Annotated in this window: 54 protein-coding genes and 1 pseudogene (1 of these 55 only partly in view); 4 read left to right on the top strand and 51 right to left on the bottom strand. The window is 39.9% G+C overall.

The genetic code is table 11. From position 1 onward, the window contains the following. From purB to OCV88_RS00585, 6 genes and pseudogenes are all read right to left on the bottom strand, one after another. Positions 1 to 729, bottom strand: the 5' portion of a protein-coding gene (gene purB / locus OCV88_RS00610; RefSeq protein ID WP_158423714.1) for an adenylosuccinate lyase. The gene continues 705 nt to the left of window position 1, outside the view; 729 of the gene's 1,434 nt are visible here — the first part of the coding sequence; it begins with the start codon at positions 727 to 729; its stop codon lies off the left edge, out of view. Positions 730 to 755: 26 nt separating this feature from the next. After that, entirely contained in the window at positions 756 to 2,204 is a 1,449-nt protein-coding gene (gene purF / locus OCV88_RS00605) for an amidophosphoribosyltransferase (RefSeq protein ID WP_330671896.1), read from the bottom strand. A gap of 21 nt (positions 2,205 to 2,225) precedes the next feature. Next, positions 2,226 to 3,104: a phosphoribosylaminoimidazolesuccinocarboxamide synthase gene (locus OCV88_RS00600; RefSeq protein ID WP_158423713.1), complete on the bottom strand. Its 879-nt coding sequence runs from the start codon at positions 3,102 to 3,104 to the stop codon at positions 2,226 to 2,228. Positions 3,105 to 3,391: 287 nt separating this feature from the next. Next, positions 3,392 to 3,724, bottom strand: coding sequence for a cupin domain-containing protein (locus OCV88_RS00595; RefSeq protein WP_158423712.1), 333 nt, complete (start codon positions 3,722 to 3,724; stop codon positions 3,392 to 3,394). 114 nt (positions 3,725 to 3,838) lie between these two features. After that, positions 3,839 to 4,351, bottom strand: coding sequence for a DUF2798 domain-containing protein (locus tag OCV88_RS00590; RefSeq protein WP_158423711.1), 513 nt, complete (start codon positions 4,349 to 4,351; stop codon positions 3,839 to 3,841). A gap of 170 nt (positions 4,352 to 4,521) precedes the next feature. Continuing rightward, positions 4,522 to 5,049 (bottom strand): annotated as a pseudogene (locus OCV88_RS00585) (dTDP-glucose 4,6-dehydratase); the annotation flags it as partial. Positions 5,050 to 5,288: 239 nt separating this feature from the next. On the opposite strand from OCV88_RS00585, the gene OCV88_RS00580 reads away from it, so the two are divergent. Beyond that, entirely contained in the window at positions 5,289 to 8,111 is a 2,823-nt protein-coding gene (locus OCV88_RS00580; RefSeq protein ID WP_158423709.1) for a DUF4422 domain-containing protein, read from the top strand. Between the two features lie 367 nt (positions 8,112 to 8,478). Here OCV88_RS00580 and OCV88_RS00575 read toward each other — a convergent pair whose 3' ends face one another. The 19 genes from OCV88_RS00575 to OCV88_RS00485 form a co-directional block, all read right to left on the bottom strand. Further along, on the bottom strand, positions 8,479 to 9,306 hold the full coding sequence (locus tag OCV88_RS00575) for an Rpn family recombination-promoting nuclease/putative transposase (protein WP_262590554.1): 828 nt from the start codon (positions 9,304 to 9,306) through the stop codon (positions 8,479 to 8,481). A 201-nt stretch (positions 9,307 to 9,507) separates the two neighbouring features. After that, complete coding sequence (locus OCV88_RS00570) at positions 9,508 to 9,930, bottom strand: DUF1810 domain-containing protein (RefSeq protein WP_158423707.1); 423 nt, start codon at positions 9,928 to 9,930, stop codon at positions 9,508 to 9,510. Between the two features lie 113 nt (positions 9,931 to 10,043). After that, positions 10,044 to 10,946, bottom strand: a complete 903-nt coding sequence (locus tag OCV88_RS00565; protein ID WP_158423706.1) for a sugar phosphate nucleotidyltransferase — start codon at positions 10,944 to 10,946, stop codon at positions 10,044 to 10,046. A 32-nt stretch (positions 10,947 to 10,978) separates the two neighbouring features. Further along, positions 10,979 to 12,076, bottom strand: a complete 1,098-nt coding sequence (gene glf / locus OCV88_RS00560; RefSeq protein WP_158423705.1) for a UDP-galactopyranose mutase — start codon at positions 12,074 to 12,076, stop codon at positions 10,979 to 10,981. 49 nt (positions 12,077 to 12,125) lie between these two features. Next, positions 12,126 to 13,094 (bottom strand): KpsF/GutQ family sugar-phosphate isomerase, encoded by a 969-nt coding sequence (locus tag OCV88_RS00555; protein WP_158423704.1) that lies wholly within the window; start codon positions 13,092 to 13,094, stop codon positions 12,126 to 12,128. 101 nt (positions 13,095 to 13,195) lie between these two features. After that, complete coding sequence (gene kdsA, locus OCV88_RS00550) at positions 13,196 to 13,990, bottom strand: 3-deoxy-8-phosphooctulonate synthase (RefSeq protein ID WP_158423703.1); 795 nt, start codon at positions 13,988 to 13,990, stop codon at positions 13,196 to 13,198. Further along, positions 13,977 to 15,239, bottom strand: coding sequence for a GT99 family glycosyltransferase N-terminal domain-containing protein (locus OCV88_RS00545; protein WP_158423702.1), 1,263 nt, complete (start codon positions 15,237 to 15,239; stop codon positions 13,977 to 13,979). The genes kdsA and OCV88_RS00545 overlap by 14 nt, the downstream gene beginning before the upstream one ends. Beyond that, on the bottom strand, positions 15,217 to 15,717 hold the full coding sequence (locus OCV88_RS00540) for a KdsC family phosphatase (RefSeq protein WP_158423701.1): 501 nt from the start codon (positions 15,715 to 15,717) through the stop codon (positions 15,217 to 15,219). Before OCV88_RS00540 ends, OCV88_RS00545 begins: the two co-directional genes overlap by 23 nt. After that, a complete protein-coding gene (gene kdsB, locus OCV88_RS00535) occupies positions 15,710 to 17,140 on the bottom strand; it encodes a 3-deoxy-manno-octulosonate cytidylyltransferase (RefSeq protein WP_158423700.1) in 1,431 nt (476 codons plus the stop codon). The genes OCV88_RS00540 and kdsB overlap by 8 nt, the downstream gene beginning before the upstream one ends. Next, on the bottom strand, positions 17,141 to 17,761 hold the full coding sequence (locus OCV88_RS00530; RefSeq protein WP_158423699.1) for an acyltransferase: 621 nt from the start codon (positions 17,759 to 17,761) through the stop codon (positions 17,141 to 17,143). Positions 17,762 to 17,785: 24 nt separating this feature from the next. Then, a complete protein-coding gene (locus tag OCV88_RS00525) occupies positions 17,786 to 20,323 on the bottom strand; it encodes a glycosyltransferase (RefSeq protein ID WP_158423698.1) in 2,538 nt (845 codons plus the stop codon). Positions 20,324 to 20,354: 31 nt separating this feature from the next. After that, positions 20,355 to 21,728 (bottom strand): sugar transferase, encoded by a 1,374-nt coding sequence (locus OCV88_RS00520; protein ID WP_158423697.1) that lies wholly within the window; start codon positions 21,726 to 21,728, stop codon positions 20,355 to 20,357. 21 nt (positions 21,729 to 21,749) lie between these two features. Then, positions 21,750 to 23,213 carry an LCP family protein gene (locus OCV88_RS00515; protein ID WP_158423696.1) on the bottom strand — a complete coding sequence of 488 codons (1,464 nt, stop codon included), beginning with the start codon at positions 23,211 to 23,213 and terminating at the stop codon, positions 21,750 to 21,752. 16 nt (positions 23,214 to 23,229) lie between these two features. Then, complete coding sequence (locus tag OCV88_RS00510; protein WP_158423695.1) at positions 23,230 to 25,236, bottom strand: HAD family hydrolase; 2,007 nt, start codon at positions 25,234 to 25,236, stop codon at positions 23,230 to 23,232. A gap of 3 nt (positions 25,237 to 25,239) precedes the next feature. After that, positions 25,240 to 26,862, bottom strand: coding sequence for an ABC transporter ATP-binding protein (locus tag OCV88_RS15965; protein WP_317258576.1), 1,623 nt, complete (start codon positions 26,860 to 26,862; stop codon positions 25,240 to 25,242). A gap of 19 nt (positions 26,863 to 26,881) precedes the next feature. Further along, positions 26,882 to 27,667: an ABC transporter permease gene (locus OCV88_RS00500; RefSeq protein WP_158423694.1), complete on the bottom strand. Its 786-nt coding sequence runs from the start codon at positions 27,665 to 27,667 to the stop codon at positions 26,882 to 26,884. A 1-nt stretch (position 27,668) separates the two neighbouring features. Further along, positions 27,669 to 28,934 (bottom strand): hypothetical protein, encoded by a 1,266-nt coding sequence (locus tag OCV88_RS00495; protein ID WP_158423693.1) that lies wholly within the window; start codon positions 28,932 to 28,934, stop codon positions 27,669 to 27,671. Further along, the gene (locus OCV88_RS00490; protein WP_262590553.1) at positions 28,909 to 29,742 is read right to left on the bottom strand and encodes a glycosyltransferase family 2 protein; all 834 of its coding nucleotides are present in this window, start codon (positions 29,740 to 29,742) and stop codon (positions 28,909 to 28,911) included. The genes OCV88_RS00495 and OCV88_RS00490 overlap by 26 nt, the downstream gene beginning before the upstream one ends. Continuing rightward, the gene (locus OCV88_RS00485) at positions 29,687 to 30,895 is read right to left on the bottom strand and encodes a glycosyltransferase family 4 protein (protein WP_262590552.1); all 1,209 of its coding nucleotides are present in this window, start codon (positions 30,893 to 30,895) and stop codon (positions 29,687 to 29,689) included. Before OCV88_RS00485 ends, OCV88_RS00490 begins: the two co-directional genes overlap by 56 nt. 295 nt (positions 30,896 to 31,190) lie before the next feature. Here OCV88_RS00485 and OCV88_RS00480 point away from each other — a divergent pair, with 295 nt between their 5' ends. Then, positions 31,191 to 31,553 (top strand): helix-turn-helix domain-containing protein, encoded by a 363-nt coding sequence (locus OCV88_RS00480; protein ID WP_262590550.1) that lies wholly within the window; start codon positions 31,191 to 31,193, stop codon positions 31,551 to 31,553. Between the two features lie 117 nt (positions 31,554 to 31,670). On the opposite strand, the gene gpmI is transcribed toward OCV88_RS00480, so the two are convergent. The 4 genes from gpmI to gap all read right to left on the bottom strand — a co-directional run bounded on the left by gpmI (position 31,671) and on the right by gap (position 36,569). Next, the gene (gene gpmI / locus OCV88_RS00475; protein ID WP_158423690.1) at positions 31,671 to 33,212 is read right to left on the bottom strand and encodes a 2,3-bisphosphoglycerate-independent phosphoglycerate mutase; all 1,542 of its coding nucleotides are present in this window, start codon (positions 33,210 to 33,212) and stop codon (positions 31,671 to 31,673) included. 77 nt (positions 33,213 to 33,289) lie between these two features. Further along, the gene (gene tpiA, locus OCV88_RS00470) at positions 33,290 to 34,042 is read right to left on the bottom strand and encodes a triose-phosphate isomerase (RefSeq protein ID WP_158423689.1); all 753 of its coding nucleotides are present in this window, start codon (positions 34,040 to 34,042) and stop codon (positions 33,290 to 33,292) included. A 91-nt stretch (positions 34,043 to 34,133) separates the two neighbouring features. Beyond that, entirely contained in the window at positions 34,134 to 35,339 is a 1,206-nt protein-coding gene (locus OCV88_RS00465) for a phosphoglycerate kinase (RefSeq protein WP_158423688.1), read from the bottom strand. Positions 35,340 to 35,555: 216 nt separating this feature from the next. After that, positions 35,556 to 36,569 carry a type I glyceraldehyde-3-phosphate dehydrogenase gene (gene gap / locus OCV88_RS00460; RefSeq protein WP_158423687.1) on the bottom strand — a complete coding sequence of 338 codons (1,014 nt, stop codon included), beginning with the start codon at positions 36,567 to 36,569 and terminating at the stop codon, positions 35,556 to 35,558. Between the two features lie 350 nt (positions 36,570 to 36,919). On the opposite strand from gap, the gene OCV88_RS00455 reads away from it, so the two are divergent. Then, positions 36,920 to 37,720 carry a histidinol-phosphatase HisJ family protein gene (locus OCV88_RS00455; protein ID WP_158423686.1) on the top strand — a complete coding sequence of 267 codons (801 nt, stop codon included), beginning with the start codon at positions 36,920 to 36,922 and terminating at the stop codon, positions 37,718 to 37,720. A 46-nt stretch (positions 37,721 to 37,766) separates the two neighbouring features. On the opposite strand, the gene OCV88_RS00450 is transcribed toward OCV88_RS00455, so the two are convergent. The 20 genes from OCV88_RS00450 to OCV88_RS00355 all read right to left on the bottom strand — a co-directional run bounded on the left by OCV88_RS00450 (position 37,767) and on the right by OCV88_RS00355 (position 54,063). Then, entirely contained in the window at positions 37,767 to 38,564 is a 798-nt protein-coding gene (locus OCV88_RS00450; protein WP_262590549.1) for a histidinol-phosphatase HisJ family protein, read from the bottom strand. 192 nt (positions 38,565 to 38,756) lie between these two features. Beyond that, positions 38,757 to 38,981 (bottom strand): cupin domain-containing protein, encoded by a 225-nt coding sequence (locus OCV88_RS00445; RefSeq protein ID WP_158423685.1) that lies wholly within the window; start codon positions 38,979 to 38,981, stop codon positions 38,757 to 38,759. A gap of 21 nt (positions 38,982 to 39,002) precedes the next feature. Next, on the bottom strand, positions 39,003 to 40,109 hold the full coding sequence (locus OCV88_RS00440) for a 1-propanol dehydrogenase PduQ (RefSeq protein WP_158423684.1): 1,107 nt from the start codon (positions 40,107 to 40,109) through the stop codon (positions 39,003 to 39,005). A gap of 12 nt (positions 40,110 to 40,121) precedes the next feature. Beyond that, entirely contained in the window at positions 40,122 to 40,556 is a 435-nt protein-coding gene (locus tag OCV88_RS00435) for a EutP/PduV family microcompartment system protein (protein ID WP_158423683.1), read from the bottom strand. Positions 40,557 to 40,569: 13 nt separating this feature from the next. Continuing rightward, positions 40,570 to 40,914 (bottom strand): ethanolamine utilization microcompartment protein EutS, encoded by a 345-nt coding sequence (gene eutS, locus OCV88_RS00430; RefSeq protein WP_158423682.1) that lies wholly within the window; start codon positions 40,912 to 40,914, stop codon positions 40,570 to 40,572. 49 nt (positions 40,915 to 40,963) lie between these two features. After that, on the bottom strand, positions 40,964 to 41,509 hold the full coding sequence (locus tag OCV88_RS00425; RefSeq protein ID WP_158423681.1) for a BMC domain-containing protein: 546 nt from the start codon (positions 41,507 to 41,509) through the stop codon (positions 40,964 to 40,966). 11 nt (positions 41,510 to 41,520) lie between these two features. Then, positions 41,521 to 42,870 (bottom strand): 4Fe-4S dicluster domain-containing protein, encoded by a 1,350-nt coding sequence (locus OCV88_RS00420; RefSeq protein WP_262590548.1) that lies wholly within the window; start codon positions 42,868 to 42,870, stop codon positions 41,521 to 41,523. Positions 42,871 to 42,881: 11 nt separating this feature from the next. Continuing rightward, positions 42,882 to 43,145, bottom strand: a complete 264-nt coding sequence (locus tag OCV88_RS00415; RefSeq protein WP_158423680.1) for a EutN/CcmL family microcompartment protein — start codon at positions 43,143 to 43,145, stop codon at positions 42,882 to 42,884. Positions 43,146 to 43,163: 18 nt separating this feature from the next. Then, complete coding sequence (locus tag OCV88_RS00410; RefSeq protein ID WP_158423679.1) at positions 43,164 to 43,826, bottom strand: hypothetical protein; 663 nt, start codon at positions 43,824 to 43,826, stop codon at positions 43,164 to 43,166. A gap of 14 nt (positions 43,827 to 43,840) precedes the next feature. Beyond that, positions 43,841 to 44,482, bottom strand: a complete 642-nt coding sequence (gene pduL / locus OCV88_RS00405; protein WP_158423678.1) for a phosphate propanoyltransferase — start codon at positions 44,480 to 44,482, stop codon at positions 43,841 to 43,843. Positions 44,483 to 44,487: 5 nt separating this feature from the next. Further along, a complete protein-coding gene (locus OCV88_RS00400) occupies positions 44,488 to 45,252 on the bottom strand; it encodes a cobalamin adenosyltransferase (RefSeq protein WP_158423677.1) in 765 nt (254 codons plus the stop codon). 34 nt (positions 45,253 to 45,286) lie between these two features. Continuing rightward, positions 45,287 to 45,577, bottom strand: a complete 291-nt coding sequence (locus OCV88_RS00395) for a BMC domain-containing protein (protein WP_158423676.1) — start codon at positions 45,575 to 45,577, stop codon at positions 45,287 to 45,289. Positions 45,578 to 45,610: 33 nt separating this feature from the next. Next, positions 45,611 to 45,898 (bottom strand): BMC domain-containing protein, encoded by a 288-nt coding sequence (locus OCV88_RS00390; RefSeq protein WP_158423675.1) that lies wholly within the window; start codon positions 45,896 to 45,898, stop codon positions 45,611 to 45,613. Between the two features lie 15 nt (positions 45,899 to 45,913). Continuing rightward, positions 45,914 to 47,398: an acetaldehyde dehydrogenase (acetylating) gene (locus OCV88_RS00385; RefSeq protein ID WP_158423674.1), complete on the bottom strand. Its 1,485-nt coding sequence runs from the start codon at positions 47,396 to 47,398 to the stop codon at positions 45,914 to 45,916. A 12-nt stretch (positions 47,399 to 47,410) separates the two neighbouring features. Continuing rightward, complete coding sequence (gene eutL, locus OCV88_RS00380) at positions 47,411 to 48,064, bottom strand: ethanolamine utilization microcompartment protein EutL (RefSeq protein WP_158423673.1); 654 nt, start codon at positions 48,062 to 48,064, stop codon at positions 47,411 to 47,413. 10 nt (positions 48,065 to 48,074) lie between these two features. Further along, positions 48,075 to 48,950, bottom strand: a complete 876-nt coding sequence (gene eutC, locus OCV88_RS00375; protein WP_262590546.1) for an ethanolamine ammonia-lyase subunit EutC — start codon at positions 48,948 to 48,950, stop codon at positions 48,075 to 48,077. After that, positions 48,951 to 50,330, bottom strand: coding sequence for an ethanolamine ammonia-lyase subunit EutB (locus OCV88_RS00370; RefSeq protein WP_158423672.1), 1,380 nt, complete (start codon positions 50,328 to 50,330; stop codon positions 48,951 to 48,953). Positions 50,331 to 50,343: 13 nt separating this feature from the next. Next, entirely contained in the window at positions 50,344 to 51,771 is a 1,428-nt protein-coding gene (locus OCV88_RS00365) for an ethanolamine ammonia-lyase reactivating factor EutA (RefSeq protein WP_158423671.1), read from the bottom strand. Positions 51,772 to 51,791: 20 nt separating this feature from the next. Next, positions 51,792 to 53,027 (bottom strand): ethanolamine utilization protein EutH, encoded by a 1,236-nt coding sequence (locus OCV88_RS00360; protein WP_158423670.1) that lies wholly within the window; start codon positions 53,025 to 53,027, stop codon positions 51,792 to 51,794. A gap of 67 nt (positions 53,028 to 53,094) precedes the next feature. Then, positions 53,095 to 54,063 carry a choline/ethanolamine kinase family protein gene (locus OCV88_RS00355; protein WP_158423669.1) on the bottom strand — a complete coding sequence of 323 codons (969 nt, stop codon included), beginning with the start codon at positions 54,061 to 54,063 and terminating at the stop codon, positions 53,095 to 53,097. A gap of 366 nt (positions 54,064 to 54,429) precedes the next feature. On the opposite strand from OCV88_RS00355, the gene OCV88_RS00350 reads away from it, so the two are divergent. Then, positions 54,430 to 55,263 carry a MerR family transcriptional regulator gene (locus tag OCV88_RS00350; protein WP_262590545.1) on the top strand — a complete coding sequence of 278 codons (834 nt, stop codon included), beginning with the start codon at positions 54,430 to 54,432 and terminating at the stop codon, positions 55,261 to 55,263. Between the two features lie 136 nt (positions 55,264 to 55,399). Here the strand turns inward: OCV88_RS00350 and speB are convergent, their stop codons facing one another. After that, a complete protein-coding gene (speB, locus tag OCV88_RS00345; RefSeq protein WP_158423668.1) occupies positions 55,400 to 56,362 on the bottom strand; it encodes an agmatinase in 963 nt (320 codons plus the stop codon). A gap of 155 nt (positions 56,363 to 56,517) precedes the next feature. Then, the gene (gene mnmA / locus OCV88_RS00340; RefSeq protein ID WP_158423667.1) at positions 56,518 to 57,585 is read right to left on the bottom strand and encodes a tRNA 2-thiouridine(34) synthase MnmA; all 1,068 of its coding nucleotides are present in this window, start codon (positions 57,583 to 57,585) and stop codon (positions 56,518 to 56,520) included. Positions 57,586 to 57,671 lie beyond the last annotated feature (86 nt).

Here is a 57,671-nt window from a genome sequence, read left to right as displayed (position 1 = left end):
ACGGGTATCTACTTTTCTGGAATAGGTCTGTCCGGAAACCGGATAACAGTCTTTAAATCCCATTTTTTCCGCAATCATAGGATCAATTTTATCAATAGTCTCCTGGTCTCCCTCAAACAGTTCCAGAAAGCTTGCCTGGGTACCTGTGGTGCCCTTAGAGCCTAACAGCTTTAGGGAGCCTCTGACATAATCAAGATCTTCCAGATCCATGAGAAACTCCTGGAGCCATAAGGAAGCCCGTTTTCCAACTGTTGTGGGCTGTGCAGGCTGAAAATGCGTAAATGCAAGGGTAGGCTGGGCTTTATATTTATCAGCAAATGCCGCAAGCTCTCCAATTACATTCAGCAGTTTTTTCCGCACCAGCTTCAACGCCTCTGACATCAGAATAATATCCGTATTATCTCCCACATAGCAGGAGGTGGCACCCAGATGAATAATTCCCTTGGCCTTTGGACACTGCACGCCATAAGCGTACACATGAGACATAACATCGTGGCGGACAACTTTTTCACGCTCTTTTGCCACTTCAAAGTTAATATCATCCTGATGTGCTTTTAATTCTTCGATCTGCTCATCTGTAATATCAAGTCCCAGCTCTTTTTCCGTTTCTGCCAGAGCGATCCACAGCTTCCTCCAGGTCTTAAATTTCATTTCCGGTGAAAAAATATACTGCATTTCTCTGCTGGCATACCGCTCAGACAACGGGCTTGTATATCTGTCATTGCTCATAATGTTCTCTCCTCATATGTTTGTCGCTATTTTTCATACTCACCGCGGATATCTTCTTTTGGGGGCTCCATAGGATATTCCCCGGTAAAACATCCCTTACAGATAGGAAGTCCGTCAACAAGCTCACTTAAACGCTCAACCTTCAGATATCCAAGAGAATCCGCGCCAAGCTCCTGACAGATTTCGTCAATGGTTTTATTATAGGCAATCAGCTGCTCTCTGGCCGGAATATCCGTTCCAAAATAGCAGGGCCACAAAAATGGCGGCGAACTGATTCTGACATGCACCTCTTTGGCACCGGCTTCCCGGAGCATACTTACAATTCTTCCGGAGGTGGTTCCCCTGACAATAGAATCATCAATCATAATAATCCGTTTGCCCTCCACCGATTTTTTCAGTACATTTAGTTTAATCCGCACACTAGACTCACGGCTGCTCTGTTTTGGCTTAATAAAGGTTCTTCCCACATAACCGTTTTTGATAAAGGCCGTGCCATATGGAATCCCCGATGCCATGGCATACCCCTGGGCGGCGGGATTACCCGACTCCGGAACTCCCACTACCAGATCTGCCTCCACCGGTGAATCCTGGGCCAGAAAGGCTCCGGCTCTTGTGCGGGATTCGTAAATACTGATGCCGTCACACCGGCTGTCCGGTCTGGCAAAATAAATATACTCAAAAATACATCTTGCCTCCTGGCCCTTGGGCAGACAATTTGATGTATCTGAAGAGATCTGTCCATCCTGTGAAATCGTCACAACCTCTCCCGGCAGCACGTCTCTGACAAACTCTGCACCAATGGTATCCAGGGCGCAGGTCTCTGAAGTAATAATATAAGCGTTATCCCGCTTTCCGATACAAAGAGGTTTAAATCCATAAGGATCTCTTGCACCAATCAGTTTTCTAGGACTCATAACAACCAGGGAATAAGCCCCCCGCATTTTTGAGGCTGCTCTTCGGACTGCCTCCTCAACGGTTCCTGTTTTCAGACGTTCTCTGGCAATATGATAGGCGATAACTTCAGAATCAATGGTTGTCTGGAAAATAGCCCCTGTATATTCAAGGTCATGCCGCAGCTCATTGGCATTGATCAGATTACCATTATGAGCAAGCGCCAGTGTTCCTTTCACATAATTTAAAACAAGGGGCTGCGCATTTTCAATGGTAGATGCGCCCGCGGTGGAATAGCGGACATGTCCAACACCAATATCGCCTTTCATTTTTTCCAGATTCTCCTGGGTAAAGACCTCATTGGCCAGGCCCATTCCCTTGTAGGACTGTACTTTTCCCTTGGGTCCATACGTATCGCTGACTGCAATACCACAGCTCTCCTGGCCTCTGTGCTGCAGTGCAAACAGGCCGTAATATATTGTGGAAGCCACATCATGTCTGTCTAGATCATAGATCCCAAATACGCCGCACTCCTCATGAATTTCATCGCAAACTTCCGTATTCATTACCAAATTGTTATCCATAAACTTCTCCATCATCTGCATTTAGGCAAACTTTTCGCCAGTCAGCAGTTCATAAGCTTCTTTATATTTATCCACTGTTTTTTCAATAATTTCCTCCGGAAGCAGATAATCGCTGTCAGGATTTTCTTTCAGCCAGTTTCTCACAAACTGTTTGTCATAGGAAGGCTGTCCCTTTCCTGCTTCATAGCCTTCTAATGGCCAGAATCTGGAGCTGTCCGGTGTCAGCATCTCATCTCCGAGTATGATATTTCCTTCTTCATCCAGACCAAATTCAAATTTTGTATCAGCTATAATGATACCTTTTTTAAGAGCATATTCCGCACATTTTTTATATAAGCCGATGGTATAGTCTTTCAGGGCTTTCGCATACTGCTCTCCCCTGCCCGGATAAATCTTTTCAAGAATTTCAACACTCTCTTCAAATGTCACATTCTCATCATGATCCCCAAGCTCTGCTTTTGTAGTAGGAGTATAAATCGGTTCCGGCAGCTTTTCAGACTCTTTTAATCCTTCCGGCAGCTGGATTCCGCAAACAGTTCCTGTCTTTTTATAGCTCTCCCATCCGCTGCCTGTTATGTAACCCCGCACAATACACTCAATCGGAAGCATATTCAGTTTCTGACATTTCATGCTGTTCCCATCGTATTTTTCATTCCTGAAAAATTCAGGCATATCATTTACATCAGTAGAAATCATATGATTTGGAAGAATGTCTTTGGTATAATCAAACCAGAACTTAGACATCTGTGTTAAAATCGCGCCTTTTTTCTCAACTTTATTTTTCAAAATCACATCAAAAGCTGAAATCCTGTCTGTTGCAACAATGATAAGGCTGTCCCCATTATCATATACCTCACGTACTTTACCTTCTTTGATTGGTTTTAATTCCTGAACACTCATGGCTGATCCTTCCTTTTTATCTATATTATATAAATTTAGTTTCCCATGTAAGTACAGTATAATACATGTAAAAATCAGAAGTCAACGAGCATCCCTTTCCATCTGTGTAGAAAAAAACAAATGATTTATAATCTCTTTTTGTATATATTTTTATTTTTATAAGTATTACTAATAAATAAAACACATTCTGCTTCTTGAAACAAAATGTGTTTTATATTCAGATTCTTTCATCTGTGTATCAGTTTTATGCACAAAGCTTAGGGCATTTCTCCTGCCAGAGCAGGTCTTTAAAATACAACCACCAGCAGCATCTTAAAAGCCTCTTCACCATGTACCGCATGGGGATGGCCTGCAGGCATAATAATGGATTCTCCCTGCTGAAGCAGATAATCCTCACCGTCAATGGTAATCCTTCCCACACCATCCAGGCAGGTAACAAAAGCATCACCGCCGGATTCATGGGTGCTGATCTCCTCCCCTTTGGCAAAGGAAAATAAAGTGATACTTAAAGCATCATTCTGCGCCAGTGTTTTGCTGACCACCTGTCCGTCCTGATAGGAAATCTGATCTTTTAACACCAGCACTTCTGCCTGGCTGATATTTTTTATTTTGACACTCATAAATAACCTCCTGATTTTTCATACCTATAGTTTTATACGTTTTTCTGCGGCTTATTCCAGACAAACAGCATATCATACAAATTTCTTTTTAGATTCCCGATTTTACATTTTCCACTATGCTTCACATACCGGCTCCTCCTTACTGCGCTTCTCCTGACGGGCATGAATCAGTTTCATAACTTTTCTGGCTGCAGGCTGAGCCAGACAGATCTCACACCAGAAGGCCACGCAGAAATTTCTCGGCCAGTGAGACGGAAATGCCAGAAGAACATCTAAAAATGATTCCCCGGAAATCAATGGCCCGATCACAGTCATAGAAGCCGACATTCCAAGAACTACAAACAGAATATTAAATAAAATTCTAGCATTAAACCCGTCAGAAGCTTGGGAAAAACATTTTACTAAAATCCCCGCCAGGCGCCCGATCACAAAGCTTTCCAGCAGCATAGCTACAACCCAGATCAAGGGAAGTGCTTTTAAAATAGAAATCCACACTGCTTTTTGATTTAAAGTTCCAAAGGATGTTCCTATGTTTAATATCAGCATAATACATACTGTAATGATACAGATCACACTTCCATACAAAATACCTTCTTTGCCGCTTTGCGGCAGCCTATTTTCTTTCATTCATAATACCTCCATTTTGCATTACCTTCAGCAGTCCGCCAGTGCAGGCGGCCCTGCCGCTGTAATTTCAAAGTATAACATCTTAAAAATTTCTTCGTAAGCAAAATTGACGGTAAAATTGAAAATTCAGCAGAGTGCACGATATAGTATGGATAGAAAATTAGGCAGAATTACCAGTGTTTCACATACCACTGGATGGTTTCCTCCATCCCCCTCTGAAAGGAGATCTCCGGACGCCATCCAAATGCTTTTTCTATTTTGGAAAAATCCACTGCATAGCGCAGATCGTGTCCTTTCCGGTCCGGCACAAAAGTAATCAGACTGTCCGATTTATTCAGATATCTTAAGATAAATTTTACAATCTCTATATTTCTGATTTCACAGTTCCCTCCGATATTATAGACCTCCCCCGGACGGCCGGAATGTACAATCAGATCAATGGCTCTGCAGTGATCTGTAACATGAATCCAGTCCCGGATGTTCTGACCATTTCCGTAAACAGGCAGCGGTTTGTCCTTAAGAGCCTGTTTAATCATCAGAGGTATTAGTTTTTCTACAAACTGGCGGGGGCCATAATTATTGGAACATCTGCTTATGGTAATCAACAGCCCATGTGTTTTGAAATAAGAAAGCGCCAGAAGATCCGCAGCAGCTTTGCTGGAAGCATAAGGACTGCCCGGGTGCAGAGGCGAATTTTCTAATAATTGTCTTTATATAGAATTATAATGAAACTTCAGGAATGTGTAAAGAAACGCTCATCGAAAGAATACTGCGCAGGTATTTTAAAAATTGTACTGCCTTTCTTTAGCTTCCAAAGAGATTCATTCACTGTGTATACTTTATCATTTCTCTGGAAAGGCTATAAAAAGAATGTGCAAAGTACATTTTCCGCCTGCGGCGCCGGTCCGCAAAAACTATTATTGCGAGGAGATCGTACATGAAATTATCAGTCATTATGCCTGTCTACAACGTTGAAAAATATTTATCTGAAAGCCTCGATTCCGTTCTGGGACAGACATTAAAAGATATTGAAATTATCTGTATCAATGATGGATCCACCGATCACTCCGGTGAAATATTAAATACTTACGCGAAGGCATACCCAAACATCGTTTTGATAAATGAGACAAACCACGGGGTGGGATTTGCAAGAAATGAGGGAATCCGAAACGCCCAGGGAGAATTTATAGCATTTATGGACCCGGACGACTATTACCCTGAAAATAATATTCTGGAGCTCCTATATACAAAAGCCAAAGGGCATCAGGTACTGATCTGCGGCGGCTCTCTCTGTGAGGACCATAACGACGGTAAATGGATTCGAAAAACCTTTGACGGCCTCTACCAGAAATACACCTTTCACCGGGAAGAACTTATTGCTTATGATGATTATCAGTTTGACTTCGGCTTTTACCGTTTTATCTATAATAGAGACTTTCTGATTGAAAATGAGATCTTTTTTCCACCCTACATTCGATTTCAGGATCCGCCTTTTTTTGTCAAAGCAATGATTCTGGCCCGGCAGTTTTACGCTGTTCCTGATTACACCTACTGCTATCGTTATGGTCATCAGAATCTGGTCTGGTCTGAAAAACGTACAGCAGATCTGATCCGCGGCCACATTGACATATTAAAGCTGTCTGCCGTAAATCATTTAAAAAATCTTCATCTTCTGACTTTATACCGTCTCTGCGTCATCAGCCAGAAAATATTAGATGAAGGTGTCAAATCAAAAAGCAGGCTGATTATAAAGTTATTAAAGCAGGCCGATGCTCAGGTGAATCCCAGCTGGATCCAAAAGGAGAAAAAAGACAGAGATATCTGGAAAAGCCTGCAGTCCTATTTTCCTGACCACAAATTAAAACAAGATCAAAAGTTAAAGATTTTGTTGTCCTATCATAAACCGGACCATTTATTTAAAGATACCGTTTTAACTCCCATTCATGCCGGCAGAACCAATGCCCAAAATAAGCTGGAACCAAATGACAATGCTTTAAACTGGCTGATGCAAAATACCATCGGGGATAATTCCGGCAATCATATTTCCTACAAAAACGACACCTACAACGAAATGACCACTGTTTTCTGGGCCTGGAAAAATTATGAAAAGTTAGGGAATCCGGACTATATTGGTTTCATGCACTACCGCCGCCACTTTTTATTTAATGACCAGATGGAGCGCTCCGTATACGAATACGATGACATTGACGATAAATATTTTGAAACCATTCAGTATTCCGAATACAGTATTCCACATATTATGGATGACTGTGACTTTATAACCGTCAAACCCCAATGGCGTTCTTCCATGTATGAGCATTACAAAAAAAACCACGACATTGCAGATCTTGATATGGCAATAGAAATATTAAAAGAAAAATATCCCTCTTATAAAGAAGATGCGGACACCTACTTAAGTGGTCCAAAAGCGTACTTCTGCAATATGTTTATTTTTCCCAAAGATCTGTTTTTTGAATATGCAGAATGGTTCTTCAGCATTGTTTTTGAACTGGAAAACCGCATAGATCTCACAAAAAAGCGGCTGTTTGTATCTGAATGGCTCACCGGTATTTTTATTACCCATTTAATCCGCACAGGAAAAAAAGGGAAATTTTTCCCTACCATGATTGTAGAAGGAATGCACCAGCTCCCGGTAGTTATGGCCGCTGACAACAACTATGCTCTGCCAATGCTGGTAAGCTGCGCTTCTATCCTTCAGCATGCTAAAGGAAATACCCACTATCAGTTTTACTTTCTGGTACCGGGAGACTTTTCCGATAAAAATAAGCAGTACTTTGAACAGCTTTCCAAACACTATGGAAAAAGCAGTCTTTATTTTATCAATATGGAGGATTCCTATAAGACAGAGAAACTAGTGATCAGTCACATAACAGCCGCCACCTATTACCGGCTTCGTCTGCCCGGATTGCTGCCGGATGTCAAAAAGTGTCTGTATCTAGATGTGGATACGATTGTGAAAAATGATCTGTCCATTCTGTACCGCACAAGCGTCGACGATAAATACCTTGCCGGGGTCATAGCGCCCGGTTATCTGGAAACAGAAGAAAAAATAACATCAAAAAAAGAAGAACTGGGAATCACCAGCCTTGACACCTACATCAATGCCGGTGTTCTCCTTATGAATCTTGCAAAAATGAGAAACGATCATTTAGAGCTTGTATTTGAAAAGCTGTTAAAAAAGAAGTTCAGCTCCCAGGATCAGGATATTTTAAACGCAGGATGCTATGGAAAAATCAGGGTTCTTCCTTTTAAATATAATGCTATGACAAAATATGCCCTAAACAGTGATTATGCCTATAAAAATACCCAGAGCCTGCAGCGGTCCATGTCTGAAAAAGAATGGAATGACGGAAGAAAACATCCTGCCATCATCCACTATGCAGACCGAAAAAAACCATGGAATGATCTGTCAGTAATCTATGCAGAACAATGGTGGGATACCGTAAATAAGCTTCCGGAAAATATGTGCGCAGATATCTACAAACATTATTGGTTCAAAGCTATACGTTCTGCACAGGAGCTGAATGATTTGTTTAAACTGACTGCCTCCCATAAACGTGATCTTTTGGGCACAAAGGATCAGAATCTGGAAAAAATAAAGCATCTGGAAAACTCTCTAAAGAAAAAAACGCAGGAATATCAGGCTGTAAGAGCATCCAAATCCTTTCGTCTTGGAAGATTTCTGCTGGCAGTTCCTATCAGAATCAAGAAGCTTTTTAAGGCACGCAAAAGCGGGTAAGTCTATCACCTGAGCAATTCTTACTGCTAATACCATCCATTCTGCATTTTTGATTTATGATATCTGGTGCGGCGGCACCCTTCGATTCAGGAGCATTCATCCTGACTTTAGATATTTTAATTCTTAGACTTGATTGAATTTTAGATTTGCATTTAATTTTCATAAGGATCAGCTCCATAAAAAGGAATGTGCAAAGCACATTCTCCGCCTGCGGCGGGTCGCTTTTGCGGCATGACTCCACTCCGCCGCAGTGCGAGCCACAGCGGAGCGTTTTTTGCTCTATAGGAATCGGTACTTTTCAGCTTTATCACAACACAGTATTTCCTATAGAGTAAAAAAGCTGATCCTTATATTATTCTGTTAAACATTAGAGATGAAATTCCCGAAACATCTCATGCAGATATTCCTGATCCTCTGCTGCCTTCTTCAGATCCTCATACCGATTCTGGCTGATTAAACAGGCAAATAACTCTCTGATCTGTTCCTGTCCCTGAATCTGCCCTTGAATTATCCCCTCTTCTAATGCTTCCTTTCTTTCATTCGCAAGTATTTCCTCAAACCGCATATACTTTTCCTCCCATCTCCTGCTTTGTTTCAGGTTCTGGATCCTTTCCCGGACAAGTCCGGCAACAGAGCTATTGGCTCTGTCAGGAAGAAAACAAAACGGATTATCAACATATCTTAAAAAATCCGCCAGACTCTCCGAAACATCTGATAAATTATTTCCCTGTGCATTCAGAAAGATTTTTCTGGTTCCATTTTCTAATGCTATATCCTCTTCCAGGCAACGTTCTTCAAAGGTATAAACACAACGCTTCATTCCAAATGGATCAAAGGTACAGATAAATATTATCAGACTTTTAGGGAGATTGATAAAAGGATCTCCCGGTCTTAATGCTGCTGCATCCAGCTGTGATTGATAAAACCGGCTTCTATAAGGCAGATCCTGCTGATTGGTTGTCTGCATCTCAATATTATACACACTGTCATCTCCGGTCAAACAAACATCCATGCGAATCCCTCTACAGTCACTATTTACCAGCAAAGATTTTTCTACCTCTACCTTTATAGATTCCACTGACTTACCCAAAATCACCTGCAATACTTCTCTGCAGATTTCTTCATCTTCCATTACAGCTGCAAATAAAAATGCATCAGTATACTCCAGTTCCTGAAATTTTTTTCGTTTCTTCAAATTACTTCCTCCATTCATATGTACAGAATGGATGTATATTAGCAACTATTATTATAGACCTTTTTTAAACAGAAGTAAATGTATACAGCATGTTCTTTTACCATTTACCACTAACTCTTCTGACTAAAGAAAATATTTGAAATAATTGATATATCTTCATCGTCATTTATAATTAAAGCTCTATTTTATACACAAAAATCACTACAGTGTTTGTAAAATTTCTATCGTTTTCTGATCCTTCTCTCCATGAAAAAACTTATCCAAAACTTTCTGAAATACTATATATTCTGGTTTTACTAATGCAAATAAGGTCATGGAAGATTTAAGTTTCAAATCATCAGGACTTCCCATAACAAAAACAGCATCTTTAGAATCTGTCTCTAGTAACGCCTGGGAAATTTCTATTAAATTCTTTCCAAGAATGTCGTGCTCTATATATTCCTTCGCTTCCTTTAGATCCTTAATAGCATAATATTGTGAAATTTCACTAAAGCCAAGCCCTATAATCTGGGGAAAAACATACCACATCCAATGACTTTTTTTCTGTCCATCTCTTATTTCTTTTAATGCCGTTTTGTAATGCTTCTGCTGTGCGGCAAGAAAACGATCCAACTTATGATTCATATACGTCTCCCAGTATGAAATATTCAAGTCTAGCTCTTGCGAGACTTGGTGCGCGATTCGGATCCGCTTTGCTGACAACATTCTATTCCGAATCGCTGCACCTCCTCGCGGATCTAATTATATAGAGGAGTCTTATAGATTCCTTTTTTTATTAAATCACTGAATGCATCAATAACCGTCTGCTTATCCTCCTGGTACGTTACCCCAAACCATTTATCTGTTGTTTCCAAAACCTTAACAGAAATTTTTTCCGCTTCCAGCAAATCACCAATAATTGTAGGAAGCAAATACTCTGCTTTTATATCGTCCTCTGACATTTGGGATAAAAATTCTTTGAACCCTTTGTCTAAAATCTCAATAAATTCCGATGTAAGTCCCCACATATTCATAGAAACATGGGTTCCAGTTAAAAGCTCATTATCATTTTCATCCCGAATGATTCCATCAGCATTTTTCTGAATCCCCTTTGTCTCATCAATTTGAATCAGATTTTCTTCCTCATCCACCCTGCAAACACCACGGGTTACCGTTCCATTATCACTCAATGTATTATCCAGTATAAATCCCGCCATACAATATTCATGTTTACTTTCGGTATGAGAATTTAAATATGTGTACACTTTTTTAAATGCTTCTTTTCCATAATAGTCATCTGCATTGATAACAGCAAACGGCTCTTTTACTACATTCTTACAACAAAGTACTGCCTGACCAGTTCCCCATGGTTTCGTTCTGTCAGCCGGTTTTTCATATCCATCCGGAAGCATGTCCAATTCCTGAAATACATACTCTACGTTGCAAATCTTTTCAATTCTGTTTCCTATAATTTCACGAAAATCTTTTTCCAGATCTTTTCTGATAATAAATACCACCTTATCAAATCCAGCCTCTAAAGCATCATGAATGGAATAATCAATAATAATTTCTCCATTTGGACCAACTGATGTCAGCTGCTTGATACCTCCCCCAAATCGTGAACCAATTCCAGCTGCCATAATAACTAATGAAACTCCCATAGTACCCTCCTTTAATATATTAATTGACTTTTTTATAACTCTTCATTAACAAGACCAAGAGCTGCTTCTATTACTTTATCCATATCATAATATTTATAAGCTCCTAAACGACCGCCAAATATTACGTTTTCCTCTTTTTCAGCAAGTTCCTGATACTTAGCAAATAAAGCTGAATTTTTATCATCATTAACCGGATAATATGGTTCAATACCTGGTTTCCATTCAGAAGAATACTCTCGAGAAATAATTGTAAAATCTTGTTTCCCAAACTCAAAATGTTTATGTTCAATAATTCTTGTAAAAGGAACTTCTCTATCTGTATAATTTACAACAGCATTTCCCTGGAAATTTTCTTCTTCTATTCGCTCTGTTTCGAAACGTACAGAACGATATTCTAATGCGCCAAGCTTATATTCAAAATATTCATCAATCATGCCTGTATAAATAATTTTATCAGCAATCTCTGGATTCCCCTTTATCAGCTCAAAATAATCCATATTAAGTTTGACATCTACTCCATCCAGCATTTTCTCTGCAATACGTGTATAACCGCCTATCGGAATCCCCTGATAACGATCATTAAAATAATTATTGTCATAAATAAAACGGAATGGCAGTCTTTTAATAATAAATGCCGGTAATTCTGTACATGGACGCCCCCACTGTTTTTCTGTATATCCTTTAATCAATTTTTCATATACATCTTTTCCCGCTAATGATAACGCCTGCTCCTCAAGATTTTCTGGATTAGTTATATTTAAATCTGCAATCTGCTGCGCAATGATATCTTTAGCCTCTGACGGTGTCTTAATACCCCACATTTTACTAAAAGTATTCATATTAAAAGGCAAGTTATATAATTCATCTTTATAAACCGCAACCGGGGAATTGATGTAATTATTAAACTCAGCGAACTGGTTAATATAATTCCAAATTTCTTTATTACTTGTATGAAAAATGTGAGCACCATATTTATGTACATTAATTCCATCAACATCTTCACAATATACATTTCCGCCAATATGATCACGTTTGTCTATTACGAGACATTTCTTTCCTCTTTTGTTTGCTTCATAGGCAAAGACAGAACCAAAAAGGCCTGCACCTACAATTAAATAATCGTATTTCATAATCTAATTTACACTAAAAATACTAAAACTTGTATTTCCTTTCTTTATTTTAAAATATTCCTAATTTAATTATATCATGATTTCTAACTAATCCAACAACCACCAGATCTTCTCTTACCACAGGTAAAACTGATAATTGTTTTTCTCTATTTTCCATCATTGCTAATGCATTAATAGCCAAAATATTTTCTTCTGTCACAATGGGATGGCTTGTCATAACATCCTCAACGTTAACTTTGTAGACATCCTCCCTTTTTCCTATATATCTTTTTAAATCTCCATCTGTAATCAATCCTAATAACTTTTGGTTTTCATCTACAATTGTTATCGCTCCTAAACCAAATTCACACATTTTAATTATTGCTTCTCCTAAATTAACCCCCGCATTTACGACAGGATTTTCTTCATTTTTGTGCATTATATCACTAACTTTAACAGTCAATTTTCTCCCTAATGCCCCCGCAGGATGAAACAAAGCAAAATCTTCTTTTTTAAATTTTCTTAATTCGGATACAACTACAGCTATCGCATCTCCAAGCACTAAAGCTGCAGTTGTACTAGAGGTAGGTGCCAAACTCAAAGCACAAGCTTCTTTAAAAATAGGTAATGCTATCACATAATCAGAATACTGGGCTAAAGTGGAATCCAAGTGCGAAGTTATAGATACTATCGGTATATTTATCAGCTTTATATTCGGTAGAATATTACAAATTTCTGATGTCTCTCCACTATTACTTATTAAAATCAATATATCTTCTTTTGACAATGTCCCTAAATCCCCATGTAACGCTTCGGCTGGATGTAAAACATACGATTGTATACCTAAACTGGACATTGTAGCTGAAATTTTCCTCGCAATATGTCCAGGCTTTCCCATTCCACACAAAATAATCTTTCCTCTACAATGATTTATTAACTCTATAACTTTGACTATATTATCGTCCAAATAATTACTTACTTTTTGTAATTCTTCTATTTCTATATTGAATATTTTTTTTACCTCATTTAAAATATCCATACAACTCTCCCTCCTGTCGTTTCAGAATAATATAAGTATATGTACGTTTGACTGATTATACAAAGTGTTAAAAATATCAATTTATCATTATAAATAATTTTTTACACTATGATCTCTCTTCTAACTAAAATTTCATTTATTTCTAGCATTTGACTCAAAACTTCTTCAAACTTTTCAATAGTTATCATATTAGGACCATCAGATAAGGCTTTATCTGGATAAGGATGTACTTCAGCAAAAACACCATCAACACCTACTGCAGTAGCTGCCCTTGCAAGATATTCTACATATTCTCTATTCCCGCCTGTTGTTGTACCATTTCCTCCTGGCATTTGTACACTATGTGTAGCATCAAATATAACAGGGTAACCAAATTTTTTCATTTCTACTATTCCAGTCATGTCCACAACCAACCTATTATAGCCAAATGTAGTACCTCTTTCACACAGCATAATATTATCACAACCAACACCTTTTAATTTCTCTATAACATTTTTCATATCCCATGGTGCCAAAAATTGTGCCTTCTTCACATTAATTATTTTATTTGTTTTCGCAGCAGCAACTAATAAATCAGTTTGTCTACATAAAAATGCTGGAATTTGTATAATATCTGCAACTGATGCAACTTTTGATGCCTGACATGATTCATGTATATCAGTTACAATCTTCACATTATATTTACTTTTAACTTTTTCCAAGATTTTAATTCCTTCATCCAAACCCGGTCCCCTATATGATTTTAGTGAACTACGATTGGCCTTATCAAAAGATGCCTTAAAATAAAAATCCACATTATAGGTATCCATTATAGACTTTAAGTTTTCTGCGATATACATGACACTTTCTTCTGATTCAATAACACATGGCCCTGCTAATACTTTAAATTTCACCATTTTTCCTTCTTTCTAAAATTATTTTATATCTATTCTTTTTACCAAAATCCAATAAATTTAAATAAATATTATCTTTTTGCAAATAGTATTTCAAATGACACATAAATAACTTAATTTCCGATGGCCTGCTCTTTCTCCAATTTAGGTATTTTTCATCACAAATCAATTCATATGGTACTAAATATGCTAGTAATACAAAATTCAAAAACTCTATTGGTACATTTTTTCCTTCCAAATTAAAATAATTCGTCTCACACCAATTAGTAAACGGAGAAATATCATGAGTATAAACTTTTTTCCCCCATAGCATTGCTTCTAAAAGAATATTAGAACCTTGAGCCGCAATTCTATTACTTTTCAATATAAATTCGGATGAACTTAGAGAATCATCTAAATTTTTTGCCGTATATGTAGCACGATATGGCTCATCACCTGGATGCATTCTAAATAAGATATCACTTTCCGGATAAACACACCTGAGATCTTGCAATAATTCAAGATCAGTATACTTTGACTTGACAAAAAATGTAGGTATCAAAGGATGACATCCTGCCATCCCCATTTCATATTTAGCAGATATTTCATACATATCTAATAAATTTAATTTCTCAGGGGCTAAAAATAGAGCCAACAACTCCTTATTAGAAAAAAGCTTAAATTTACAGTCAGGCAATTGCTTAACAAAATTTTTATACCTTTCCTTAATTTCTTTTGAAGTATAAATTTCATCATAACAAAAATATGCTGTTGGCCTATATTCAGGGAATCTAAGACAGAACTCATTAGTAATTACAGGTATACCCATTTTTTCAGCAACATATCGTATACTAACAAAATGTGCATTCCAATTTAATATCCCCTCTATTCGCTGATTAAATTTCTTCTTTAAATTCCTTAAAAGATATTTAATTTCTTTTTCTAGTGGCATATACCTATTTTCTAAGAGGAAAAGCCTCACTGCAAGTTTAGACCCTAATTTTCTCTCCAGATTAGTAAAAATATCATTAGACAGTGAACATCTAACTACACTATTTTCTTCCTCTTCGCTTAATAACCTATATTGATGTAATGAATAAAAATCCTTCTCATATACATTACTTTCAATTATATTTTTCCTATAATTAATAAAATATTGGGTAGAAATAATAGGCCAATTATTATTATAACAATGATATAAATACTTTAAATATTCCCACAAATATCTAGATTCATAAAATGAGCATGGATCAATGATTATCGGAATATACATTTTGATTCCTTTCTAAAATTCGTTCAGCCATTTCCCTAAATGCACCTTCTCCACCTTTTCTTATAGTTATATAATCTGCAACATTACATACTTTTTCTAAAGCATTACATGGCGCACAACCAAAACCACACAATTGAATCGCTGGAATATCAAAAAAGTCATCTCCAATGTAAGCAATCTCTTCCATGGATATTTCTAAAAGCTTACTAAGTTCTTTTAGAACTTTCAATTTATTTTTGGATCCAGTATATAAATAATCCACTTTCAATTTTTCAGCCCTTTTCTTTAAAAGAGGATTATTTTCTGCCGTTATTATGGCAGTCTTTAAACCAGCTTCTTTTAATCGAATAAACCCCATACCATCAATTACATTAAACTTTTTCATTATATCCCCACGTTCAGTATAGTACATTCCTCCATCGGTTAATACTCCGTCACAATCTGTTGCGACTAGCTTAATTTTTCCTAAATCATTCATTTTTAAACCTTTCTTTTTCTATTACATTCTCCACAATATTAATATGTTCTGGTAAGTCTACACCAATACTATCATGTTCTGTTTCAATAACACGTATTTTATAATCATTTTCTATAGCTCTTAACTGTTCTAAATTTTCACAAATTTCCAATTTCGTTTTTGGAAGTTTCACAAATTTAGCCAAAAATTCTTTTTTATATCCATACACTCCAACATGCTTATAATAAGATATCTCATCCAATTGATCTCTATTATATGGAACTATACTTCTAGAAAAATATATGGCATTATCGGATGAATTTGTTATAACTTTTACAATATTAGAATTATTGATATCATTAAGTTGTACTATTCTCTTTTTCAATGTAGCCATATATACATCAGGATCATTAAAGGCACTAATTAAATCCAAGATCATTTCTTTTTTTATTAACGGCTCATCCCCTTGGATATTTAACACTATATCTGCTTCAAGATACTGACAAGCTTGATATACTCTCTCACTGCCACAAGTACAATCTCCTGTCATAATGACTTTTCCACCAAATCCTAATACTGTATCATATATCCTTTGATCATCAGTGGCCACATAAACATCAGAAATTTCCCTAACGCTTTTTACTTGCTCATACACCCATTGAATCATAGGTTTGCCACATATCTTAGCAAGGGGCTTACCTGGAAAACGACTTGATTGATATCTTGCTGGAATGACTGAAATAATCTTTCTTTCTTTTATTTCGTTTATTAATTTACTTTCTTTAGATGAAAAATTATGATATTCCCATCCATGTGGCCTATTGCGTTTCCAGATAACATTTCTCTTTACGATATGAGCTGGGTTTCCACTAATTATGCAATTGCTTTCTGATATTGAATTAAAAACAACACTTCCTTCACCAATAACACAATCATTTCCTATTTGCACATCTTTATTAATAGTTACATGGGTCCCAATCCATACACGATCACCTATTTTTACTTTTCCAATAGATTTATTAAGTAATTTTTCAGTATTCTTATCAATTATTGCATGTCCATCAGATGCCCAAATAGCAACATTTTTTGAAAACATACACCCATCACCTATATCAATCTCACTATAATCATCATTTAAAAAGAAATATGTATCTTTCCACATAGAGATGTCTTTCCCGAACCGTATTTTCATATTTTTACCATTTAAACAAGTAATTATAGAAAAATTGTACGAAAATTTACTACTATTTATTTCAATAGCAGTTGCGATACCCCTCAAATCTATAACTGTTCCTTTAGAAAATCGAGCTGGTGCATGTATTTTTATAATATTATCTTTAGTGACTTCATTTGTTATGATATTTAAATTTTCAATTTTTTCATCCGCACTGAGCTCGCGTTCTTTCCCATTTTCTATCCAAATTATTTTATATTTATGAGCCATTTATTCTTTACCTCTCATCCAAACTATATTCTCTTTTACTATTTTTGCCGGAACTCCCTCTAGCATAACCTCACTACTATTAGAAAAATCTTTAGTTATTACAGAATTAGACTTTACAACAGACCCCCCCCCGATTTTCGCTTTTTTTAATAAAACAACATTATGCTCTATCAAAACTTTATCGGAGATCTCCAAATTCCATTCATTGCAATTAAGCGCATGCATATTTGTTTTATTTATAATTGCATGTCCATCGCCAACCCATATCTCTACATTTCGCTTAAAATAACAATTAGCTCCTATTAACAAAGAACTAAAATCTGTAGTTAATGCAATTTCAAAATTCTTTTCAAAATAATTGTTATTTTTAACAATCAAATTTTGCTCAAAGCAACCTGGGCCTGTTCGTATTTCAACTCCTTCAAAAATTGTATTTGGCATAAAATAAAAATTTCCCCGAATTCCTTTTAACATAAATAGTGATTTTTCTTGAAATTTAACTGTATCATAAATATGAATAATATTATCTTTTGTATTTTCATCTGTTTCAATTATTAAATTAGGGTAACTATCCACAATATATTCACGATTATTTTTATGAATGATTATAATATATTTCATTTTTTATACATTTTTTTCCTTTCTTTAAATCTTTAAATCTTTAATTACAGAATCAATTTGTTTATAATAACGATTTTTAAATTGCACTTTCGAGAAATAATTATTATAACATTTCAGATTTAATGCCTTCCAATATTCTTTATCTTCATTCATAATTGTTTCAGCCAATTTTGTATAGTTATTATCTTCTAAATATATCACATTATTTTCACAATTATATTCTAAGTTTCCGCCTGTTTTTGAAAGTATGATGCCATTCGAATTCTGCATAGCTTCCAGTGTTGCAAGATCAAAAATAGAAATTCTATGTAGCATAATATAATAATCACAGATGTTCTGTAAATATTTAACTTGTCTAAATGAGCATTTTTCAATATATATATATTCAAAATTATCACATATGTCCGCTAATTTATTAGCTCTCTGATTAATCTCTTCAGCGTAAGGCCCCCTTCCAACACAAATCCATCTATATTTGTTTATTGTATCCTTTTTTAACAATGTTTCTAAAAAAGTACATACGTTATCTTGACCTTTTGCGTAAGTTAAGGTTCCCACTGAAAGGAAACTACATTTTTCACTTTCTTCTAAAATTTCTGGTATCTTATCTTCGCTTACTTGAGCATATACAGTATTATACAATATATCCCCTAAATTAATGTCACTCTTATCAGTAACACAATATTTACTATTAAAAAAGTATTCTTGACCTCCAATACTTGGAAAACATACTTTTTGTGCATGTTTTAACGCATATCTTTCACAACTAGAAATAATTTTTTCTTCTTTATTTGTCATTCGTTCTCCAAGATTAGTTTTCTCTTCAATTCGAGGTCCCTGGGTATGAATAACTAAAATATATTTCTTACCCATTAATCCTAGCGCAAAAGCAGTAGAATACTCATGACAAATATATAATGTATCTCTATCATCTTTTGTCTCTTCTATTACAAATGCAATTGCAGCCCAAAGCATTATAAGGTTTGAATTTTCATTAATATAATTTGGATAGGTAAATTCGTTAAAATAACGATTTCTTAAAGTATGCCATATACCATCCTTTTCACTATAGACATATTTAATAGGTAGATTTTTATATTTATATTGAATAATCGATTCCATTGCTGAGAGAACAGCACCACCGCCTCCCCTTCCTCCTTTTGGAGCCTTTGGCCGATAAGTAATACATTTTATATTTTTTACTGAGGTAAATTTATCTCCACAAAGCAGACTCATTCTTCGCATTTTTTTCATAACCGCATAAGAATTAATCGATGTATTATGTTCTGAATAATAAAATAACAATTTCTTTGCAATTCTTTTTAATATATTTTTCTCAAAAATCACATTGTTTTTCATCATATTTATCTGACTACTTAACATGCTTACCTGTTCTTGCAAATATTTAATCTGGGTACTGTAATCTTCTTGATCCAATATAAATTGTTTTTCTTTTTTAACAGTAATTACATCTGGATCCAAAACTGTATTTCCCCAATAATCATTTAAAGCGGCACGCATTCTATTAGGTCTAATGGGCATATTAAAACTTTCACAAATATCTTTAGTTGGAATCGTACCTGTAAATAAATCATTCCAAAAATTAGGCTCATAAAAATCATTCATAATCGTCAAATATAGATTTGGCGAATAATTACTATTTTTATCATATGTATAGTCTAAATATGTTTTAAAAAATGGATAAGCTTTTTTTTCAAAATATTTTGCTTCTGTAAGAACTCCAGAAGATATAGCATAGACAGCTTTTATATTTTCATTTGCCAAAAGATAATAAATATTTTGATTAATTATTTTTATAAACGGGAATTGCTTTAAAAAATCATAAACTTTTTTCAAATCTCCATTAAATGGGTGCGGTTTATAATATACAGTTTTGTATTCTTTGCCAAGTTTTTCAATTTGATTTTTATATTCAAATATTGTATGTACCTTTCCATTCTCATATAATGCGGAATCTACATTTGTCTGCCCCACTATTAAAGCAGAATTTTTATCAATATTTAAATCATAAAAATCAACTGTTGTTTTATATAAATTGGCATAAATATAAAATACTTTTTCATTTACTAAATATTTTTTTAAATGTTGAAATACTTGCGGATGATTAGTGGCCATACTAAACATATGATCATCTAAAAACCTTACTGGATGTATCCTAATATCTATATAATAAAGATTTAATTTATCACAAATTTTTTTAAATATAGGGGGCATTTCATGGCATATAATAAAACTATTATCAAAATATTTACCAAAATAATTTATTGCATCTCTAGGTATACTATCTAAATCATAAATTTCTAACCAGCTATTTGTATTTTTAAATGTCACATTACATAATCTATAGAATACAAAAAAATTAAATTTACTATTTTCTGTCGATATTTTTTCAACCGGAACATTTACAGCCTCTTTTAATTGTCCTGATAAAAAATCAAAATATTTATTAATTCTTACTGTTTCTTTATTTTTAGCCTTCCCATTTATCCATACAGGACGTAACAAGTCACTTGTAATTACAATTCTCTTAATATTCTCCATAATTTAAATTCCTCCATTTCAAAAAATCACTTTAATTCTGTTTTCTCACCGCACTCCTCTGTTCTTCATCTATTCCTTCCGTATTCTCCTTCTGGAACAAAATCCGAATAGTTAAAAATATTAATTTTATATCCAGCCGCAGTGAATAATTGTAAATATACATTAAATCATATTTTGCTTTTTCTTCCGGTCCGGTATTATACTTTCCATAAACCTGTGCATACCCGGTTAATCCACCTCTGACTTTAAGCCGCTCTGTAAATTCCGGAATAACCTTGGAATACTCCTGGATAAATTCTTTTCTTTCAGGCCGTGGCCCCACCACAGACATATCACCCTTTAATATATTTATTAATTGCGGAAGCTCGTCAAAATGAATATTTCGAATTAGTTTTCCTATTCTCGTCACACGGCTGTCATTTTTAGCAGCCAGTCTGGCTCCATCTTTTTCAGCATCCACATGCATACTGCGGAATTTCAACATTTTAAAAGGCTTTCCATTTATTGTTACCCGATCCTGCTTATATAAAACTGGCCCTCCATCTTCCGCCTTTATACAAATCATGATGATTAGCATAAATGGTGACGCTATAATAAGCATTAATAGTGCCACTATAATATCCATACTTCTTTTAACAACCTGTTTCTCCGCTGTCATCCCATTCTCTCGAAACTTTAGTAAAACTTTATCATGAAGCTGCAGTACATCTGTATTTTGAATATAGATATCTGAAATTTTAGGAACACAGTAACATGCAATTCTGCTCTTCAAACAAATCTTCATTAATTGATTTCTTTCCTCATAGGGAATGTCTCCAATATAAACTGCTTTATACTGCAATATTTTAACAGCAATTTTTTCAATACCTATATCAAAATGTACAAATTCCGTTACTTTAAAATAACTGTTAATACTATTATTCACCTGAATCGTTTCTTCGCAATCTTCCCTGTTTCCATAAACAAAAAGTGCATTCTTACAAGACTGACATCTCATATAAAAACTAAAAAAACAGATTACCCATACAATACCAATTCCGGCTTCAATTATCAGCAATTTCACGAAAGTCAAAATAATCGATATGATCTCCATATCGGTCACTGCCCCCAGGAGGACACAGAAAAAAACATTTGTACAAACAGAACCGAAAAACTGACCATAAATTAAATCCATCAGGCGGCGCTGTTCTACATTATATGCTTCAAACAGAACCCAGAAAATAAACAATATCGCTAAATAAAGTATGCTGATTGCAATATAATTCTTTTGGCTGGCAACCCAAAGAGCACCGTCTGAAAATGGAATTTTACTTAAAAGCCCAAAAGATAGAAAATAACATAAAAGCAAAATCGCATATCTGAATATATTTTTTGTTATTTTAAACAACAACAACTTTGTTTCCATGTATATATCTCCACCCCTACGCTATTTATCAGAAAGTACTCTCTCTATCTCCGTTCTTGCCTGCTGTACAGAATCCATATCCGGTACTACTACTGATGCCGATCTATTGGGCATAGAATACGTAGTTTTTCTGGCACCGGTACCTGTTACATCAATAGATGAAATCTTCCAGGATGTTGGATTTTGTAACTGCTGCCGAATCAGCTCTTTCATATCTGCATCCGTAAGGCTTGTCTGAAAACAATCCTCCATGCTCTTCATAACATCTGTATAGTTATTCAGCAATGCAGTAGATGTAAGTTTCTGGACTACAGCCTGTATAACCGCCATCTGATTTTTCCCTCTCTGGAAATCTCCATTAGAAAAACTATAACGTTCTCTTGCAAACGCCAGTGCTTCTAAACCGTTCAAATGGTTATATCCTACTTTATATGAAGCAATCGGATCTACAGTAAATTCCTTTTCAGAATAAACATCCACACCGCCCAAAGCGTCGATCATATCAATAAATCCGGAAAAGTTTAATCGGAAGAAATAGTTAATATCCACACCGTAAAGCATTTCAAGAGTCTGCATAGATACATCAACTCCATAGATCCCTGCATGGGTCAGCTTATCCTTCTGGCCATTTGATACAGATAAAGGTATATAATAATCTCTTGGTGTAGACACCAGTAAAATTTCATGGGTATTTCGATTTACCACTGCCATAATATTTACATCACTTCTGGAACGTTCTGTCACGCCTCCATACGTATCAATTCCACTAATATACATGATAAAGGATGACGGAAGTTTTTCATTGGCATCAGATAAATCCAGCTGTTTCTCGTTTACAGTTGTTTTTAATACCTTTGTTCCCTCTGCAAACCATGCATAATCCTCTTCATCTTCATACATGGACACAAATGCATCATTCAATATAATTGCCTGGGCTTCCCCATCTTTTAAGGCATCCGCCAATGCAAACTGTTCTGAATATTCTGTTACATCTAAGCTGTCAGAAGTTTCTTTCTTTACCTCTTCCAATAATTGATCCGTATTTTCCCTATCTGTCTCTTTTAAAATTCCATAGCGATAACCTGCCGTATCCTGAATATTTTCAGCCAGATCATCTTTTAAAACATATACTGAAATAGATTCTTTCTCTACTGTAGTATTAGAAACATTTTCTAACGTATCTAAAGTTGTCAATATATACTTATTGCCCACAATCATGCCTGCAATCATCAAAACTGCAAGGATACACGCAATAACTCTCCTTGCAATGCCTTTCCTGCCTTTTCTTTCCTTCAATAAAACAAGCAGACCAACAATCACCGCCAGAATCCATATAATTACAAATACAATTCCAAGCAGCAATGCCGGCAGTACACCAGCCTTCAGAACCAAAACAGTAAAAATGATTGTTGCGGCAACCTGAAGCAGCCAAAGTACCAAAGAAACTAGTTTTAACGGTTTAAATCCTTTTTTTCCCTCTTTCATTTGTGCTCCTCTCTTTTTATTCTACATTTGCATTTAAATGAAATATATGATTAATTTCTTTCAGATATTTTTTATGGTTCAGCATCACAATCAATGGCGCATAGGCATCTCTGCCTGAAATCCGTGCCATACGCTTATTATCACCAAAATGTCTGATCCACGCTTTCGCAAAATCTATGATCCCACTTTGAATCTGTTTCATTCCATCTATATTTACATCGGTATCTCCAAACTGTAATTTTACTTCCTGATCTTCATCAAAGGAAAATCCGGAAAAAGTAGGTGTAGGTGAACTTAACAAAAGTTCAAGATACAAATTGTGATCCTGATTCAAATCATGAAATTTCCACAGGTCACGGTTCTCCCGCTGAGAATACAAATAACTTATCAGCTGTCCTGTCTGCAGAAACGTTTCACTGGTATCCGGCTCCGCATTATGGCACGTATTTGTACCGGCAATTACCCCAAGCACCTCACAATTAAGCTTCCATTCCTGTTGTACCAGGTAGTTCAGTGAAATCGCACCGCTTCCGGCCCATCCAATATCTACAGCCAGAACTTTCTGACAACCGGATAATATCTTTTGATAATATTGTTTACCTGCATTTGATTCTGATTCATAATGTTCCAGAACCTCAGCCCAGTGCTTTAGTAAATATTTTTTACAACAATCTGCTGTCTCCTCTTTTAAAATATTACTGCATTCATATCCTGCTTTTCTGCAGAAATCTTCCAGCAAATCCTCCAGCTGCATACTTTTAAATATAGATTCCACTGTATAATCCTGATTGATTTTATGATATAAAAATCTGCGGAAATAATCGTACCTGAAATGATCTGCTGTTAGTTTTGTTGCTGCTTTTCTTGACCAATACACATACTCTGATGCTTCCTTTGGATACATCATCTGGTACACTCTCCGAAGGATATCTCCGTCCCTTGCCAGAAATAATATTTTATCTGCTTTCTGCTGTTTAGCGCACTGATGAATAAACTGGCAATATCCCACTGCAAATAATCCACCGAAAGTAAATCCCAGTTCATAATCCTTTTCATATTTATGTAAACCATTGTGCAGATATGAATTGACAATCCCTCGATACATAGAACCAATAATGGCAGACATATCTTCACAGCGATATTCTTCTCCAGCATCATTTACATTTTTATATGGAATGCTGGTAAATCCGGCTTCCCTGGCCTTTTTCTGATCAGAATACTCATTATCCCCCACATGTGCATAAGATAAATGTTCTCCAAAGCTTGTTTTTATTAATTGGTATAAACCTTTATCTCCCTTGGACTTCCCATATTCGCAGGAAACAAAATAAGCATCAAATGTTCCATATCCACAGTGCTCTAAAAGCTGTCTGATCTGCGCTTCCCGCAGATACATATCTGAAGTGATTATAATCTTCTTATTCAAGGAGCTTAATATTGAAATCACCTTCTGCATATATGGATTAGCAAAACAATGCTCTGTTTCACAATCAACCTCCACCTGCATTCCCAGCGTTTTTGATATGCCTGTCTCCTGCTCCATTAATGTCCAGATATCATCCAAAGTTACTTCTTTACTTTTCTCTTCTATATATTTCTTTTCCCGGGCCCGCCATTCCATTTCTTTTCGTATGCGTTCAAAATCCGGATACTTTAATTGTTCTCCTATAAAAAAGAATAAATCTACAGGCTTGTTAAAAGGCCGGAAAATCAATGTATCAAACACATCAAATGAGATAATATCAAACCGGGCCAAGTACTGTGCAAGCTCCTGAGGATCTTTTTGATGAAAAGCCGAAGATTCACTTTGTGATACATCCCACGTTTTCTTCTCCAGCCTCTCTTTTTGTGACTGTTCAAAAATATACCTCTGCCTCAAAACATAATAGGAAAAGTTCCAGCCAAGTAATGCAAACCAGCATTTAATTCTTCCGGCCCCGGAAACCTTTTTTCTCAGACTCTGATATCTGCTTCTAATTCCCGGAACTTTATTTACCAAAGCATTATAAAGTTTCACTCTCATGGTTTATCTATCTCCCTGACCGTATGCCTGATAAGCAGCGCATACTTCCTTTGGAGCTCCCACCATTTTCTGAACTCCCTTTTCTATCCATACTGCTTTTGTACAATTTTTTAAAATGGTATCTGTAGAATGAGATACAATCAGAACGGTGGCCCCGCTGTGTATCATTTCCTGGATTCTTGCATGACTTTTCTTCCTGAAAAACATATCGCCTACACTTAATACCTCATCCAATATCAGTACATCCGGTGTATCCCGCATGGTGGCGATTGCAAAACCCAGTCTGGATACCATACCCGAAGAAAAGTTTTTCACTCTCTCCTCCATAAAGCCTTCCAGCTCTGCAAATTTAACAATCTCATCATACTTTTCATCTATATATTCTTTGGTATAGCCGATAATAGCTCCATTTAAGTATACATTTTCTCTGGCAGTCAGTTCCCGGTCAAACCCGGTTCCTAAAGTCAACAGCTGAATTTTCTTCTTATTCGCTATTACCTTACCTGAAGTAGGCCCCATGGCCCCGGAAACAATTTTCAGCAACGTACTCTTTCCTGACCCATTGGTCCCTATGATTCCTACTACTTCTCCCTGGTGCACATCAAAACTAATATGATCAAGAGCCTTTAATTCTCTGAACTTATTCTGATGCTTTAAAGCACGAATCATATATTCTTTCAGACTGTCAGAACCATCAAGAGCAATTTTAAAGTACATACATACGTCCTGGACTGAGATCACCACCGGAGTTTTCTTTGCAGATTTTTTTTGTTTTTCTGCCCCGCTTCCTGTTTTTTCCGTTTTTCTATCCGTTTTCTGTCCGGAAACTTTTGGCACATTTTCCTGAGCTTTCCTTCTGGCAGAGGCTCCCATTAATTCCTGCTTCTGCCGTTGTCTTTCTTTTATCCTCTGTCTGCGTTTTCTGCGCCGTCTTATGGCCCGTATATGAAACATCGCAATAACCGCCGCAAGCAGAAGCAAAATCGCTATACCGCCAATGACATACATCCATTTGCTCCCAGGAAGCCCATTTAGTACATTTTTTATCTTTTGAATCATCCCTGTATCGGAATTATAATCTTCTTCTGCCGGAACCTGATCCGAAGTTACATTCTCTTCCGGCTCCTTTACATCTGATTGCTCCGGCTTATCTTCTGCCGGATCTGTCTGGGGTTCCTCCGCAATGGCATCCCCCAGTGATACAGGCGCCGAAGCCTGTGCTGTAACAGTATGACGTTCCCCGTCCTCTGATTTTATAATCAGCTCCGTGAGTTTTAACTCTGTGGCTTCTTCTTTCAGCGGATTGAAATAAACCATTCTCTTATAAGATTCCTTTTCATCTCCGCCTTCTATATATACTTTTCCATCCTGATGACTATCACCGCCGCTATGGTACTCCAGAATTTCAGGATCATACTCAATACAGACACTGTAACTCCCTATTGGTTCATCTGCTTCCACATACACCCCGATAGGAAATGTCTCTCCCATTTCATAGTGATAGCTTTCCGACCCAAAATGCACATTACTTTCTGCCGCATATACGTTTGGACAAATGACTAGAAACAAAACCACAAGTAATGTCCAGATTGAAATTATTTTCCTTTTTCTATGCAAACTAACCATAAATCTCTTCTCTCTTTGTTTAAATTTTCTGAATGATCTTATCCTGCATCTTTTTAAAGCAGAACCAGCCAATCAGATAAGCTATCCCTGCAGATAATACCATTCGTAACCACTGCCCCAAAGAAGGAGTAACTCCATACATCATACAATTTCGAGCCGATGCAATAAAAATATAAATAGGATTTAACACAATTACCTTATATGCAAAATCAGGAAGTGCATCCACTGGATAGAAAATTGCAGACAGGTACATCCACAATGTCAGGATTACACTATATAAATGTTTTATATCTCCAAAAAACGAAAATGCTATTGTCAATATATAGCTGACTCCCATGCAGAACAAAAGCAAAAAAGCAACGATAACCGGAAACCATAACATATGTATATCCGGTTTTACTTTAAAAACAATTAGCATTATTGCATATGCAATCAGAGAATATAAAAAATTGACAAATGCAGTATATACCCTTGCCACAGGAAATATCACTTTCGGTAATTTCACCTGAAGCAGCAGAGTTTTATTATCCACCAGGGAAGTCATTGCCGTATTTGTGGCATTTGTAAATAAATTCCAGATCGTATAGCCCGTCAAATAGTAAATAGGATAGTTTTCAATGGAGCGACTGAACATGGTTGAAAATATCATTGATAACACTGCCATGGACAATAATGGATTTAATACGCTCCACAATATCCCAAGCTTAGATCTGCTGTATTTTCTTTTTATTTCTCGGGAAACCAGCTCTCTTACCACAAAAAAGTACTGTTTTCTCTGACTGTTATCACTTATATTTTTACTCATTTTACTTTCGTTTCTCCAAAATTTCTTTTCTTAGATATAATACATACTTATACCATCTGATTTGACGCAGATGCTTTCTGATTCGTCTTCCACATCGTACAGTGCTGCCCTCTATCCAGGCACTTTCATGAACCGGCCCTTTTTTCAATCCAAGCATAATCAGGCTTTTGTATAAAAAATGATTTTTTGACAATTCTTCTTCACTTAAATTTGCTGCAACAATCTGCTGCTTTTCTTCCAAAACGTCATCTGTAAATTTCCAGTTTCCAAATTCTTCAACTTCTTCCCGTTTAGGCTCTCCCATAAACCGGGATAAAACACGCTCCACATCTTCAGCTGAAATAATTCTCTGTTCCCTGGCCAGTTCCTTCACATACTTACAGACAGCGTCTGTTGTCTGTTCTATTTTTATCCGATTCCGGTTTTCTTTCTGCTCTAATACCGCTTCATACCCCTGAGTATCTTTCTGATAACGCAAAGTCATCCCTTCAGGGGCACCAAATATACACTCAAATAAACTATTGCTGAAGTATACCTTTCTTCTTATCTTTCCATAAGGAGAAAAGTAAAATGCATCATACATCTGTGGTTCAACATTTTGAGGAAGTTCATACAACCCAAAATAAAAACCTCTAAGAACCTCAGCTCTTCCTTCATTTTTTAATATCTGCTGCAAAGTCTGCTGTAAAGTGCCAATCCAGCCGCTGTCCACTATCGCATAAGATATTGGCTCTAGCAAGCCCTCCTGGCGCAGATATCCCGCAGCATCTGGATACGCTTTTTTTGAATTATCAAAAATCCACTCCATGAGTTTCGGGGAATTACAAAAATACCCTTTCAACTGCTGAACTTCCTGATAGGACATAACTTTATCAAATTCTTCTGTCTTCCCAAGCCTTTCCGCCATAGCGGCCGCTTCCTGCTCATTCATTCCTGTACGTTTCAGTACTTTTCTGAGAGTAACATCTATTCCTCCCTGACAGATAAACTCCAGACAATTATTCCCCTGGAGATGAAATGCCGGGACCCGCAGGGCAAACCTGGAACATTTCAAATATCTGCATTCCACCGGGTACCCCTGCTCTGCACACAAAATTCTGGCCGTAAGATACATTTGATATCCATCTCTGGCCAGAAAATAAAGTCTCTTTATTTTTTCCTGCTCAGCCTTCTTTAGTACCCAGCTGACAAAAGCATACATTACCGGAGCAAATACCTCTCTAGCTGATGCTTCAATCATTTTATTTATCTGCAACTGATATTCCATGACTGTTTTCTCTCTTCTTTAATTCGTATAGCATTTTTCCCGGAACCAGACCGGCAATCAGAGGCTTCATTACCCAATATGCACTTCTCACATTAAAAAGCCCAAGTTTTCTAAAATATGTACAGCGCAGACGAAATTCATCCACCCGATACTTGTACTTTCTTTTTTTGAAGGCATTCTCATCTTCCCGATACTGGAATAATGGTTCCTGAATATTGTATCCAATACAACCTTTCAGAAAGAAACGCATAAATAATTCATAATCTTCACACCGCAGATTACTTTTGGCTTCCGAATACAACCCGTATTTTTTAAAAACTTCTCTGCGAAACATAACAGAAGGGTGAATATATGGAGAAAAGGCTAGAAAATTTTCTGCCTTTGGTTTTTCAGGCATCAAACGCAGTCCCCGGGCTCCACTTTCTCGGAGCAGCTGTGCATTACATCCCACAAATCCATATTCCTCGTGGTCCTCCAGAAAATCATACTGCCGCTGTAAACGCTCCGGCAGCGATATATCATCTGCATCCATACGCGCAATATACCTTCCTTTTGCATGTTTAATGCAAAAGTTCAACGCGTACGCAAGCCCCCGGTTTTTCTTTGCACAAAAAAGACGGATTCGTGAATCACGGGAAGCTATTTTTTGCAAATACTCTGTTACCTCCCGGTCCGAACCGTCATTATATATTAAATATTCAAAATTCCGGAAACTCTGCTTTAACATAGAAGCCACAGCCTGTTCCAGCTGATTAAATTCCCTTTGATTGTACACTCCCATGATGATACTGATTTCTGTTCCATTCATAGCCTTTCATCTCCCCTTGTATTCTCTGATACACCTGGCTCATGATTACTTCTGTTTTAGCCGTACCAAACTGCTCTGCCGTCTGTCTCCCCACAGCTCCCATCCTCTGGCAAAGCATCCGGTCTGCTTTTAGTGTTTCAATGGCGCGGGCAAATTGACCGGCATCTTCGCCCTCACAAAGAAAACCGTTCTCCCCATTTTTCATATACTCTCTTGTTCCCCGATTTCCAGCCGCAATAACCGGAAGCCCACAGGCCATCGCTTCTAGAGCGGCCATTCCAAGACCTTCTCTGAGAGACGGAAACACAAAACAGTCTGACGCATGAAGCAATTCCTCCATATGTTCCTGAAACCCCATAAAATAAACCTGTGTTTCCAAATGAAGCTTCCGAACAAGCTTTTCCAAATATTCTCTCTGAGGCCCATCCCCGCAGATCAGATAACAAATCCTTTTATCTGGTATCAGGGATATTGCCCTTAATACCGTTTCATGATTCTTTTCAACATCCAGAGAAGCCGCCGTTATAATGCAGAAACAATTCTCAGCAATCTTAAGCTTTTCTCTCTGAACAGATCTTTTCTCTGAAATTGGAAAAAAACGCTTTAAATCCAGTCCGACTCCCGGAATCTTATATACACAGCCATTTGTTTTCAAACGAAATTCTGATGCATAATTAAAATCTTCCTGATTTATTGTAATAATCATATCCGTCTTGCGCGCAAGCCATCTTTCCGCCTGATAATAAAGAAGCCAGTTCTTCCACGATGCTCCTTTATAAAAATGAAACCCATGAGCTGTATAAATAACTTTTACATTATGAGCTGCTCTTTGTCCGGACAGACGCCCCAAAACTCCCCCCATAGGGGTATGGCAGTGAATCAGAGATATCTGTTCTTCCTCTAGAATATGCACCAGCTGCCTGAATGCCTCTTTATTCTCTTTCAGAGACCTGGGTGACTTTTCAATAGGAACATGATGCGTAACGATTCCCATGGATTCATATTCAGTTTCATCATATGTATAAACCGGAACCTGAAAGTTCGATGCATAGTGAACTTCGTATCCGGCTTTCTGCAGCAGTTTCACATTATTCATTTCAAACTGGTGAAGAAATCCACTGATGGTCGTAATAATTAAGACTTTCTCTTTCATACCCATTTTCCCTTAGAATAATCCGTCAAACTTCTTAACACTTTTTTCACAACTTACACATGTCGAATTAATCACACAGTTGTCACACTTTATACCTTATAGGTATGATTTTATACCATTTTTGTTGATTAATCAACCTCATAAGTGTATAAGAATGAACTCCTTTTGTCTCCAAAATTAGACTATTCATCTAATTTTTACCTGTTTTCGGGTTCAGTTTTTTTGCACCTTTCACACGGTTTTTTAGATTTGAAAACTGAAATATAATATTTATAGAAAACGGATGGTGAAACATATGCAGAATATGCCAAAGATAAATGCACTAAATTTACAGATTGGAAAAAGAATTGCTCTGCTGCGCCGGGAGAAAAAGCTGACTCAGGAGCAGCTGTCTGAAGCCCTTGATATATCCATTAAACACTGCAGTGCTGTGGAACGCGGAAAATCCAGCCTTTCCATGGAAAAGCTGATTATGCTGTGCGGCATCTTTGATGTAAGTATGGACTATTTAATTGGCTGGAAGGATGACCGGAATGTACAGTATGTTCCAAAGTTTGTGATAGATATGTTTCACAATGCCTCTCCCGAGACCAGAGAAGCACTGATTGATCTTATGAAATCCCTGCAGCAGCTGACAGATGATAAAAATTCCCTGTAAAGAAACCCAAAACCAGGTTCCTTTACAGGGAATTTTCATTTTTTTACGCTATAAGAAATACCGTGTTGTGATAAAACTGAAAACCGATTCCTAAGAACAACAGACTTCTTTGACCCATTACCTTCTTATTAATAAGGAATGCCCGGTCATTTCTTCGGGCTGCTCCATGCCCATCATTTCTATTAAAGTCGGAACAATATCAGCCAGACATCCGTTTTCTTTCAAAGTATAGGCAGGATCATAGTTAATCAGAATAAAGGGAACCGGGTTGGTTGTGTGTGCTGTAAAAGGCTCTCCGGTGTTATAGTCCACCAGCTGCTCTGCATTTCCATGATCGGCACACAAAAACATCTGGCCCTCTACTTCTTTTAAAGCTTCCACTGCTCTTCCCACACAGCTGTCAACGGCTTCTACCGCTGCGATTGCGGCTGATTCCACGCCTGTATGTCCCACCATATCCGGATTTGCAAAGTTGATAATAATTACATCATACTTTTGGGATTTAATGGCCTCCACTAGTTTATCGCAGACTTCATAGGCGCTCATTTCCGGCTTTAGGTCATAGGTAGCTACCTTCGGGGAGTTTACCAGAATTCTGACTTCGCCCTTATTTGGCTCTTCTACACCGCCGTTAAAGAAAAAGGTAACATGGGCATATTTTTCTGTTTCCGCAATCCGGGCCTGAGTTTTTCCGTGGGCTGCCAGGTATTCTCCAAATGTATTTTTTAACTCTACTTTATGGAAGGCAACTTCTTTATTTGGAATGGTCACATCATATTCTGTAAAGCAGATATAGGTTACATCTTTTCTGACTCCCCGGTCAAATCCATCAAATTCATCTGCACAGAAAGCGCGGGTAATTTCCCGGGCGCGGTCGGGACGGAAGTTGTAAAAGATCACCGTATCTTTATCCTGAACAACGGCAACCGGTTTTTCATTTTCCTGAATTACTACAGGTACTACAAATTCATCTGTTACATCAGCATCATAAGAAGCCTGTATGGCTTCTAAGGGCTCCAAAGCTTTGTTTCCTTCTCCAAGGGTCAGGGCACGATACGCTTTTTCCACACGTTCCCAGCGGTTATCCCGGTCCATTACATAATAACGGCCCATAACAGAAGCGATTTTTCCTACACCTATCTCCTTCATCTTCTGCTGCAGCTCTTCAATAAATCCTTTCCCGGATGTGGGCGCAGTATCTCTGCCGTCCATAAAGCAGTGAACATATACCTTTTTTATTCCTTCTCTTTTGGCAAGTTCCAAAAGACCGTACAGATGGGTGTTATGACTGTGCACGCCTCCGTCTGACAAAAGGCCGTACAAATGAAGGGCAGAATTGTTTTTCTTTACATTGGCGATGCCTTTCAACAGCGCCTCGTTTTTAAAGAAGTCACCATCTTGAATTTCTTTGGTAATTCTTGTGAGCTCCTGGTAAACGATACGGCCTGCTCCCATGTTCAGATGGCCTACTTCAGAGTTTCCCATCTGTCCCTCCGGAAGACCTACTGCCAGACCGCTGGCATATCCTTTTACAAAAGGATAATCTTTCATCAATCCGTCGATGACAGGTGTCTTCCCTTCAAAAACTGCGTTGGCCTGATGTTTGTCATTTAAGCCAAAGCCGTCTAAAATCATTAAAACTGTAGGTTTTTTACTCATACTATTTCCTCATAGAAACCACCAAGCCCGAAAATAAATTATTTTCGAGCTTTGGTTTTACATTCTTATTCTAATTCTTATTTGTTATAGTTTACAATATCTCCGAATTCAGCTTTTAAAGAAGCTCCACCAACCAGACCACCGTCAATATCTGGCTGTGCGAATAATTCCGGAGCTGTTTTTGCATTAACAGATCCGCCGTACTGAATACGGATTGCTTCTGCAGTTGCATCATCGTAAATTTCTCTGATGCACGCACGGATAGCTGCGCATACTTCCTGCGCCTGCTGAGTAGTTGCTGTCTTTCCGGTGCCGATTGCCCAGATTGGTTCATAAGCTACCACAGCTGTTTTTGCCTGATCTGCTGTTACATTTAAAAATGCAATTTTAATCTGCTGGCGGATCCAGTCGATAGTAATTCCCTGCTCTCTCTGTGTCAGAGATTCACCGCAGCAGATAATAGGTGTTAAACTATGCTCAAATGCTTTTAATACTTTTGCATTTACCGTCTCATCTGTTTCCGCAAAATATTCTCTTCTCTCAGAATGTCCGATAATTACATATTTTACGCCGGCATCTACTAACATTGCAGGTGCAATTTCACCTGTGTAAGCACCTTTTTCTTCATAGTACATATTTTCAGCCCCAATACAGATATTGCTGCCTTCTGCAGCCTGCATAGCAGGGATAATGTCAATTGCCGGTACACAGAATACTACATCTACTTCTTCATTTGCTACTAATGGCTTCAATTCATTTACAAGGGCAACTGCCTCGCTGGGTGTTTTGTTCATTTTCCAGTTTCCCGCTACAATTTTTCTTCTGGCCATGCTAATATTCCTCCCGAATTTTCTTTCTCTCACAGACTTTTTGTCTCTATATTTTGTCTTTAAATTTTGTCCTATATTTTATCTCTATTTATTATTTATCGTTTGCTGCCACAACTCCCGGCAGATCTTTTCCTTCTAAAAATTCCAGGGAAGCGCCGCCGCCGGTTGATATATGCGTCATTTTATCGCCAAATCCCAGCTGGTTTACTGCTGCCGCAGAATCACCGCCGCCGATAATGGTTGTTGCATCTGTTTCCGCCAGAGCTTTTGCTACTGCAATGGTTCCTTTTGCCAGAACCGGATTTTCAAATACGCCCATAGGTCCGTTCCATACAACAGTTTTTGCACTGGCTACTGCATCTGCGTAAAGCTTTGAAGTAACCGGTCCGATATCCAGACCCATTTTATCGGAAGGAATTTTATCAGCTGCTACATAAGATACATCAATTCCTGCGTCAATTGGATCAGGGAATACTGCCGCAATGGCTGTGTCTTCCGGCAGAAGCAGTTTCTTTCCAAGCTTCTCTGCCTTCTCCATCATTTCTTTACAATAGTCGATTTTTGTATCGTCTACCAAAGATGCTCCCGTCTCATAGCCCTTTGCTTTTAAGAAGGTATAAGCCATGCCGCCGCCGATAATCAGCGTATCGCATTTCTCCAGAAGGTTTGAAATTACGTTTAATTTGTCAGCTACTTTTGCGCCGCCCAGGATTGCAACAAATGGCCTCTGAGGATTATTAACTGCATTGCCCAGGAAATCAATTTCTTTCTGCATCAGGTAGCCTACCACTGCTGTATCCACAAGCTGTGCCACCCCGACATTGGAGCAGTGTGCCCGGTGTGCGGTACCGAAGGCATCGTTTACAAATACATCGCAAAGAGACGCCAGATCTTTACTGAATGCTTCTCCGTTTTTAGTTTCCTCTGCACGGTAACGTGTATTTTCAAGCAAAACAACGTCTCCGTCTTTCATTGCATCCACTGCTGCTTTTGCATTTGCACCTACGACTTCCGGATCTGCCGCAAACTTTACTTCCTGTCCCAGAAGCTCTGAAAGGCGTACTGCCACCGGCGCCAATGACAATTCCGGCTTTGGCTCTCCCTTTGGCTTTCCAAGATGGGAACAAAGAATTACTTTTCCTCCGTCAGCCATGAGTTTTTTAATTGTGGGAAGAGCTGCAACAAGACGGTTTTCGTCTGTGATCTTTCCCTCCTTTAAAGGTACGTTAAAATCACATCTGCAAAGCACTTTTAATCCCTTTACATTAATATCGTCAATTGATTTTTTATTTAACATGAAATTCCTCCTAAAAAAGAATGTGTCTCGGCACATTCCCGCGCCGAGGGCGGTGGTTTACGACAAGTTTCATCTTTGTGCCAGTGTGCCTCCTCACATAGCGTTTTATACAGCTAGAAACAACATTTCCTGTTGTATAAAAAAGAGGCCCGGCCCTCTTTAGGCCGGACCTCAAGCTTGTCTACCATATTGTCCTTTTATGGTTATTAAAACAGATTATGCTAACTCAGCAAAGTATTTAATTGTACGAACCATCTGGCTTGTATAACTGTTTTCATTGTCATACCAGGAAACAACCTGAACCTGTGTAGTTCCGTTGTCTAATGGAAGCACCATTGTCTGTGTTGCATCGAATAAGGAACCATATCTCATACCTACAATATCGGAAGATACGATTTCATCTGTATTGTATCCGAAAGATTCATCGGAAGCTGCTTTCATTGCTGCATTGATATCATCAACTGTTACGTTTCCTTCTACAACAGCATTTAAAATAGTTGTAGAACCTGTTGGTGTAGGAACACGCTGAGCTGCACCGATTAATTTACCTGATAATTCAGGAATAACAAGTCCGATTGCTTTTGCTGCACCGGTGCTGTTTGGAACAATATTTACAGCTGCTGCACGGGATCTTCTTAAATCACCTTTTCTCTGTGGTCCATCAAGTGTCATCTGATCGCCTGTGTAAGCGTGGATGGTACACATAATACCGGATTTGATTGGTGCAAGATCATTTAAAGCTTTTGTCATTGGTGCAAGGCAGTTAGTGGTACAAGAAGCTGCTGAGATAATTGTGTCGTCAGCTTTCAGTGTTTCATGATTAACGTTGAAAACAACCGTTGGAAGATCATTTCCTGCCGGCGCTGAGATAACAACCTTTTTAGCACCTGCATTGATATGAGCCTGAGCTTTTGCTTTTGATGTATAAAATCCGGAGCACTCTAGTACAACATCTACGTCTAATGCTCCCCATGGGCAGTTGTTTGCGTCTGGTTCTGCATAAATTTTAATTTCTTTTCCATCAACTGTGATAGAATCTTCACCGGCAGTTACTGTGTCTGCTTTCTCATATTTACCCTGTGAAGAATCGTATTTTAATAAATGAGCAAGCATCTTCGGGCTTGTCAGATCATTGATTGCCACGATTTCATAACCTTCTGCTCCAAACATCTGTCTGAATGCAAGACGACCGATACGTCCAAAACCATTAATTGCTACTTTTACTGCCATGTTTCATTCCTCCTAGAATTAGAATTTTGAATGTTTTATTTGTCTGAGCAGTCACTTTTAAAATCTTTTGGAGTGATTACCCATCTGAAACTATTGTAACGAATTTAAACTATAAATTCAATAGATTTTAATCGTTACTTTTAACTTTGTTAATTTTTTCACTATATGTTCTTTTCTGCCTATATTTTCAATCATTTTTTACAATCAAAAAAATAGCCTTCATCCAGTTTTTGACAAATCCGTCAGTGTCACTTATGATAATATGTGAAATATATCCAAATATTATACTTGTATCAGAAAAAATACTTCGTTATTTCAGAACATTTTTACGAAAACAGGAGGTAACCTTTATGCTGTGGGACACGCATATGCACACGAACTTTTCCGGAGACAGCGACGCTGCCCCGGAGCTTATGATTCATCAGGCACTAAAGCTTGGTCTTTCCGGTATCTGTATTACCGATCATCTGGACTATGATTATCCAAAGGAGCCGGAGCTGTTTTTACTCTCTCTTGATGAATATGCAGAGTGTCTGCCCCGGCTGAAACAAAAATATAAAAGTCAGATTACAATCGGATTCGGTATCGAAATCGGTCTGCAGCCTCATCTGGCCCAAATACACAGTCAGATTACTGCTTCCAATACGTTTGATTTTGTCATTGCCTCCTCGCATACTGCCCAGGGGATGGACCCATACTACTGCGAATACTTTTCCGGAATCAGCCAGGAGGAAGCATATATAAAATATTTCTCTTCCATCCTGGAAAACCTATCCTGCTTCAGCGACTTTGACGTCTATGGACATCTGGATTACGTCACAAGGTATGGAAATCCGCCGGTACCGGCATATACTTATCCTTCCTGCCAAAAACTCATTGACGATATCCTGAAAAAACTAATTTCTATGGAAAAAGGCCTGGAAATAAATACAGGCGGGTTTTCTTCCGCCTGCAGACAGGAAAATCCTCATCGGGAAATACTGAAACGATATTATGAGCTGGGCGGCCGTATCATCACCGCCGGTTCTGATGCACATTCACCGGAAGAAATTGCCCGGAATTTTCACAGAGCCGGCAAACTTCTGCAGGACTGCGGATTTAAGGAATACTGTTATTTCGCAAAACGGTCGCCGGTATTCCTTCCCCTTTGACCTATCTGTTCTGTACAGACTGACAAAGATATGTTGAGCTGCCGGATCAAAGCTTTACAAATTCAGGCCTGCGCTCTTTAAAATAAGTATAATAAGAAAAACCGCAGGATTTCAGGATATTCTGTGCTTTTGTAAATTCATAAGAAAAATATTCCGGACTGTGGGCATCTGATCCGATGGTTATAATTTCTCCCCCCAGCTCATGATAACGTTCCAGCACGTCTTCATGGGGGGACGGGTGCCCAAGGCCATACCGGAATCCGCTGGTGTTAATCTCCAGTCCGATTCCATGATCAATCAGATACTTTAATATTTCATCTATAATGTCTTTGTGCTTTGCATAAGTATAAAAACGATTCCGGTTTGGACCGTACCGCACCACATAGTCAAGATGTCCAAGCACATCACAGTCAGAAAACGCCTGTACATTCTGATATACACATTCAAAATATTCCTCATATGCGTCCTTTTCCGTCCGATTCAAGAAGAAGTCCGGGTAATAAGGATCTATCCGGTTAACAATATGTGTAGACCCAATAATAAAATCAAAAGAATACTTAGACAGCAGCTGCTCAAACCGCGCCTTAAGATGGGGCTGCAGACCAAGCTCCACTCCGATATTCAATATGATTTCAGAAGCATATTTTTCTTTCAGCCGGCCCAGTGTTTTAAAATACTGATCCACATCCAAGTGAAACTGGCCCCCCGGATAGTCATACTCCAGATGATCCGTAAAGCAGATATAGCGGAAACGCTTATGAATTGCCTGCTTAATCATCTCTTCCGGATCCGCCTGACTGTCTGAAGAAAAAGAAGAATGCATATGAGAATCAATTATAATCATTTTTATTTCCTTTCATAGTATCCTCAGTTAACCTGTATGTATCAACTGCTGATTACTTCTCAATTACAAAATTTCTTTCCTTAATCGACTATACAATATTCTCACCAAAAAAGAAAGTATTCACTGACATAAAAAGTATCCCCATAAAACACATTTTTGTGCCTGACTATAGGGATACTTCCTTTCGTATTTCTATTCAGTTGTATTTGCCCAGTCAGCCGGATATGTAATATACAGAAATCTAGCATGTTCCTCCACCTGAAACTGTATGGAAGAACCATGAGGAATCAGTATAATTTCTCCTGGTCCCGCCGTCACTTTCTTTCCGTTTTTAATAATTGACAGCGTTCCTTCTATTATATAATCAATTTCATCATAATTCAGCGTCCAGTCGAATGTAGTGTGATCCATTTCCATATTATGTACCTCTTTTATCTGTTATACCAGTTTTGCAAAAATCTGTTCAATCTCCGCCAGAACCGGCTTTCTCGGGTTTGTTTCCGTACATGGATCCTTCAGTGCAGTTTCTGCCATTTCAGGTACCGCATCCAGAAATTCCTTTCTTGAAATACCAAGAGAAGTAACTTTTTCCGGAATACCAATCTTATCCCTCAGCTGTTTTACTTTTCTGGAAAGATTTAATGCAGCTGTTTTTCCGGTTGGACTTGAAATCCCCAGAACTGACGCTGCCTTTGTATACCGTTCCGCCGCCGTTTCCGCATTATAAGCGATAATATGGGAAAGCAGCATGGCGTTGCTTCTTCCGTGTGAAATATGAAATTTTGCCCCCAGGGCATGTGCCATTCCATGACACAGTCCAAGTGAAGTGCTGTTGAATGCAACGCCCGCCATGCAGGATGCATTGTGCACCCGTTCTCTCGCATCCTGGTTTTCTCCATTTTTCACTGCAGTTTCCAGATAATCAAAAATCAGTTTCACCGCTTTTTCTGCAAATGCATCGCCAAAATCGCAGGCTTTCTCTGAGGCACAGGCTTCCAGAGCATGTGTCAGCACATCCATTCCTGTATCTGCTGTAACTGCTGCCGGGACGCTGACTACCAGCTCAGGGTCAAGCAGTGCCACATCCGGTACCATTGCATCATCCCGCAGCGGATATTTCACATTTTTTTCTCTGTCTGTGATCACTGAAAATGATGTAACCTCACTGCCGGTTCCGCTTGTTGTTGGAATGGCAATAAGACATTTCTTTTTCTCACTGGTTCCCTGTTCGTAAATATAGCGGACTGCTTTTGCGGTATCAATGGCAGATCCCCCTCCCAGGGCAATTAACGTATCCGGGGCAAAGGCTGTCATATGTCCAATTCCTTTTGTCACCACATGGATATCCGGATCAGGAACAACTTCAGAAAAAATCTCATATACTGCCTGCTGTCTGTCAAGGCAGTCCGTAATCCTTTTCACCATACCGGATTCTGCCATAAACGGGTCACAAATGATAAATGCCCGCCGTATCTGAAAATCCTTTAAATGTTCAAGGGCGGATTTACCCATATATACTTTTGTTTTCATTATAAACTGTTCCATTTGCTGCCTCCGTTACTGCATATCCAGATATTCTTTGACTTCCTCAATACCCGTTCTCTGTGTATTACTGATCTCAAATATTTTTTCACATCCTGCCATTTCCAGCAGTTCTCTTGCACCAGAAATCTGTTTTTCATCTTCTGCCAGATCTGTTTTCGTTACAAGACCGATGGTTGTTTTCCCAAACATACTTGCGAAAGCCGGCGCAAAAATACTCTGTTCATTGGTGCAGTCCTGCAGAAGTACAATCAGATCCGCATCCACGCTGCTGACGATCAGCGCTTTATACAGCGCCCGGTTCTCAACATATTCTCCCGGCGTATCAATGGCATTGTTTACAATTTCAATTGCCTGGGTTTTTTTATACTCGATAGCCCAGTCATTGATAGCCTGACAAAAACTTGTTTTTCCGGCTCCGCTTCTTCCTACTAGCATTATTTTCTTCATAATTTAAGCCTCATCAGGTTTTTGTAATTTCGGTAGAAGAAAAGGCCAGAATACTTCCAAGAGTTTCAAGTACAGCTGATAATGCAGCCTCAACACTTTCCACATCTCCGTTCACCACTACAGAACCGCTGAAGCGGTCCACAAATGCGATAGACACTCCCGCTGCTTTGGTGGCTACATCCGCAGCGATAATAGCCGCCTCACTGGGGGTAATGGTCAGAATACCGATTGCTCCCCGGTGGTCTGAGGGGATACCCAGTTTCTTATATAAATCCTCTTCCGGATTTGCTATGACATGAGCCAGTGTCACCTGTTTACCAGGGACAAACTCCTGTATGATCCTCTGCTTTTCTTCCATACCTTTATTTCCTCATTTCTGTTCTTATGCTGCAAATTTTAATCAGGTTTTAATACAGACTCTTAAACAGCTCCACATCCGGACTTGGAATCACAACCCGGCTGACCAGCATTCCGGATTCTTCTGCCTGAGCCGCCGCTGCGTCCACTCCGGCTTCTACCGCTGCCACATCTCCTGTTAATGTTACAAATGATTTGCCTCCGATTCCGGTTCCAAGCCGTACTTCCAGCAGCGTTACCTCCGCTGCTTTCGCTGCGGCATCCGCTCCCAGAATAGATGCTGTAACACTAAAATATTCTACAATCCCCACTGCGTTCATCTGTTCCGGTAATGTAGACATATTCACAGCTTCAATTACCTGGGGATGAACACGGGGAATCACCAGGCTGTCTACCACACAGCCATCTGCAATCTGAACTCCTGCATCTACGGAAGACTGTACTGCAGCTACTTCCCCGGAAACAAGAACATGATATTTTCCCGGACAGCTTGCTTTGGCGCTGATCAGAGAAACTTCCGCCGCTTTTAGCATTGCATCCGCTGCTTCGATTCCTTTTGCAATACTGTTTAATTCTAAAAATCCGATTGTCTCCATTTTTCCACCCCTTATGCTTTCTTAACTGTCACAGATGTATCTGCTTTTGTAACTACTCCTGAAATACCGCAGTAAATATTAGCTCCCAGCGCATTTTCAGCTGCCCTGCCCACCAGACTTCCTGCCTGTACGGTATCATTTACTTTGACCGCTGCACTGGATGGCGCACCGATATGCTGTTTTAATGGAATTACTACAGTGTCCGGAGAAAGTTCTACAAGTCTGTCAATCTGGTAATCATAATACTTATCTACTCCCAGACGTGTCGCTATCCTTTTAGAAGATACTTTCCGGTATGCCCGCGCCTCCCGCTGAGAATAGGTATCCTCACATCTCTCATAACGGATCTTTTCCTTTGCCAGCGCCTGTTTCACATAGGCATTTACCTGACGTGGGAACAGTCCCATCGGACAGGCAAAGGTCTCACACACTCCGCATTCGCTGCAGATCTGAGCCTGACGGACGTCAAAATCATTCAGAATTTCATCTACAGACTGTGCATAAGCCAGCTTCCGCATGATTTTATGCGGTTTTAACGGATGGCCGGACAAATATCTCGGACACAGATCTGTACATCTGGAGCACTGAATACATACCGATTTAGCTCTTCGCAGAATTGTGTTCATCGGTGTGTTTCTAAGGGTTACCAATGGTACATCCGCCGGTATTACAACAATACCTGAAGTTGTTTTTGTTACTGCCTGTTTTAATGCTTCTTCTTTGCTGTAAACTTTTCCCATCAGAGGTCCCCCTGAGATCACATAGTAATCACTCAGAAGACTGCCTCCTGCCGCCCGGATACATTCTTCAAAAGATGTACCTATAGGCGTATGTACAATGACCGGTTCCTTTACTTCCCCGGTTACCGTCAGATATTTATGCGTAAACATCATTCCCTGCATCGCCTCATATATGGCGTACACAGTTGCCACATTTGACACAACCGCCCCTACATCCAGCGGAATACCCGCCGGCGGTACCGTCCTGTCTGTCACCTCCAGCACAATGGCCTGTTCGTCACCTGCCGGATAAAAATTGGGCAGAAGGTGCAGGGAAACTCTGCTGTTTTCCTCTTTAATTGCCTGCTGCAGACAGCTTATTTCATCCTTGTAGTTTTCTTTCAGCGCAATGTTCAGATGGGAAGCGCAGACCATAGTTCCAATTGCTTCCACAGCCTTAACCAGCTCTTTCGCTTTATGGCGCATCAGCCAGCGGTCAGTGCGCAGCAGCGGTTCGCATTCCGCCCCGTTTATAATCAGGTACTCAACCTGACAGTTCATTTTTACATGTGTGGGGAATCCGGCTCCGCCGCAGCCTGTGATTCCTGCCTGTTTTATGATTTCCAGTAAATCCAACTCCATCTTTCTCCACCTCACATCTGTACGCTGTCAATAATTCCCACAATGGTGGCGTCCACAGCAGGTTCTCTGTCTCCAAAAGCCTTTCTTGCTGTACTGCCGTTTACTACCAGCACCCGTTCTCCAATTCCAGCACCAACAATATCTGCCGCCACAAATGTATGGTTCGTTTCCTTATCATCCTGTGCCAGTTCACGCACCACCATTAATTTCATACCGGATAATGTATTCTCTTTTTTGGTTGCCCAGACGTGACCGGTTACTTCACATATCAGCATAGCAATTCCTCCTCTGGATTATGTTTCATACACGATTTTGATCTTTTTCTCTCTCAGAATATCTTTTGCCAGAGGAGTAATCAGAGTACCCTTAAAAACCTTAAGAGTTGTTTCTCCCTTTCTGGCAAAGCTTCTTGCCATATCTGCAGAGAACAAAGATACTTCTTTTTTCTGTGCAGGTTCCTGTTTTTTTATACTTTCTTCCCGGTCATTCTCTTTTACAGAGAGAGAACGGGAGATTTTCTCAAAAGGCATTACTGCAATGCCATAGCTTTCCAGCTTTTTTAAATATTCAACAAAAAGCTGGTAATAACGGGCATTGGCAGTGTGTCTGTATTTCATAAACGTTATGCCTTCTTCAGCCGCATATACATTTTTTCCAAGTAATAATGCATCGGACAAAATCTTTGAATCTTCCAAACGGCAGGTTCCGAGAGCCAGATCTGCCAGCAGCTGTGTATCCATAGATGTGATGACAAATGCTTCATATTCAGCCGCATTCACGCAGCCCTGCCGGTCTTTGGCTGTCTCAATTACAAATTGTCCCGTCAGACAATCGGCTGTATTTTTTTCTCCTGCAACAAACAATTTTGCACAGGCATCTCTGCCTTTTTCTTCTGTTTTCAGGCATCCCATAACCTGCTTTGTAATCATTTCTATTAATTCGGGTGTCACCTGCATATCCGTACACCTCCTTATGCTTTCAGTGTACCTGTATTATTTTTCTCAAATGCACAGGCATTTGCCTCGTCAAAATCAATATGCATAGCCAGCTGGAAGCTGTCGTTTACCCGGATTACTACATCATCAAATTCCAGAGGGCGCGACGTATTCATTCTTACTCTCACCCGCTGGCCATCAAAAACCCCGTAAACTGCCGCATCCTGAGGCGTCATATGTATATGATTCTGAGCTACAATTACCGCTTCCTTCGCCTGAATCATGGCATTTTTAGAGAAGATGCAGATATCCGGACTCCCCTTTACATCACCGGACTGTCTGATAGGTGCCGAAACACCCAGAGCCTTTGCATCTGTCATAGAAAGCTCTACCTGTGTTGCCGCTCTGGCCGGACCAAGCACCGCCACATTCCGGAATTCTCCTTTTGCAGTTACAATTGACACTCTTTCTTCAGCCAGAAACTGTCCCGGCTGGGAGAGCGCCCGTTTGCTTGTAAGGGTATGTCCCGGTCCAAACAGGCGTTCCACATCTGCCTGACTTAAATGCACATGTCTTGCCGACACTTCTACAGGTACTGTGTCAGCCGTTTTCAATTCCCCGGTATTTATATTTGCAATTACACTTGCAACAATCTGTTTGATAGCTGCTTCATTCATTCTTTTTATTCCCCTGTTTTATCATAAATTTTTGCCGCCGCCCGGCACATCATAATATAAAACACGCTGCTTAACCGATTCATTCCCTGCAGAATATCTGTGCGCTCTGCCTTTCCGTCCTGAGAAACAAAAGCCGCTATAGCGCCAAGTTCCACCTCTCTTGACCGGGTGCGCAGCAGATTAAACTGAATACACCATTCATTCATCTGATAATCAGGCAGCAGATGTCCCATTCCGAAGTGCTTCTGGGGATGATGAGAAACATCTCTCTGCTGCTGCTCATCAAACCCCAGCAGGGTCACCTGAGGCAGCGGTTTTCCCGTCACTTCACAGGCCAGCATGGTACGGCAGTAGGAAAGAATTTCATCCAGTTCCTGAACAATCTGTTTCTTACCTGCCTTTGCCGCCAGATACTGTACCTGTATAATCTCAGCTTCCAGAGAATCCAGCCTGCCTCTGAGCGCAATCACCGGATGATTCTTCATCACCAGGGTATTGCCGTGTATATGTGTCATATACTCCGGTTTTTCAAACAGAACGTTTCCGTCTTCTGTGACATATTTCGCTGCTCCCGTCTGGCGGGGAGGATGAATATCTGTATTTTCCTTTGGCAGATTTTCATCTGTTTCATCCTCCACCAGTTTCAGCCGTTTCTCACGGATATAATCTTTCGCCTGCTGCGTGACAAGTGTGTTTTTATCTACATGAATTTCTCTGATACCTTGTTTTAAGTACATCTGCCTGACGGTATCTTCCTGAATCACACGCATGCCCTACGTCCTTTCAGCCTGTCTTTTCCAGGTCTTATTTTGACTGTGCTTCCGGCAGAATAACTTCTACTTCTCCGTGAGGACGTGGAATTACATGTACGGAAATCAGTTCTCCAACATTTGCTGCTGCAGCTGCTCCTGCGTCTGTTGCTGCTTTTACAGCTCCTACATCGCCGCGGACCATAACTGTTACAAGACCTCCGCCTACATGCTCTTTTCCGATTAATGTTACGTTTGCTGCTTTTACCATTGCATCTGCTGCTTCAATAGATCCGATCAGTCCTCTTGTTTCGATCATTCCCAATGCCTGAAATGTATTTGCCATTTTTTGTCTCCTCCTGCTTTTAGTCTGTATTTTTTATGCCTCGTTCATGTGTGGTAAAATTGTCTCTACCTCTGCATGGGGACGTGGGATTACATGTACGGATTTTAATTCTCCGACACGCTCTGCAGCTGCTGCTCCTGCATCTGTTGCTGCTTTTACAGCTCCTACGTCGCCGCGGACCATAACTGTTACAAGACCTCCGCCTACATGTACTTTTCCGATTAATGTTACGTTTGCTGCTTTTACCATTGCATCTGCTGCTTCTACAGATCCAACCAGTCCTCTTGTTTCAACCATTCCTAATGCCTGCATATTACTCATCTGTCATACCTCCGTTTATTTATTTAAAATGTTTGCCAGTACTTCTCTTGTCAGTCTTTCAATATCTGCATTTGTAAATGAATTACATCCGCTGTTTCCGGCACATGCTGCCGGTGCTGCCTGGCCTGACTGAGTTCTTAAATCTTCTAACTCACGTCTTCCATATGCTACTCTTCTGATGTTAATCAGATTCAGAGGGCTTACATTGTCAGAAGTTGCACTTCCGCCTACGGAACCACAGCCCAGTGTCAGCGCCGGTGCAAGATTTGTAGATGCACCTACACCGCCCAGAGATCCGGGTGTATTTACCAGAAGTCTGGATACCGGTTTCTTTAATGCAAACTCACGAATTACCGCATCATTTTCTGAATGAATTGTCATTGTATGTCCTGCGCCTTCGTTTTCCAGAATCGCAATACATTTGTCACATGCAGATTCCCATGTATCTTCTACGAAAAATGCAAGAATCGGACAAAGTTTCTCTCTGGAATACGGATGAGTCGGTCCTACTTCCGTCTGTCTGGATACCAGAACTCTGGTTCCTTCCGGTACTGTAATGCCGGCCATCTGAGCAATTCTCTGTACGCTCTTTCCTACAATTGCAGGATTCATCGTATTGTTTGCTCTCATAATCATTTTTTCCAGTTTTTTGGACTGCTCTTCATCCAGGAAGTAACCGCCCTGACGTTTTACTTCTTCAATTACCTGAGCTTCAATCACTGATTCTGTTACAATTGACTGCTCGGAGGCACAGATGGTTCCGTTATCAAATGTTTTGCTGTCCATAATGTGCTTTACAGCTTTTTTGATATCTGCAGAACGTTCAATAAAGGATGGTCCGTTTCCTGGTCCTACGCCCAGCGCCGGATTACCGGAACTGTAAGCTGCTTTCACCATTGCAGAACCGCCGGTTGCAAGAATGATTCCGGTATCCGGATGCTTCATTAACGTGTCTGTAGCCTGCATGGTTGTTGTCTCGATGCACTGAATCAGTCCGTTTGGAGCTCCCGCCTCTTTTGCAGCTGTCTGAATGATTCTGACAGTTTCCAGAATACTCTTCTTTGCATTTGGATGAGGACTGATGATAACTGCATTTCCGGCTTTTACAGAAATCAATGTTTTATACATTGTTGTAGATGTAGGATTGGTAGAAGGAATCAATGCTGCCACAATCCCCACCGGAACAGCGATTTCCATCAGACCTTTTTCTCTGCATTCTGAAATGATTCCTACCGTTTTCATATCTTTGATATAATCATATGTGATCTGGCTTCCCAGCAGGTTTTTGATTACTTTATCCTGCCAGATGCCAAAACCTGTTTCCTCTACAGCCATCTTTGCAAGAGGCTCTGCCTGGGCGATACACGCCTGGGCAATTTTTTCCACCAGTCTGTCAATCTGCTCCTGGTTCCAGCTTTGCAGCTCCTTCTGCGCTGCTTTTGCCTGCTTCATTAAATCTCTAACTTCCTGAATAGACTTCAAATCTTTATCTAATGCCAATGTTTTCCCCTCCTAGCCTTCTATTGGACATTCTGCCACCTGGCAGACTTTTTCTGCGAACGCATCGCAGGCTGCCTGACATGCCGCCTGATCTCCGGTCAATAAAGCACCTGCAAAGTTTGTTTCCGTAGGCGGACCGTAGAATACTTTTAATTCCACATCTGCAGCTTTTAACGCTTCATCGATACCCACCATGGCTTCCACCGGAGGCGCTACCAGATATGCAATCGCCTCTCCCGCCGGTATTTTCGCCTGTTTTGAGAGGTAACTTCCTGTTCTGGAAATGCACTGTGCATAATAAATAATAGAATCATCTTCATTTGCACTGTAAAAATGCGCATCATTTTCAATAAAGGAAATTGCCGCCTCCATGCCGCTCCTTACTTCTTCCGGATTGGGTCCGGCAAGAATTCCGATAAATTCTCCCGCCAGTTTTGTAGAGGCATTTGAAGCGCCTGCATACATAGATTTTGCATATACAACACGTACATCCGCTTTTTTTGTGGCCTCATCCAGCGCGGAATAAGCAACGTCATCACTGTCTGTTGTTATAATTCCAAGGCTGTTGTGCCCTTTTAATGTCTTTAAACTCTTTAACAGAAACGGATCTGCATTGGGAATATAACGGACACTTAAAATACCTGATTTAATCTGATCACCTTTCATAAGTTTCCTCCTAAAGCTGCAAATCTACACCGCTCTGTTTTCGTTCCAGCATGGTTTTAATCACCTGTGCAATATGAGCTCCCGCCTCTGCCGCCGGAATTCCTCCGCTGTGAATATTTGATACAACGGTTCGTCTTGACTCCGGCATTCCTACAGTAGCTTTATAAGCAATATAAGCACTCATACTGTTTGCAGTGGCAAGACCCGGACGTTCACCAATAAGTACGCAGGTTACTTCTGCTCCCAGCGTTTCAGATACCACATCCATAGCCGGAACCCGTCCGTATCTCATATAAAACGGAGTTCCTGTTCCAATGCCAAGTCCCTGAAGACCATCCATCAGCGATGGCAGAATATCAGCGATATTTGCCTCTACTGCCTGACTGCTTAACCCGTCTGATACGTAAATCTGCACCGTTGGGTTTAACTGGCATTTGGATTTTAATTCTTTCTTTGTATCGTCACTTAACTTTCTTCCCAGATCCGGCCGGGTAAGATGCTCGTTTCTGCTGGTACACATGGACTCTATGGAAAAAAGCCCCATCTCCTGAACCAGTTCCGGATTTACATCCCGAAATACTGCATCTCTGGCTCCCGCATGATCTGCACGAAGTGTCAGATAAGTCTGTGTTTTTAATCTGGCTCCCGCATTTCCAATCCCGATTCTCGCCGGTGTCTTCTCTTTCATCTGACGCATCATCTCCGGATTTTCCATGCGGTCCAGTGTAATCTGATCTTTCATCTCTTTTGTTGTCAGATCCGGCAGTACACCGTTTTGTGCTTTCATCCCATATGATTTTTCAGTGGATTCGGATACTGTCTGATGCGCTGTCATCTGCCGGATTACTTCTGCGGTAATCCGTTCTATCATTTTCTCATCAATCATTTAGTATCTGCCTCCTTTTCCGGTAAAAATCGTAGGATCACCGGCCCGGTCTGTAAGCCTGCCGTTTTCCATAATTCCCATTTTTTCCAGCCAGATTTCATATTCACGGATAGGCTTTAATCCAAGAATCTCTCTTACTGCCGCCGCATCCTGATATGCATTGCTCTGGTAATTCAACATAACGTCATCACTGGCGGGAACGCCGATGACATAATTACACCCTGCTGATGCCAGAAGCAGTGTCAGCGCTTCTAAATCATTCTGATCTGCCAGCATATGGTTGGTATAACAGCAGTCGCATCCCATAGGCAGCCCGGAAAGTTTTGCCATAAAATGATCTTCCAGTCCCGCTCTCATTACCTGCTTGCTGTCATACAGATATTCCGGTCCGATAAATCCTACAACGGTATTTACCATAAACGGCTGAAACTGTTTTGCAAATGCATAACATCGAGCTTCCATGGTAAGCTGATCTGATCCGTAATGAGCATCTGATGAAAGCTCTGATCCCTGACCTGTTTCAAAATAAAGGACGTTTTCTCCTTTAGCTGTTCCTTTCATACGAAGCAGCTCCTGAGCCTCACGGACTGTCTGTGTGGAAAATCCGAATGCCTCATTTCCTTTTTGAGATCCTGCGATACTCTGGAAAATCAGATCTGTAGGAGCTCCCTGTCGTACTGCTTCCATTTGAGTTGTAATGTGTGCCAGCACACACTGCTGTGTTGGAATCTCAAATCTGTTTTTTACCTGGTCGAACCGTTTCAGAATTTCCGCACAGCTTGCAACCGAGTCATTTACCGGATTCAGTCCAATGAGCATGTCGCCGCATCCGTAACTTAACCCTTCAAACAGAGATGCTGTGATCCCTTCCACATCATCCGTAGGATGATTAGGCTGAAGCCTGGTGGAAAAGATTCCTCTGCTTCCTGCAGTTGTATTACAGGTGGTTTCAATCCGGATTTTGTTAGCTCCGTATACAAGATCCAGATTGGACATCAGCTTTGTAACACCTGCTATCATCTCCGCAGTTAATCCTTTGCTGATCTCTTTTAAATCCTGCTCTGTTGTATGAAGATCTAAAATCCATTCTCTGAAATCACCAACAGTCATATTTTTTATTTTGTTATAGGCCTGTTCATCGACTCCGTCCTGATCCATTCGAGTTACATCATCAATGTCATAATCTACTGCCGGATGATTCCGCAAATCGGACATCAGCAGATTGGCCAGCACTTCTTTCGCTGCAATTCGTTCACTGTCGCTTCCTGCGGCTACTCCGGCGAGAATGTCGCCTGACTTTTGTTCATTTGCCTTTGCCAGCACTTCCTTTACAGAAGCAAATTCATATGTCTGGCCGGCTAATATTGTTTTTAAAATCAAAGGATGTTCCTCCTTATCCAAAGATTAATGTTTTTACTACTACCGGTACAACCAGGCCGTTCATCAGCGGTTTTCCAAAGTCAATATAGTCACCGGATATGGCGTAAATATTATCCAGGCAGACGATATCCCTTTTTCTCCCCGTCTTTCGAATCAGCGCCATTCCAAGTACTTTTGCAAAATCCTCTTTACAGACGATTAACAGCGGCTGTTTCTGAGGCAGCGCCTCTGCCGCCTGCATCATGATATCCGCAAGGTGCAGCACTTCTTTATAAGAAGGATTCTGAATATGAGAAAGAGCGAATATTATATTTTCTGTGCCGCTTTCCCTGCGAAACCACTCTGCGCTGCTTAGGTAATCTCTTCCGCTTCCTGATAAAAGATCTGTCTCCTGCTGCTCCGAAACCGTATAGGCCGGAATATTTTTTAGCGGAAAAACCGATTCGTCAGAAAAGGAAACCGTGCTTCCGCTTACAGAAGTAGTATAAGAACCTGCCCCGATCACAGTTGCCCGGATGGTTTCCTGTGGCTGCCATAGTCCGGATTGTTTTACCCACTGGCTGCATCTTATACTGTCTGCCAGCAGCGGACCGATATCCCCATGCAGAAACCAGTTATCGGAAGGATGATAGATGTAATCGGCAACCCCGCCGGAAAATGTAACATGATCAATTTTTCCGTCACTTTCCAGATCGCCGCTCTCTACACTTTTACTGAGCCGGCACAGATCCGTTTCCTTCAGGATCCCCACACTCTCTCCTAGAATATCCGCCATCCGGTCTGTAATCCGCCGCAGCTGTACGGCATCCGCCGTTCCCTGTAATTGAATGTCTGCGCCTGTTTGTGCAATAATGTGTTCCAGCCTTGGGCTGATATAAGTGATTTTCCCCTCAGAAACACGTATCAGCCGGCCGCCAATGTCATAGCAGCCCCGGGCCTTCAATTCCCCGCTCTTAAAAACCGCAATATTTGACGTTCCGCCTCCTACATCAAAATTCGCCACCGTACAGGCGCGCTCTTTGGAGTACTGCTGTGCTCCGGCTCCTTTCCCTGCAATAATAGATTCCAGGTCCGGACCGGCGCTGGCTACAACAAACTCGCCTGCAAGACTGCTCATTTTTTCAGTTACCAGCCTTGCATTTTCTTTACGGGAAGACTCTCCTGTAATGATAACAGCCCCGGTCTGCACCATTTCGGGGGTAATACCCGCACGCTTATACTCCTGTTTTAGTATTTCAGCAACAGCATCCGCATCAATCCGGTTGCCATCCGCCTGAGGCGTCTGATATATTTCCCCCCGGTATATAATTTCTTTATCTGTAATTGCAACATGAGGTACAGTGAAGCAGGATGCAGTATTTTTAACAAAAAGTCTGCTGACCACCATACTGGTTGTGGATGTACCTATATCAATTCCTACACTTAAAATCGCATCTTCCATCTTCCTGCCTCATATCTTTCTTAAGCTTTCGCCTGCTCCTGATTTGCCTTTTTCTCTTCCAGTTCCCGGGCTGCAGCCAGTTTCTCAGCCTGAGGCACTGCCAGGAATTTCGCAAACAGAATACCGATCACTCCTCCTGCAATCTGTCCCACAAATACTGCAACTACAAGATTTGGCTGGAAGTTTACATCAAAGGCGATAAAATCACCCAGGCAGTATCCTCCGCATACCAGAAATGCCATTGCAATTACTTTATCCTTGGGCTTCATATTTTTAATCAGCGGGAATAATGCAAGACCGTTTGCCATGCAGGCAACCAGACCCACACTTCCTTCTCCGCTTAATCCCAGAAGTTTTCCGATCTTCTCCAGTGGTTTCCTTAAATATTTCTGAATCAGATGTACCATTGGGAACGCTCCCGCCAGCATCATGGCGATGGTTCCAAGCAGTTCCACTGCCCTGAACAGTTCCTTATCATCTGCAATCAGCGGATCCAGAATATATCCGCCAAAAATGTTGGAAAATACTCCGGTATAATGTTCTACAATACTTATCACCACAAAAGCGGTCATAATAGATGTAAGAATTTTTCCAAACCATTTGAATCCGATAAGCATCTTGCGGGGAGCAAGTTTTAACCCGATTGCAAGTAATGCACAAATAACAATAATCGGAACCAGATTTACCAGAATCATACGAATGGTAAGCTGGGGTATGTAATCTGCCGCTGCTGTTGATGAAAATACCGAGCGCAGCGCAGGGCTGGTAGCCATAGTAATCATACAGGTAACAAATACTCCGAATGGTACAGATAAGAATCCGCTCATTGTTCCCAGAGCCAGATAATCAATATCTTTTTTATCAAGAATAGATAATCCGATTGGAACATTGAATGCGATGGTAGATGCGCACATGAAGCCCACGGCAATTACAATCACCAGAATTTCAGTAGTCTGCCCCATATCCATGGCCAGAGCATAAGAACCGCAGTCCGGAGGCATAATCATCGCCCCTACCACTGTAGGATCTGCTCCAAAGCTGCGGAACAATTTACCAAACACAACTTCAATAATAATTTTGATAACCGGTACTGCTGCCATTAAACCACAGATGGGAATGAACATAGATGCCATGGTGCTGATACCATTGTGAAAGGATTGCGCCAGTCCGGAATCTTCTTTTACAATTGTTGCGATACCGCCAATGACACAGCATGCCATAATAATATAAAGAATAGTATCTCCTACTACTGCCATTTTTCTTCTCCTTCTCTCCTCATTTCATTCACTTCCGGGCCGGGTATTTTCCCGGCCCCCTTTCGGATTATTCACATCCGATTAATTTTGCATATTTTTCGAAATTTGGATTATCAAGGAAAGAACATGCATCTACAGCCCGGGTTCTTCCGTATTCCCAGTAGAACTCTTCATCTTTGCCGTAGCAGATCTGAACCAGAGACCATGTAGACCAGTGTGTTGTAACAAGGAATTTGCTGATCAATACTCTTGCTTTCTGCTCTTCTGTAGGTTCTCCTCCACAGTATGCTTCCAGATATTTTGCTTCACATTCTTCATTCAGCGGATTCTCCACGCAAACACATGCAATATCATAGTACCCGTCATTCATTCCGCCGTATTCCCAGTCAATCACGCGCATTACACGGCCATTGTACATAAAGTTTTCTGCCAGTGTATCATTATGACATGGAACCTGTTTTGGCGGATTTACTGCATATGCTTTTTCGATGCGGTCAAGAGCTTCGCTCATTCTGTCCCAGCCTTCATACCGTTTGTCATATCCGTGCTCTTTTAAAATCTCAAGGTACTCTTTTGTTTTTGCGATAGGATTAAAACGGCTCTTGAACTCGATTCCGCTGTCATGATATCTTCTCATAACTTTAGCGGCACTTGTGAGTACTTCGTCTCTTGTCTGGAAATCTTCCGGATGCATCGTATCTGCTTCTATGAATTCACAGATCTGAGAACCGCTTTTTGGATCATAATAATAAATTTCCGGAGCAATTCCGATGCCTGCCATCTGAGCAGCATTATGTTTCTCTGCCGGACGGTTAATATAATTTGCAGTACCCTGTCCTGCCATGCGTACTGCTGCCAAAGTTCCGTCTTCCATAAAAACTTTAAAGTTTTTATTTGTTAAACCTCCCGGCAGTGTCTCTACTCTGGATAATTTCTGATTCAGAGTCAGTTTTGTCAAATCCATCATTCTTAAGAAATCAGTAATCTCATCGTCGTTAACAAATGGTGCGAAAATAGAAGTGTTCTCTGTATTCATAAATGCTTCTCCTTTAATGTCTAAAAGTATGTTTACTGGATATCAGTCAGAATGTGCTCTGCACATTCACAGCGTCGATGCGCAGCCGCTTTGGCAGCCTTCTCCAGCACATCGTGCGCTTCCCCCGAAGGGTTTTTATTTACCGGGAAAGGGAGATCTTTCCTGTGTAAAATAATAACGGTTATGCATAACATTTTCTTGTTGATTAGACCTTATACCTTTGTGTTACACAAAGGTCAACAGAGATTTCTTAATTTCTTTCATTTCGACTTTTTGCACAATTTTAATGCCGAATTTTCTACACTTAAAACAGGAAAATATGTTAGAATAATGTTAAATAAAATAAGCCAAAGGAGAAAATAATCCATGAAAAGAGAGGATCTGCTGACAATTACAGAATTGGCAAAACTAAGGAAGGTAACAAGCGAAGCTCTTCGCCATTACGACAGAATTGGTTTGATTAAGCCGGATTATATTGATCCCCGCAGCGGATACCGTTATTACTCTATCCGGCAGTATGAAAAGCTTGGCACCGTGAAAGAGCTGCGGGCTCTTGGCATGTCACTCTCAGAGGTTCAGGATTATTTCAACAACCGGAATATAAAGAAGTCCACCGAAATACTGTCCGACTACCAGAAAAAGCTAGAACAACGGCTGCTGGAAACTATGGCCTTAAACAAGCTAATGAAACGGAAACTGAAATTTCTTCGGAATCTGGAAAATCTTCCTCCTGTCAATACGCTTTTTGAGCAGATACATGAAGAACGTTACATGATTACTTTCGGAGAACCCACCGGCGGCCCCCGGGAACATGCCTTTGCTTTTACAAAGCTGGAAGGTTATTTAAATGAAATTGCTCCCATTCTTGCCAGCGACAGGGTGGGGGTATATGCAGATGAAAGGATACTAGAACAGAACGATAGCCCGATTCCCGCAGTCCCCATGATCTTCGTTGATAATGGCAATATTAACTCCGAATACCTTCAGATTATCCCCGCCGGAAAATATCTTTGTCTCTATTACCCGGAAGGCCGGCTGGAACAGTATCATCCGTCTTTTGAACTGATTAAGTCCTATCTTCAGGAACACAATCTTGAAATATGCGGAAAAATTTTGCAGATATATAAAGTTGATGTGACAATCACAAGCAACCGGAGTGAAACAATATTGGAAATTCAGGTTCCGGTACAAAACAAATAAAGACCGCATACCTATTAGAACAATAAGCACACAGTCCTTATATAACACATTTAAGTTTTCTCCGCCGCAGGCGGAGAATCCTGCCGTGGCAGGATTCTTTTTTATAGAAGAGTTTTGATATGGCATTTTTAGAATATTAATCAAATGTAATATTGTGTTTCTTTTTCCATGCGATATGAGACATAAATTCCTGCATTAAGCCGGCTGCAGCGATTGCAGTAATGCCGTTTGGATCGTATGGCTGAGAAACTTCTACAACGTCATATCCAATGATGTTTAAGTCTTTCAGTCCACGGATAATTTCCAGAGCCTGAGCTGTTGTAAATCCGCCCGGAATCGGTGTTCCTGTTCCAGGAGCGCAGGATGGATCAAGGAAATCAATATCAAATGTCAGAAATGCCTTTGCATCACCTACACGGTCTTTGATGCGTTTAATAATTTCTTCGCAGGTCATCTTATGACAGTCTGCCGCATAGATGTAGTCATATCCAAGATCAGAAGAGTTCTTTGTATCTTCAATGCTGTATAATCCTTCACGGATACCAACCTGAATAGACTTGGATGTATCTACAAGTCCTTCTTTGGCTGCATGATAAAACGGTGTTCCGTGTGTATATGGTTTTCCAAAATACTGGTCAATGGTATCAAAATGAGCGTCAAAATGAATCAGCGCTACCGGTCCGTTTACTTTAGCGCAGGCACGCAGCTCCGGTAATGTTACGCTGTGATCTCCACCCATGGCAATTGGAATTACCCCTTTTTCGAAAATCGGAAGCATACCTTCTGTGATTACTTCGAAAGATTCTTCTACATACCCCGGTACAGAACCTACATCACCGTAATCAACGCCGGAACAATAATCGAAAATACCAACTTCCAGAATCGGATTATATGGTTTTGCCACAACTGCAGACATCTCACGGATTGCAGCCGGGCCGAATCTTGTTCCAACACGGAATGTAGCGCATGTATCAAAAGGAATACCTACTACAACAAAGTCCACATCATCTGTTGTCTGAATATTCTCCATTCTCATAAATGTCTTTACACCGGCAAATCTAGGTGATTTTAAGGAATTTTTTACCTTGTACTTAATCATAAAAATCTTCTCCTTTTTCCAGATATTATTAACTTTTTTAACAGATCTGTTTTGATGATGTCAGTATATACCTTTGTGTAAGACAAAGGTCAAGCATGATTTTAAAAAAATTTAAAATCATGCCTGACCAGTATTTTTTGATTCTTATGCTATTTTCATCTGATTAATCCGCCGCCCAGAACAATGTCTCCATCATATAACACAACAGCCTGTCCCGGCGTAATGGCCCTCTGCGGCTCATCAAACTCACAGCTGACGCTGCCGTCGGGATTTTCTTTCACCAGACAGTCCGCCCCTTTGTGGGAGTAGCGTATTTTAGCGCTGCAGCAAAGGGGTTTTTTGGCGCCTTCCCATCCCATCCAGTTAAAGTGATCTGCCGTAAGCGTCTTTCGAAACAGTGATTCATTGGTACTTAATACTACCTCATTGGTATCCGGCCGGATTTCTGTTACAAACGCCGGGCGCCCCAGCGCAATTCCCAGTCCTTTTCTCTGACCAATGGTATAATGAATAATTCCTTTATGCCGTCCCAGAATCTCACCTTTTGGTGTTACAAAATTTCCGGGCCGAATCTCTTGTCCCGTTACTCTGCGGATATATCCCGCATAATCATGATCCGGAATAAAACAGATTTCCTGACTGTCCGGCTTTGACGCCACAAAAAGCCCTGCCTTTGCCGCAATTTCCCGTATCTGCTCTTTTTTATAATATCCCACCGGCATCAGTGTCCGTGATAATTGCTCCTGGGTCAAATTATACAGCGCATAAGTCTGGTCTTTCTCCCCCGACGCTGCACGCTTTAAAGCATACCGGCCGTTTTTAAGACGGGTAATTCCCCCATAATGTCCCGTTGCGATTTTAGAAGCTCCCAATTCTGCCGCCCGTGTCAAAAGTGCTTCCCATTTTACATAGCGGTTGCAGACATTGCAGGGGTTTGGAGTCCTTCCCCGCAGATATTCATCTACAAAGTAGTCAATAACATGGGTTTTAAATTCCTGCTGAAAGTCCAGCGTGTAATGTGCAATCCCCAGAGTTTCAGCCACTTTTTTTGCATCCTCTGCCGCCTGCAGGCTGGGACATAATTCTCCCTGTTTTTCTGCCTGTTCATCCATCCAGTGAACCATAGTTACCCCCAGAACCTCATACCCCTGTTCCTTCAATAAATATGCTGCCGCCGAAGAATCTACCCCTCCAGACATTCCAATTACAACTTTTTCTTTCATAAAAATCTAAAATCCTTTCTCTGGTCAGACTTCTGCTGCTGTGAAAGCCCGCTGGCTCCAGCCGTAGCAAATGCCGACTGAAACAC

It is taken from the genome of Brotonthovivens ammoniilytica (genome assembly GCF_025566885.1).
GTDB lineage: Bacteria > Bacillota > Clostridia > Lachnospirales > Lachnospiraceae > Brotonthovivens > Brotonthovivens ammoniilytica.
The sequence above is the reverse complement of the archived record's forward strand: the minus strand, read 5'-3'. Positions and strand labels throughout refer to the sequence as shown.

What these genes read in the sequence shown, in the direction of transcription:
- OCV88_RS00360 (WP_158423670.1), bottom strand. Translation starts at nt 53,027, where the DNA reads ATGGCAGTAGTAGGAGATACTATTCTTTATATTATTATGGCATGCTGT.
- OCV88_RS00570 (WP_158423707.1), bottom strand. Translation starts at nt 9,930, where the DNA reads ATGAATCATAAGTTGGATCGTTTTCTTGCCGCACAGCAGAAGCATTAC.
- OCV88_RS00410 (WP_158423679.1), bottom strand. Translation starts at nt 43,826, where the DNA reads ATGCAGGTGACACCCGAATTAATAGAAATGATTACAAAGCAGGTTATG.
- purF (WP_330671896.1), bottom strand. Translation starts at nt 2,204, where the DNA reads ATGGATAACAATTTGGTAATGAATACGGAAGTTTGCGATGAAATTCAT.
- OCV88_RS00425 (WP_158423681.1), bottom strand. Translation starts at nt 41,509, where the DNA reads ATGGAGACAATCGGATTTTTAGAATTAAACAGTATTGCAAAAGGAATC.
- OCV88_RS00545 (WP_158423702.1), bottom strand. Translation starts at nt 15,239, where the DNA reads ATGTATATTCCGATAATCATTGATCCATGCTCATTTTATGAATCTAGA.
- pduL (WP_158423678.1), bottom strand. Translation starts at nt 44,482, where the DNA reads ATGAATGAAGCAGCTATCAAACAGATTGTTGCAAGTGTAATTGCAAAT.
- speB (WP_158423668.1), bottom strand. Translation starts at nt 56,362, where the DNA reads ATGATTAAGTACAAGGTAAAAAATTCCTTAAAATCACCTAGATTTGCC.
- OCV88_RS00510 (WP_158423695.1), bottom strand. Translation starts at nt 25,236, where the DNA reads ATGAGAGTGAAACTTTATAATGCTTTGGTAAATAAAGTTCCGGGAATT.
- mnmA (WP_158423667.1), bottom strand. Translation starts at nt 57,585, where the DNA reads ATGAAAGAAAAAGTTGTAATTGGAATGTCTGGAGGGGTAGATTCTTCG.
- OCV88_RS00590 (WP_158423711.1), bottom strand. Translation starts at nt 4,351, where the DNA reads ATGAAAGAAAATAGGCTGCCGCAAAGCGGCAAAGAAGGTATTTTGTAT.
- kdsB (WP_158423700.1), bottom strand. Translation starts at nt 17,140, where the DNA reads ATGGCTCATAAATATAAAATAATTTGGATAGAAAATGGGAAAGAACGC.
- OCV88_RS00495 (WP_158423693.1), bottom strand. Translation starts at nt 28,934, where the DNA reads ATGGAATATCAGTTGCAGATAAATAAAATGATTGAAGCATCAGCTAGA.
- OCV88_RS00580 (WP_158423709.1), top strand. Translation starts at nt 5,289, where the DNA reads ATGAAATTATCAGTCATTATGCCTGTCTACAACGTTGAAAAATATTTA.
- OCV88_RS00530 (WP_158423699.1), bottom strand. Translation starts at nt 17,761, where the DNA reads ATGAAATATATTATAATCATTCATAAAAATAATCGTGAATATATTGTG.
- OCV88_RS00520 (WP_158423697.1), bottom strand. Translation starts at nt 21,728, where the DNA reads ATGGAAACAAAGTTGTTGTTGTTTAAAATAACAAAAAATATATTCAGA.
- OCV88_RS00465 (WP_158423688.1), bottom strand. Translation starts at nt 35,339, where the DNA reads ATGTTAAATAAAAAATCAATTGACGATATTAATGTAAAGGGATTAAAA.
- OCV88_RS00415 (WP_158423680.1), bottom strand. Translation starts at nt 43,145, where the DNA reads ATGCTGATATGTGAAGTAACCGGTCACGTCTGGGCAACCAAAAAAGAG.
- OCV88_RS00490 (WP_262590553.1), bottom strand. Translation starts at nt 29,742, where the DNA reads ATGAATGGAACAGAAATCAGTATCATCATGGGAGTGTACAATCAAAGG.
- OCV88_RS00555 (WP_158423704.1), bottom strand. Translation starts at nt 13,094, where the DNA reads ATGGATATTTTAAATGAGGTAAAAAAAATATTCAATATAGAAATAGAA.
- OCV88_RS00565 (WP_158423706.1), bottom strand. Translation starts at nt 10,946, where the DNA reads ATGGGAGTTTCATTAGTTATTATGGCAGCTGGAATTGGTTCACGATTT.
- kdsA (WP_158423703.1), bottom strand. Translation starts at nt 13,990, where the DNA reads ATGGTGAAATTTAAAGTATTAGCAGGGCCATGTGTTATTGAATCAGAA.
- OCV88_RS00525 (WP_158423698.1), bottom strand. Translation starts at nt 20,323, where the DNA reads ATGGAGAATATTAAGAGAATTGTAATTACAAGTGACTTGTTACGTCCT.
- OCV88_RS00595 (WP_158423712.1), bottom strand. Translation starts at nt 3,724, where the DNA reads ATGAGTGTCAAAATAAAAAATATCAGCCAGGCAGAAGTGCTGGTGTTA.
- OCV88_RS00365 (WP_158423671.1), bottom strand. Translation starts at nt 51,771, where the DNA reads ATGGAAGATGCGATTTTAAGTGTAGGAATTGATATAGGTACATCCACA.
- OCV88_RS00445 (WP_158423685.1), bottom strand. Translation starts at nt 38,981, where the DNA reads ATGGAAATGGATCACACTACATTCGACTGGACGCTGAATTATGATGAA.
- OCV88_RS00390 (WP_158423675.1), bottom strand. Translation starts at nt 45,898, where the DNA reads ATGAGTAATATGCAGGCATTAGGAATGGTTGAAACAAGAGGACTGGTT.
- gpmI (WP_158423690.1), bottom strand. Translation starts at nt 33,212, where the DNA reads ATGAGTAAAAAACCTACAGTTTTAATGATTTTAGACGGCTTTGGCTTA.
- OCV88_RS00500 (WP_158423694.1), bottom strand. Translation starts at nt 27,667, where the DNA reads ATGAGTAAAAATATAAGTGATAACAGTCAGAGAAAACAGTACTTTTTT.
- OCV88_RS00515 (WP_158423696.1), bottom strand. Translation starts at nt 23,213, where the DNA reads ATGAAAGAGGGAAAAAAAGGATTTAAACCGTTAAAACTAGTTTCTTTG.
- OCV88_RS00600 (WP_158423713.1), bottom strand. Translation starts at nt 3,104, where the DNA reads ATGAGTGTTCAGGAATTAAAACCAATCAAAGAAGGTAAAGTACGTGAG.
- glf (WP_158423705.1), bottom strand. Translation starts at nt 12,076, where the DNA reads ATGAAATACGATTATTTAATTGTAGGTGCAGGCCTTTTTGGTTCTGTC.
- gap (WP_158423687.1), bottom strand. Translation starts at nt 36,569, where the DNA reads ATGGCAGTAAAAGTAGCAATTAATGGTTTTGGACGTATCGGTCGTCTT.
- OCV88_RS00540 (WP_158423701.1), bottom strand. Translation starts at nt 15,717, where the DNA reads ATGAATGATTTAGGAAAAATTAAGCTAGTCGCAACAGATTGTGACGGA.
- eutL (WP_158423673.1), bottom strand. Translation starts at nt 48,064, where the DNA reads ATGAAAGGTGATCAGATTAAATCAGGTATTTTAAGTGTCCGTTATATT.
- OCV88_RS00400 (WP_158423677.1), bottom strand. Translation starts at nt 45,252, where the DNA reads ATGCGTGTGATTCAGGAAGATACCGTCAGGCAGATGTACTTAAAACAA.
- OCV88_RS00455 (WP_158423686.1), top strand. Translation starts at nt 36,920, where the DNA reads ATGCTGTGGGACACGCATATGCACACGAACTTTTCCGGAGACAGCGAC.
- eutS (WP_158423682.1), bottom strand. Translation starts at nt 40,914, where the DNA reads ATGGAAGAAAAGCAGAGGATCATACAGGAGTTTGTCCCTGGTAAACAG.
- OCV88_RS15965 (WP_317258576.1), bottom strand. Translation starts at nt 26,862, where the DNA reads ATGGTTAGTTTGCATAGAAAAAGGAAAATAATTTCAATCTGGACATTA.
- OCV88_RS00485 (WP_262590552.1), bottom strand. Translation starts at nt 30,895, where the DNA reads ATGAAAGAGAAAGTCTTAATTATTACGACCATCAGTGGATTTCTTCAC.
- OCV88_RS00395 (WP_158423676.1), bottom strand. Translation starts at nt 45,577, where the DNA reads ATGGCAAATACATTTCAGGCATTGGGAATGATCGAAACAAGAGGACTG.
- OCV88_RS00480 (WP_262590550.1), top strand. Translation starts at nt 31,191, where the DNA reads ATGCAGAATATGCCAAAGATAAATGCACTAAATTTACAGATTGGAAAA.
- OCV88_RS00350 (WP_262590545.1), top strand. Translation starts at nt 54,430, where the DNA reads ATGAAAAGAGAGGATCTGCTGACAATTACAGAATTGGCAAAACTAAGG.
- OCV88_RS00355 (WP_158423669.1), bottom strand. Translation starts at nt 54,063, where the DNA reads ATGAATACAGAGAACACTTCTATTTTCGCACCATTTGTTAACGACGAT.
- OCV88_RS00440 (WP_158423684.1), bottom strand. Translation starts at nt 40,109, where the DNA reads ATGGAACAGTTTATAATGAAAACAAAAGTATATATGGGTAAATCCGCC.
- OCV88_RS00435 (WP_158423683.1), bottom strand. Translation starts at nt 40,556, where the DNA reads ATGAAGAAAATAATGCTAGTAGGAAGAAGCGGAGCCGGAAAAACAAGT.
- tpiA (WP_158423689.1), bottom strand. Translation starts at nt 34,042, where the DNA reads ATGGCCAGAAGAAAAATTGTAGCGGGAAACTGGAAAATGAACAAAACA.
- OCV88_RS00450 (WP_262590549.1), bottom strand. Translation starts at nt 38,564, where the DNA reads ATGATTATAATTGATTCTCATATGCATTCTTCTTTTTCTTCAGACAGT.
- eutC (WP_262590546.1), bottom strand. Translation starts at nt 48,950, where the DNA reads ATGATTGATGAGAAAATGATAGAACGGATTACCGCAGAAGTAATCCGG.
- OCV88_RS00420 (WP_262590548.1), bottom strand. Translation starts at nt 42,870, where the DNA reads ATGGAGTTGGATTTACTGGAAATCATAAAACAGGCAGGAATCACAGGC.